The sequence below is a fragment of the Arthrobacter sp. K4-10C genome (assembly GCF_059090085.1).
The window spans coordinates 1-57,671 of sequence record NZ_JBNHFI010000014.1 but is presented as its reverse complement, the minus strand read 5'-3'; the positions used below and the strand labels follow the sequence as shown (position 1 = coordinate 57,671).

The following is a 57,671-nucleotide window of genomic DNA, read 5'->3' as shown; positions in this document are numbered from 1 at the left end:
TCGAGGACATGTACACTGCCGCCGACCGGATCCTGGGACACCTGGTCAAAGTGACCCCGTCGTCCAAGGTGGTGGGGGACCTCGCCCTGCACCTTGTGGGCCTCAACGCCGACCCGGCCGACTTCAACGAGAACCCGCAGAACTACGACATCCCGGATTCCGTCATCGGATTCCTGTCCGGCGAACTCGGTGATCCTCCGGGCGGCTGGCCGGAGCCCTTCCGCACCAAGGCCCTGCAGGGCCGGAGCGTGAAGGTCCGGGACGTGGAGCTCAGCTCGGAGGACAGCGCTGCGCTGAAGTCCGATTCCAAGACCCGCCAGCACACGCTGAACCGGCTGCTCTTCGACGGCCCCACCAAGGACTACCTGAAGAGCGTGGAGACCTACGGCAACATCTCCGTCCTGGACACCCGCGACTACCTTTACGGGCTCCAGCGCGGCACGGAGCACGAGATCCAGCTCGAGCGCGGCGTCCGGCTGATCGCTTCCCTGGAAGCTGTCTCCGAGCCGGACGAAAAGGGCATGCGCACCGTCATGTGTACCCTCAACGGCCAGTCCCGGCCTGTTGTAGTCCGGGACCGCTCGGTGGTGAGCAATGTCAAGGCCGCCGAAAAGGCAGACCCGGCGCAGCCCGGCCACGTTGCAGCGCCGTTTGCCGGCGCCGTTACCGTCACGGTCAAGGCCGGTGACACCGTCAACGCCGGCGACACGGTGGCCACCATCGAGGCGATGAAGATGGAAGCATCCATCACCACACCGGTGGGCGGCAAGGTTTCCCGGATCGCCATCTCCTCGGTGGAGCAGGTGCAGGGCGGAGACCTGCTCCTGGTCGTCGAGCAGTAACACCAGCCGCAACAGCAAAGGGTCCTTCACCTGGTGAAGGACCCTTTGCTGTGCGCCGGCGTCAGGAACGCGGCGCCGCGTACATCTCTTCGATGACCGACTCGAAGTCCTTCATCACCTGTGCCCGCTTGACCTTCATGGAGGGGGTCAGGTGGCCGGAGGCTTCGGTGAAGTCGGCCGGCACGATCCGGAAGGACTTGATGGCCTCGGCCTGGGACACCGAGGAGTTGGCAGCCGTGATCAGGTCCTGGACCGCTGCCTTGACCACCGGGTTCCCGGCGGCCTCGGCAAGGGTGGTGCCGGCCGGCAGCCCGTGGCGCTGCAGCCAGCCCGGAAGGGCTTCCTGGTCGAGCGTCACCAGGGCGCCGATGAAGGGCCGGTTGTCGCCCACCACCAGTACCTGCGACACCAGCGCGTCGGCACGGATCTGGTCCTCAAGAAGGGCGGGAATGACGTTCTTGCCCCCGGCGGTGACGATGATTTCCTTCTTGCGGCCGGTGATCCACACGAAGCCATCCTCATCCAGCCGGCCGATGTCACCCGTGCGGAACCAGCCGTCGGAGAATGTTTCAGCTGACAGGTCATCGCGCTTGTAGTAGCCGCGCATGACGCAGACGCCCTTGGCGAGGATCTCGCCGTCCTCGGCAATCCTGACGGCGTTGCCGGGCAGGGGCTTGCCTACCGAGCCGATCTTGATCAGGGACGGCGTGTTGACCGAGATGGGGGCCGTGGTTTCGGTGAGGCCGTAGCCTTCCAGGACCTGGAGTCCGATGCCCTGGAAGAAGTGGCCCAGCCGTTCGCCGAGGGGCCCTCCGCCGGACACGGCGTGGGCGACGTGGCCGCCCATGGCCGCGCGGAGCTTGCTGTAGACCAGTTTGTCGAACAAGGCGTGGCGCAGCTTCAGTCCCAGCCCCACGCGTCCGGCCTGCCGGGCCTTGGAGTATGCGATGGCGGTATCCGCTGCCCTATGGAAGATGGCGCCCTTGCCGCCGTCCTCCGCCTTTGTCAGGGCTGAGTTGTAGACCTTTTCGAAAACCCGGGGAACGGCCAGGATGAAAGTGGGTTCATAGCTCTGCAGGTCGGACAGCAGGTTCTTGATGTCCGGTGTGTGCGCAACGGTGGTACCGGCGGCCATGGCCAGCACGGAGATGAACCGCGCGAAGACGTGGGCCAGCGGCAGGAACATGATGGTCTTGGCGTTCTCGTGGACGATCTCGCCGATGATGGCCAGGGCATTGTCCGAGAGCTCGACGAAGTTGCCGTGGGTCAGTTCGCAGCCCTTGGGCCGGCCGGTGGTACCGGAGGTGTAGATAATCGTGGCTACATCGGCCAGCTTTGCCGTTGTCCGCCGGGACTCAAGCTCCTCGTCGCTGACCGCCGATCCGGCCGCGCGGAGGGCATCCAGGCCGGCACCCTCCAGCTGCCACACGTGCTGAAGCCCGGTGAGGCCCTCCGCAGTCACGGCCTCCCGGATCACATTCTCGTGGTGGGCTGCTTCACCGAAAGCGGCCACGGCGCCGGAGTCCCCGAGGTTCCAGGCCACCTGCGAGGGCGAGGAGGTTTCGTAGATGGGCACCGAAACGCCGCCGGCAAACCAGATGGCGAAATCCACCAGGGCCCATTCGTAGCGTGTGCGGGACATGATGCCCACACGGTCGCCGGCACCGACGCCGCTGGCAATCAGTCCCTTGGCAAGGGCTTTGACGTCGGCGAGGAACTCAGTGGCGGAGATGTCCTGCCAGGCACCGGACGGGTCCAGGCGGGAGAACAGTGCCGGGTTGCTGGCTTTATTCGCCTGCCGCAGCACCAGATCGGTGATATTGGTTTCCGGTGGAACGACAACAAGAGGCGGAACACTGAATTCGCGCACTATAGCTCCTTTGATATCCGAACTCCCGCTTCAGGGGTGTATGCCTAAAGACTAGTACGCCGTTACGGGAGCGGCGCAGCATCTAAAACTACTCGCGGGTAACTTGTCCGTCAATGCACCAGCCCGGCATCCGGCACGGGTTCCGTCGGCCGTGCACGGAAAACCTAGAATGGGGAACTATGTACGCACAATCTCCGGAAGGGCAGGCTGGCCGGCTCAGAAGACCCGTCCCGTGGAGGCGCCGGCCAGTTTCGTACCGGGCAGGCAGGACCCAGGGCAACGGCTTCCGCGAACAGATGAGGCTTGGCCGCAAAGGACTGGCTATCGGGATCGACATCGGCGGCACCAAGGTCGCTGCCGGCGTTGTGGATTCGGAGGGCAGGATCCGAAGTGAGGCCCGCCGCTCCACGCCGGGGACGGATCCGCGGGCGGTTGAGCAGGTCATTGTCGAACTCGTGGAAGAACTCGGCAGGGGGCAGCGGATCCGGTCGGTGGGGATAGGCGCCGCCGGCTGGATGGACCTCGACGGCGGCACGGTACTTTTCAGCCCCCACCTGGCATGGCGCAACGAACCGCTGAGGGCCAACCTGCAACAGCTCTTGCGGCGGCCCGTACTGCTGGCCAATGACGCGGACGCGGCTGCCTGGGCCGAATGGCGCTTCGGAGCCGGGCAGGGTGAGGACCGGTTGGTCTGCATCACCCTCGGCACCGGGATCGGGGGCGCCATGGTGATGGACGGCCGGGTGGAGCGGGGACGTTTTGGCGTGGCCGGCGAGTTCGGCCACCAGGTCATTATGCCTGGCGGGCACCGCTGCGAGTGCGGCAACCGCGGATGCTGGGAGCAGTATGCGTCGGGCAACGCCCTGGGGCGCGAGGCGAGGATCCTTGCCCGAAGCAACTCCCCGATGGCCCAGGACCTGCTGGCCGCGGTGGGCGGACGCACGGAGACCATTACCGGTTCCGTCGTGACCGAGCTTGCGCTTGCCGGCGACACTGCCTCCCGCGAACTGATCGAGGAAGTTGGCGAGTGGCTCGGCCTCGGGCTTGCCAACCTTGCCGCGGCGCTTGACCCCGGCCTTTTCGTTATTGGCGGCGGACTGTGTTCGGCCGGGAACCTGCTGGTGGAGCCGGCGCAGAAGGCGTTCGCGCGGAACCTGACCGGCCGAGGCTTCCGCCCGGCCGCGGGGATCGAGCTTGCCGCCCTGGGGCCGAACGCCGGCCTGATCGGGGCGGCGGACCTGTCACGGGTCAGCAGCCGGGTCCGCAGCTGACGCTCTAGACCCTGGCGCCGTCGTCGTCCTCGTCCTTTTCCTGCGGAAGCTTCATGATCAGGTACACGGTTCCCAGCACGAACGCGGCCACAATGCCGACGATCGCCAGCAGCGGAGCCGACCGCCAGAACATCGCGGAGAGCAGCAGGGCAATCGGGCCGCCCACGGCAGCCAGCCATGCCAACATGGTCAGCGGGTCCGTGCCTGCCAGGCTTGGCGGTTCCTCCGGGACGAAGGAGTCCCCGTCGTCGTCCAGTTCGTAATCCCGCGGACCCGTTGGCGGGGCGTCCATGTGGTCTTCCCGGCCTGCGCCGCCGGACGCCTGGCGTTGTGCCGCGGAGGGTTCCATCGGCACCGCCCCCGCCAGGCCCAGCGGGTCGAAATCGCGGAAGGATGCGGTGGGGCCCGGAACTGCCGGCGCCTCCGGATCAGCAGCAGGCAGGGCCGGTGGGCTTGTGCGGGCGTCCGAGGCGCCGGATGGGGAGTCCCCTTCGAGCCGTGCCACCAGGTCAAGCCAGACGGCGTCGTCCTGGTTCGCTCCCTGGTCCTGGGAGTCGGGGGAGCCGGAGTCAGGCCTGTTCATTCCGGGCCTCCCAGGCAGTTGCTGCCGTAGTTGCGCTTCCCGAGGGGGTGCCTGCGGCCAGCACCCGGCGGATGAAGTCCACAGAGCCCTGGAAAATCTGTTCAGCGTCGTTGTCCATGGTGGCCACATGGTAGCTGTTTTCGAGCCGGACCAGCTCCAGCGGCGCATGGGTCAACCCGCGGCGCAGAACGGCGATGCTGCTGTCCGACACCACGTGGTCAACCGTGGACCGGTAAACCTCGACGGGGGCGGTGATGCGGGGGAGGAGCCGGGCGGTGTCCCTGAACATCTTGTTCATTTCATGTGCAGCCGCAACGGGGGTGCGGGGGTACGCGCCCTCGTCCATTCCTTCCTTAAGGATGTCATTGGCAATGGCCGGAGTGCTTTTCAAAACCAGCTTCAGGATGCCCGCGAGCGGGGCCCGGGGATCATCGATGACCAGGGCGGGGTTCACCAGCACCACTCCGGCCACCGGCCGTGTGGCGGCAACGCGCAGCGCCAAAGCACCTCCCATGCTGAGCCCGGCCGCGAAAACGTGGTCACATTCCGCCTCCAGTTCCAGGTAGGCATTGTCCAGCGCGCCGTGCCACTGCTGCCACCGCGTCCGGGCGAGATCCTGCCAGCTTGTGCCATGCCCCGGCAGCAGGGGCATGCGGACGGCGAAACCTGCAGTGGCAAAAGCCTGGGCCCACGCCCGAAGACCATGCGGACTTCCGGTGAAGCCGTGCGATAGGACCACGCCGGTCCTGGGCCCGTCCCCAATGGACACGCTCGAGAAGGGACTGTGGTCCGGGATGGACATCATGGGGTCTCCGAAGTGCTGGTCAGTCGGGCATGGGCGCGGATAAAGGCGCTGGACCTGGCGAAGATCTCCGGCGCATCAACGTCCAGCGTAGCCACATGGCCGCTGCTATCAAGGCCCACCACTTCCGTGAGGTGCCCGCCGAGCCGTTGCCGGAGCATTTCCAGCGATGTTGGCGGGACCACAACGTCCGTCCGGGATTTGAAGACCTGGACCGGTGCCGTGATGGCAGGCAGGCCCCGGGCCGCCGCGCGGAAGAGTTTCTTGAGTTCATGCACCGCCGCGAGCGGCGTGCGGGAGTAGTCGCCATCCTCGGTGACGGCCGCCGTCGGCTGCTCCTCCTGGATGGGGGCGGTGGTCCGCTGGAAATACTTCAGCAGGCCGATGACACGGACCCGGCGGTCATAGAAGCTCAGGCCGGGGTTGACGACGGACACGCCTGCCACCGGGTGCCGGGAGGCGGCTAACAGAGCCACCGCTCCGCCCATCGAGAGCCCCGCCACAAAGCAGGTTTCGGTCCGGGCCCGGAGTTCCAGGAAAGCCGCCTCATAGCTGCGGTACCAGTCGACCCACCCTGTCCGGGCGAGCTGCCGCCAGTCCGTCCCGTGTCCTGGCAGCAGCGGGACGGACACGGCGTACCCCTGCCCAGCCAGGTGCTCCGCCCAGGGCAGCACGCTCAGGGGGCTGCCCGTGAAGCCGTGGCAGATGGCGACGCCAACCCGCGCGTTGGCTCCGTGTCCGGGATAGCTGAAAGCGGCAGGACGGGGCGGGATGCTGCTCTCAGTCATGACTCCATCGTGTCACTGTTCCCGACAAATCTCACTAGAGTAGGGTTGCATTGAACTGCTGACCAGGCCCGGTGCGGAGCCTGGGGGCCGCCTTCCGGAGAGGTTCACCACGTGTTCTATTGGGTCATGAAGAGGATCTTCCTCGGTCCGGTCCTGAAACTGCTTTTCCGCCCCTGGGTCAAGGGCCTGGACAACATTCCCGCCCAGGGCGCGGCCATCATTGCCTCCAACCACCTCTCATTCTCCGACTCCATCTTCCTGCCGCTGATGGTCCGCCGTCCCGTCGTCTTCCTCGCCAAGATGGAATACTTCACCGGTACCGGCATCAAGGGCAGGCTGACGGCACTGTTCTTCCGCCTGACCAACCAGCTGCCCATGGACCGGTCCGGAGGCGCCGCGTCTGCCGCTTCCCTGACCGCGGGCATGGACGTCCTGAACCATGGGGGCCTGCTGGGAATCTACCCGGAGGGCACCCGGAGTCCCGATGCCCGGCTCTACCGGGGCAAGGTGGGGGTGGCCCGGCTGGCGCTGGAAGCCGGGGTCCCGGTCATCCCGGTGGCCATGATCGGCACGGACAAGGTCCAGCCCATCGGCAAGCGGCTGCCCAACATCCGCAGGATCGGCATGATCTTCGGCGAGCCGCTGGACTTCAGCGTGTACCGGGACCAGGCCGAGGACCGCGACGTCCAGCGGAAGGTCACGGACCAGATCATGTTCGAACTGCAGCGGCTTTCCGGGCAGGAGTATGTGGATGAGTATGCCGCGGTGGTGAAGCTCCGGCTGGCGGGCAAGCCGGTGGAGCCGGCGGCAAGCGCGGAACCCCTCGCGTCTCCGGCGTCCGGTGAGGGCAGCGCCGTGGATTCCAGCCCCGGCAGTCCTGCGGTTGAGCGGTCCCGGCCTGACGACGGCAGTGCTGCCGCCGCCGGATGAGCGTCCCGGCACCTGGCACGCGGCAGTTGTGACGCAGGCCCCGGTCAGCGTGACGGTGCGGTGTCCACCAGTCCTGCGCTGCCGTTAGTCTTAGATGGTGACTGAGCTATCTGCAAAACCCGCCTTTTCGCTGTCCAGCACCGCCCAGAGCGGAGCCGCCAACTATCCCGGACTCGACGACTGGCGGGATCTCCCCATCTCCCAGCAGCCCAGCTGGCAGGACAAGGACGTTTTCGACGCCTCCGTCAAGGAACTCTCCGTGCTTCCTCCGCTGGTATTTGCCGGTGAAGTGGATGTCCTGCGCGAGCGGCTCGCAGCCGCTGCCCAGGGGAAGGCGTTCCTCCTGCAGGGCGGTGACTGCGCCGAGACCTTCGAGGCAGCCACGGCGGACAAGATCAGCGCCCGGGTCAAGACCATCCTCCAGATGGCCGTCGTGCTGACGTACGGCGCGGCGATGCCTGTCATCAAGATGGGCCGCATGGCCGGACAGTTCGCCAAGCCCCGTTCCTCCAACGACGAAACCCGCAACGGCGTCACCCTTCCCGCCTATCGCGGCGACATCGTCAATGGCTACGAGTTCACGCCCAAATCACGCGGCCACGACGCAGCGCGCATGCTCCGCGCCTACCACACCTCCGCCTCCACGCTGAACCTCATCCGGGCATTCACGCAGGGCGGGTTCGCCGACCTCCGCTCCGTGCACCAGTGGAACAAGGGTTTCACCGAAAACCCCGCCCACGCCCGCTACGAGTCGCTGGCCCGTGACATCGACCGCGCCATCAAGTTCATGGACTCCTGCGGCGCGGATTTCGAGGCCCTCAAGCGCGTCGAGTTCTTCGCGAGCCACGAGGCCCTGCTGCTGGACTACGAGCGGGCACTGACCCGGATCGACTCCCGAACGGGCTTCCCGTATGACACATCGGCCCACTTCCTATGGATCGGGGAGCGCACCCGGGAACTGGACCACGCACATGTGGACTTCCTGTCCCGCGTCCGGAACCCCATCGGCGTCAAGCTCGGGCCCTCCACCACAGGGGATGACGCCCTGCGCCTGATCGACAAACTCGATCCGGAGCGCGAGCCCGGCCGCCTGACATTCATCACCCGCATGGGAGCCGGCAACATCCGCGAGAAGCTGCCCGCCGTCGTCGAGAAGGTCACTGCTTCCGGCGCCCAGGTGCTGTGGGTGACCGACCCCATGCACGGCAACACTGTGACGTCCCCCAACGGGTACAAAACCAGGAACTTCGACGACGTCATTGACGAGGTGCGGGGCTTCTTCGAAGTGCACCATGCCCTGGGAACGGTCCCCGGCGGCCTGCACGTAGAAATGACCGGCGATGATGTGGCCGAATGCCTTGGCGGCGCCGACCCCATCGACCAGGATGCCTTCCTTGACCGCTATGAATCCGTCTGCGATCCGCGGCTGAACCACATGCAGTCGCTGGAGATGGCATTCCTCGTCGCTGGAGCGCTGGCCAAGCATTGACCCCGTCCGGTGGTGTAGGTGGTTCCTCCGCCTACACCACCGTCAGCGTGATCACTGAACCTTCGGGGACTTCGGTGTCCACGGGGTCCTGGTCCCGGACGGTTCCGAAGAAGCCGCCCAGCACGTTATTGACCCGGACCTGGAAGCCCAGGGCCTCGAGCGCCCGCCGCGCTTCGTTTGCCTGCCGTCCGATGTAGCTGGGAACTTCCACCATCCTGGGTCCCTTGGAAATGGTCAGGGTCACGGTGCCTCCGCGGGTTAGCGTCCCGCTGGCGGGGGACTGGCTGACTACTGCCCCCTCCGGAATGTTCCTGTCGAACACCTCGTCCCGGGCCACCTCGGCCCTCAGCCCGGCTGCCTCGATGGCGTCCACGGCATCATCCTCGTCCTGGCCCACCACCGTCGGGACCGGGATGGGCTGGGGTCCCTTGGAAACGACCATTGCCACCGGCGTTCCATGCCTGGCGGGCGTGCCGGCGGCCGGATCCTGGGACAGGACGACGCCGGCTGCCACCTCTTCGTTGAACGCCTCGGTGACGGTGCCCAAGGCCATTTCGGCAGCGTTCAGGGCGTTCTTGGCTTCGTCCAGCGTGCCGCCTGTGAGTTGCGGCAAGGGGAACAACTGCGGGCCCTTTGACACATAAAGCGATACCGGCTGGAATTTCCGGATTTCCGTTCCGGCCTCCGGCTCGCTGCCCACTACCAAGCCGCTGGGAACGTCGTCGTCGAAGACATCGCTGGTGGTGGACCTGAAGCCGGCTGCGCTGAGGAGCTGCTGGGCTTCTGCCACTGTCTTATTCGCCACGGAGGGGATAGTGGCGGCAGCGCCCGGCCCCATCCCGAAGAACCAGCCGGCGCCCGTGGCCAGCAGGGCGGCCAGGACGAGCACCACCACCCACAGGGCACCGCGGCGCCGGGGGTTGCCTTCGCGGAGCGTACGGGCCGGGGTGGCGGCGGCGCGGGCGCGGGCCTTCTCGTCTTCCTTCTCCGCCTTGCGCTGCGCCCGCTTGCTGAGTTGAGGAGCCGGGGGAGCCCAGGGCTCTTCAGTGTCCTCGCCGGGTGGCGTGAGCATGTGGCTGCCCCGGGCGGCCGAAAGGCCCGGATCCTGTCCCACGGACTCCTGCCCCTTCCCAGGGCCGCGGGCAGGCGGCGCCGGCGGGCCGGCCGGCATGACTGTTGTTGGATTGTTGGGGCGGGCGATGAATTCGGTGCGGTTCGGGAGACCGCCATCCTGGACCGGCGCTGTTTCCTGGCGATTGCCGGGAGCGAGCGGCCCCGCTGCGGAGGCCGCACGAGGTTGCAGGTCCAATTCGGCGTCGGTCAGGTTGGTCCGGATGTGCCGCAGTTCCTCCAGCAGCGCATTGGCGTCAACGGGACGGTTTTCGGGGTCGTTGGCCGTGCACCATTGGACGAGTTCATCCAGCTCGCCGGCCAGGCCGGGAACCAGGGCGGAGGGCGGACCCACTGTCCCGTTAACGTGCTGGTACGCAACCTGGATGGGGACATCGCCGTCGAACGGCTGCTGGCCAGTGAGCATCTCAAACAGCATGATGCCCACGGAGTAGACGTCGCTCCGCGCGTCCGCGGGCCGGCCCAGGACCAGTTCGGGCGAAACGTACGCGACTGTTCCCATGAGCGTCCCGGAACTCGTGGAGGTGGTTACAGCCCGCGCCAGGCCGAAATCGCCGATCTTGATCCTGCCGTCATCGGCGATAAGGACGTTTTCAGGTTTCACGTCGCGGTGGATAAAGCCTGCCGAATGGGCCGCAGCCAGGCCCTCCACCACGGGATCAATCAGGGCCAGGGCCAACCGCGGGGGCAGGGCGCCTTTGTCGTTGATGACGTCGCGAAGCGTATGGCCCTTGATGTATTCCATAACCAGGTAGGCCGTGTGCCCATCATGGCCCTGGTCCAGCACGCCCACCACATGGGGATGGGAGAGCCGGGCTGCTGCCTTCGCCTCACGCCCAAGCCTGCCGAGGAAGCTCTCATCCGCGGCGAGGTGCGGGTGCAGCACCTTGAGTGCGACGTCGCGCTCCAGTCGCTGGTCCACTGCAAGGTAGACGGTGGACATGCCCCCGCGCGCGAGCCGGGACTGCACGGTGTAACGGTTGTCCACCAGCGTTCCCACAAAGGGGTCAGTCACGTGTTCCTGCACCCTTCGATCCTAGTCCCGCAACGAAACGGGTCCGAACCTGTAACCGGTCCGGACCCGTCTCAGATAACCTCCAAGTCCCCGGAACTCCGGGAGTGGGGGCTATCCGAAATTCTTGCGGTGCGCCTTGATGGCGGCGACGTACGCCTTGGTGTCGTCGTACATGCCGTACTTGCTGACCGAGTACTGGCCCTGGTAGTACCCCGCGATGGCCGTATCCTCGTCCTTGCTGGTGGCCAGGAGCTGGCGGATGATCGCCACGCCCGCGGTTGCGTTGTCGTACGGATCCAGGAGGTTCAGCTTGCGCCCCACCAGGTCCGATGCCCACTGGCCGGAGCTGGGGATGACCTGCATGGTGCCGATGGCGTTGGCGGGGGAGACGGCGCGCTGGTCGAAACCCGACTCCTGGTGCGCAAAGGCGAGGGCAAGGGCAGGATCAACCCCCATGCGGCGCGCCGTATCGGCCACGATGTTGCGCATCTCGGCGCGGGACGGAACCGGAGACGCGTTCAGGAGCGCCTTGTTCTCGTTGGCTGAGCTGACCACGGCTGCCGGATAGCTGAACCCCAGGAACGAACTTGGCACGAGCGGAGCTACTCCCGCCGCAGGCTGCGGGGCAGCGCCCTGGCCGGATGCTCCAGGGATGACCAGCTTGTTGCCGGGGTAGATGACCGTGCTCATGCTCATCCGGTTGGCCGACAGGAGCTCGGAGAGCTTGACGTTGTGGCGTGACGCGATGGCATACAGGGTGTCGCCGGCCTTGACCGTATACGAACCCGTGGCCGGTGCCGGGGTGGCCGAGGAATTCGCCAGTGCCGGAGCCGGGGCCGGCGCAGCGGCGGGTGCCGCCGGCGCGGGCTGCCCCCCGCCCACCTTGATTTTCTGTCCCGGATAGATGATGGACCGCATGTTCAGGCTGTTCCAGCTGAACACATCGGACAGGCTGACGTTATGGCGGGCGGCGATGGCGCCCAGCGTGTCGCCGGGCTTCACAGTGTAGGTGGCGCCCTCTCCGCCGGAAGGTGCCGCGGGGGCGGCAGCGGGGGCAGTGGGCGCGGCAGGCTTACCGGATAGTTTGATCTTCTGTCCCGGATAGATGATCGTGTTCGGCTGGAGGTTGTTCAGCCGGAGTACGTCACCGGTGTTCAGGCCAAACCTTCCGGCGATCCCACTGATGGTGTCACCGCGCGCAATGGTGTACTCCGCAGGGGCTGACGGCTCCGCGGGCTTGAAAGCAGCCGGGATGGTGGTGGAGACCGAGGCCGCCGGGATGCGGGCAGCCGTTGCCTGGGAGGCCTGTGCTTCCATCGCTGCAGCCAGGGAAGCAGGAATCGCGCGGGCGGGTTTGTCAGCAGCAGCAGGTTCGGCGACGGCCAAGGATGACAATACGACCGCAGGCAGTGCCGCCGTGGTGGCGGCAATCATCGGCAGGCTCGGCCTTGGGGGCCGCTGGGGCGAGCGGGACATTGTCATGAAAAGATCCTCTTCTCAACTGCGGGCGCGGACGGGGATGCCGCTCACATTCCTGATACTAGTGTTACTCGAGTTTTTGGTGTTACTAGTGTTAATACTGTGAATCTCTCATGAATCCGGAAATAGCACAAGAATTCCAGGAATGCCTGCAAGGAAAGATTCCCGGAGTGTCTGCAGGTCAGCGGCAGGCCTGGGGTGAATCGACTAGGCGGCAAGGTACCCATCGTGGCAACCTTGATGCGTGAGTAATGTAGAAAACCTCGTGGGCGAATGGCTGCCCCTTCCCGACGTAGCCCGGCTTTTGGACGTTTCCATCACCAGGGTGCACAGCCTTATTGATGAACGGGCGCTGGCGGCACTAAGGGTAGGCGAACGGAATATCAGGTCCGTGCCCGCTGAATTCATCAAGGACGGGCAGATCGTCGACAGCCTGAAGGGCACAATTGTGGTCTTGGCCGATGCCGGATACTCGGACGAGGACTTGATCGTCTGGCTGTTCACCCAGGACGAATCGCTGCGCGGCCGTCCCATCGATGCCCTGCGTGAAGGCCGGAAGACGGAGATCCGGCGCCGGGCGCAGACCCTGGCCTGGTAAGAAGGGCAAGCCCTAGGAGGCTCGGCTGACCGTGGCCTCAGCCAGCCTCCGCAGGGCGGTTTTTGGCAGTTCGCCGAGCGGAAGGGCCTCCAGGGCGTCGAACGCCGCCGAGCCAAACTCGTCAATGAGGACCTCCGTTGCCTGCAGCGCACCGGACTCCTCGATAATCCTCCGGATTTCCTCGACGTCGTTGTCCGAAAGGTCCGGGCTGCCCAGCCGGGCATCGATGAAAGCGGACTCCGCGGTTGTGGCCTGGTCCAATGCCAGTGCCACCAGGACCGTCCTCTTACCCTCGCGCAAATCGTCCCCGGCAGGCTTCCCCGTGGTGAGCGGGTCACCGAAGACTCCCAGTACGTCATCCCGCAGCTGGAACGCCTCGCCCAGCGGGAGCGCGAAAGCGGAGTAACCCCGCAGCAAGTCGTTCGAGGCCCCCGCCAGGGCACCGCCCAGTGCCAGCGGATGCTCTGTGGAGTACTTGGCGCTCTTGAAGCGGATGATTGACTGCGCGCGGCTGACGGCTCCGGCGCGGTCGCGGACCGGCCCCGCCACCTCCTCTAGGATGTCCAGGTACTGTCCGGCCATGACCTCTGCACGCATCAGGTTGAAGATCAGCCTGGCCCTGCTTCCCGAAGCTGCCCGTTCCCCGATGTCGGTGAATGCTTCCTCGCTGAAGGACAGGCAGAGGTCGCCGGCGAGGATTGCTGCCGCCTGGCCGAAGCGCTCACTGTCCAGCGCCCAGCCCTGCTTGCCGTGCAGTTGGCTGAACCGGCGGTGGACGCTTGGTCCTCCCCGCCTGGTGTCTGAGCGGTCAATGATGTCGTCATGGATCAGGGCGGCCGCCTGGAACAGTTCGAGAGCAGCCCCTGCGGTCACCACTTCCGTGGCAGCGGCTTCGCCACCCGCGCCGCGCCAGCCCCAATAGCACATCAGGGCCCGGAGGCGCTTGCCGCCGGTCACCAGGTTGGAGATGGAGCCCATGATGGGATCGATGTCCGGGGAAATGGCTGACATGACTGACTGCCGCGACGCGAGGAACCCGGTGAGTTCGCCGGCCACCGCCGCCACATAGTCTGCCTGTTCGTGCCGGAGTTGCTCCGCGGCGGTCACTTGGCTGACTCAGCTGCCACGTTGGCACCGATCGTGAAGGTTGCCACTCCTGAGGCTTCCACCACCGAAAGGTTAACGGTCTCGTTGTCGCCGCGAACGAAGTCCTTGGAGGCGACTGCTCCAACTGCATCACCGGGCACCGCCTTGAAACCCTGTCCCTCAAGCGTCTTGGTGTAGAAGTCGATCACGGCGGCGGTAGGCGCTCCCACCGTGGCCACCAGTGCAGCGGTGGCCGGGGCGGACGCCTTGTCGAAGCTGCTCGACACCACAGTGGAGCCCGGCATGAGGGGCAGCAGTTCCTGCGGGAAGCCTTCCACAACGGCACCGACGGTGGCGGACGTATTGGGTGAGGCGGAGGGGCTGGCGGAAGCAGTCACCGCGGACTGTGTGCCGGCCGGCGAGGACGCCGAAGGAGTGGATCCCGGTGTTGCTGACGGAGTGGGGCTGCAGGCCGCCAGTGCCAAGGCTGCACCGGCAGCGAGAGCGGCCAAGCCCGCGGGCTTGAGGTTTCCAAAGACCGTCACAGGGACTTTCCTCCTGGTGTTGATGCCGGATTCAGCCTCCAGTTTAGTCAGTACCAACAGTTAGGATTGCAGCTGTGGGGCCCGACGGTATGAACCAACCAGCCGCTGCGCGCCTCCCGGCCCGCCGGCGCAAGTGCATCATGCATGTGGACATGGACGCCTTTTTCGTCTCGGTCGAGCTCCGGACGCGTCCTGAACTTTGTGGAAAGCCGGTGATCGTTGGCTTTCCGGCGGAACGTTCAGTTGTGCTCTCGGCATCCTATGAGGCCCGTGCCTTTGGCGTGAAGTCCGCCATGCCCATGGCGGTGGCGGCGCGGATGTGCCCGCAGGCGGTGATTATCGAGCCGCGCCACAAGCTGTACTACGAGGTGTCCAGGCAACTGATGGCCATCTTCGAATCCATTACCGAACTCGTCGAGCCGTTGAGCGTCGATGAAGCATTCCTCGACGTGAGCGGAGCCCTCCGCCGCCTGGGTCCGCCGAGGGGGATAGGGGAACAGATCCGTCGGCAGGTTGCATCAGAGCTGGGGATTACGGCGTCCGTGGGCATAGCCGAGACAAAGTTTGTGGCGAAGATCGCCTCCACCCGCTGCAAGCCTGACGGCCTGCTCCTGATCGGCCCCGACGAGACCCTGCCCTACCTCCACAGCCTCCCGGTCGGTGCGCTTTGGGGCGTCGGCGCAAAGACAACCGAGGTTCTGGCCAAGATGGGGATCCGGAGCGTTGCGGATGTGGCGGCAACACCCGTTTCAGCGCTCCGGAAGACGCTGGGCGCCGCCGGCGAACACGTCCACCAGTTGTCCTGGGGCATCGACCCGAGGCCAGTGACACCGGTGCGGCTGGAGAAAAGCATCGGGGCCGAGGAAACCTTCGCTGCGGATACCACCGACGAAGCCCTCCTTCACCGGGAACTGCTTCGACTGTCGCACCGTACTGCCACGCGTCTGCGCAGTTCAGGAATGGTGGCCCGGACAGTCGCCCTCAAACTCCGCTTCGCTGACTTTTCCACCATCACACGCAGCCGGACCATGCAGACCCCCGTGGACAGCGCGCAGCTTATTTACGGGGTTGTCCTGCAGTTGCTGGACTCGGTGGGAAACCGCGGCATGTCGGTCCGCCTCGTGGGGGTCAGGGCTGAGCAACTGGAAGACGCTTCCCGGACGTCGCTCCAGCTCAGCATCGACCGCCGGGACGACAACTGGCGTGCGGCGGAACAGGCGCTGGATGAAGTGACCCGCAAATTCGGGAACAAGTCGGTATTGCCGGCCCGGCTCATGGAGCCGGGAACGGGCCCGGAATGAGCGGTCAGGCACGCGGCTGGAGACCGTCTCCAAAGGCGATTGCCGTCTTTCAGAACGGCCTTCAACAAACTATCCTTAGAGATACATAGTTTTTGAGTGACTGGACTTACTGCCGGGCTCTCTTGGACATGCTCCCGCTCCTGCGGCTGTGTGCCAGGTTCCAGCTTTTGCCGATGCGGGTGAAGCGGGAACCACCTAGGCGCAACAGTCGTTAACGGTGCAGAAGTAGTGGCTGGGAACCAGCCCGGACGTTGGCCTACAAAAGGAGGTCGTGATGCCGCTGTCGGAGCACGAACAGAAGCTGCTTGAGCAGCTGGAGAAGCAGCTTCACGAGGACGACCCGAAGTTCGCTAATTCCATGGGGTCCGACCCGGGACGGTCATGGTCCACGCGGCACGTGGTGATTGGCGTCCTCTGCGCACTGGCTGGCGTCTTCCTGTTATTGGTCGGGGTAACGCTGCAGAACATCTTCGTCGGCGTCCTGGGTTTCATCGTGATGGGCGGCGGCGTCTATTTTGCCACGATGCGGAGTTCCGGGCCGGCGAAGCCGGGTTCTAAGTCCGGCAGCGGAAAGTCCGGAAAGCAGCGGAGCTCATTTATGAGCAGCCTCGAAGAGCGCTGGGATGAAAGGCGCAGGGGCGAACCCTAGGCGCCGCGAACTACCCTCCACTTTCCACCCCCTCGCGGGGTTGGAACGCGAATAGATCCCCTCCGGGGGATCTATTCGCGTTTAAAGTCCCCTTTCGGAGCGCTTGGCGACCGGTAACCCTGGTGTTGCCGGCCACATCGGATGGAGCCTGCATTCAGCCGACTAATTGCGGACTAAAGTGCTCCACTTTCCACCACCCGCGCATATCCCCGGGATTTAGCGGCCGTGTTCCCACGAATAGCAAACAGATGGAGGGCTTTTACGTTGACTGTGGGGGAAAGTGGAGTAATGTGGAGGGCATAAGAGGGTGGTTGCAACATAGGGGATGTGCAGTTCCTGACGGCAGACAGGCGGTGGGCCAGTGTTTCTTGGCACGCACTCGCCACGTCTGGATGAAAAGGGACGGATCATTCTCCCCGCTAAGTTCCGCGAGGAACTTGCCAGCGGGCTGGTGCTCACGAGGGGCCAGGAACGCTGCATCTACGTCTTCAGCGAGAAGGAATTTGCGCGGGTCCACGAGCAAATGCGGGAGGCGCCAATCTCCTCCAAGCAGGCACGTGACTACATTCGCGTTTTTCTCTCTGGAGCCTCTGACGAGGTACCTGACAAGCAGGGGCGCGTAACGATTCCACCGGCGCTCCGGGAGTATGCAGGACTCGGTAGGGAGCTTGCCGTCATCGGTGCAGGATCCCGGGCCGAGATCTGGGACGCCCAGGCCTGGAATGAGTACCTCGCTGAGAAGGAAACAGCCTTCTCGGAAACTGATGATCCCATTCCGGGCATTCTCTGAATGCCGGAATGGCCAAGGGAGCTTCTTGGACGAGATCTCCAGCCGCCCATCGGCTTGCCAACCTGACTCACTTCCCCGGAGCCAGGCGGGCTGGACGATAGGCGCGGATGGGGATCTGGCCCAAGAAGCCGGCACGGTGACCATGACGGCGAGAAAGGATGAGGGATGAACGAACAACCGAAGCCCACGTCCGAACGCCATGTGCCGGTCCTGCGGGACCGGTGCATCAATTTGTTGGCCCCTGGTTTCGAGGCGGCCAGGCTCCGGGGCGAGACCCCCGTGGCGATCGATGCGACCTTGGGCATGGGCGGCCACTCCGAGGCGATGCTCCAGCGCTTCCCCGACCTTCACCTCATCGGTATCGACCGGGACGAAGAAGCCCTTGCCCTCGCTGGAGAGCGGCTGGAACCCTTTCGCGCCCGCACCGACCTTGTCCACGCCGTCTACGACGAAATTCAGGACGTCCTAGAAGACCTTGGTGTCCCCGAGGTCCACGGGATACTGATGGACCTGGGCGTCTCCTCGCTCCAGCTGGATGAGCGGGAACGGGGGTTCGCCTACTCCTTTGACGCGCCCCTGGACATGCGCATGGATACAAGCCGGGGCCAGACCGCCGCTGACGTAGTGAACAACTACAGCGAAGACGAGCTGGTCCGGATCATCCGGAAATGGGGTGAAGAAAAATTCGCCGGCCGCATCGCCAACAGGATTGTTGCTGCCCGCGCCGTAAAGCCCTTCGCCACCACCGGCGAGCTGGTGGAACAGATCCGCTCCGTGGTACCCGCCGGGGCGGCGAAGACCGGGGGACATCCGGCCAAACGGACCTTCCAGGCGTTGCGGATTGAGGTCAATGAAGAACTCGATGTTCTGGAACGCGCCGTTCCAGCAGCCGTAGACGCCACGGCCCTGGGCGGACGGATCGTGGTGATGTCCTACCACTCGCTGGAGGACAAAATCGTCAAGGGCGTTTTCCAGGCACGATCCAAATCCTCGGCGCCGCTCGGCTTCCCGGTGGAGCTGGAGGAACACAAGGCCGAACTGAAGACCCTGACCAAAGGCACAGAGGTGCCAACCGCCGTCGAAATTGCCGAAAATCCGCGTGCAGCCTCAGCCAGGCTGCGTGCGGTTGAACGAATCAGAGCCAGGAGAGCTGCATGAGCACCGCTGCCGTCAAGAACTTTCCCGTCGTCTCTGGCAGTTTGGCAGCGGGCAGGAGCCTGCCTGCGGGAGCGCCGGGTGAGGGCCGGAAGAGCCGCACCCCGCTCTCGCTGGTCAGCAGCGTTCCCCGGAAGCGCAGGGCCCCGTTCGTGGTGCTGTGCTTCGCCATGCTTGCGGTGGCCCTGATCGCCGTGCTGGTCCTGAACATCTCCGTCTCCACTGCGCAATACCAGCTGGTGGAGCTGCGCGCGCGGCAGAGCACCCTGACCAAACAGAACCAGGACCTCACCCAGCAGGTGCAGAACTTCGAGGCTCCGCAGAACCTGGCTGCGAAAGCCAAGGACCTGGGGATGGTGGCTTCCACCGTCAAGGGCCAGATCGACCTCTCCACCCTGTCCGTCACGGGCAAGGCCACACCGGCAGTTAAGGGTGGCTCGGAAGGCGCCGTCATCCCCGCGCCGGCCGTGGCCGGCCAGCTCCTCGTAGTCCCGCCGCCAACAAAGGGCGAACCCCTCGAAAGCCGCAAGCCGGTGGAAGATGCAGTGCCCCCGGCCCCTGCCGCCGCAGCACCAGCCGCAGACGCTCCTGCCGGCGAGGCCGCGGCCCAGGCACCGGCGGCAAAACCTGCCGTGGAGGTGCCCGCGGCTGAGCTTCACGGCGGAACGGTACCCGTGCCCCAACAGAAGGTGCCCGGGCAGTAGATCAGCACTTCTGGCAGGTAACAGGGTCGAGCAGCAAGGAATTCCACGGTGGCGCAGAGGACCGGCAAGGCAGTAGACAAGGTACCCAACGCCACCCGGCGGCTGCGGCTGGGGCTTGGCATCATGCTGACCCTCCTGCTGGTGGTGGGCGGCAAGCTCTTCCTCGTCCAGGGCCTGGACGTCGGCGGCATGGCAGCAGCAGCCCTCAACAAGCGGATGACCGAGACCGTCCTGCCCGCCGAGCGGGGAAGCATACTGGACTCGAACGGCACCGTCCTTGCCAACAGCGTCATCCGCTACAACGTGGTGGTGGACCAGAGGGTCAACACCAAGACTGAAACTTTCAAACGCCTGGATGAGGCCAACGAAAAGCTGGTAGATGTCTCCCGCGACCAGGGGCTCACGGAGCTGGCCGCTGCCTTGGGGATGGACAAGGACGCCATCCGGGAGGCGGTGACCGGTGATCGGCCTTACTACATCGTGGCCAAAGACGTGAAGCCGGATGTTGAAGACCGCATCTCCAAACTCCAGATCCCGGGGATCGTCACCGAAGGCGTGAGCAAGCGCGTTTACCCCAACGGGTCCGTGGCCGGCGGCATCATCGGATTCCTGAAGGACGGCACCACCGGCCAGGCCGGAATCGAGCAGACCCAGGACGAACTGCTCCGCGGCAAGGACGGCAAAAGACTCTTCGAAATCGGAGCCGACGGCCTTCGCATCCCGGTAGGCATGGACGAACTGACGCCGCCGGAAGACGGCAAGGACGTCAAGCTCACCATCAACTCTGATCTCCAGTACTTCGCACAGCAAGCCATCCAGAGCCAGACGGACAAGCTCGGCGCCGAGTGGGGCGTCATCATTGTGATGGATGCCAAGACCGGGGACCTGGTGGCCATGGCAGACACCAATGCCCCCGACCCCAACGATCCGGGCCGGGTGGCAGCCAAGGACCGTGGAGTCCGCGCCGTCACCGCCGCCTACGAGCCGGGCTCGGTGGAGAAGATGATGACTGCGGCCGCCTTGATCGAAGAGGGGAAGGCCGCCCCGCTGGACACGTTCACCCTGGGGCCTTCCTACACCGTGGACGGACAGACGTTCAGTGATTCATTCGCCCACGGCACCGAAGAACGGACCCTCGCCGGCATCCTGGGCTATTCGATGAACACGGGCACAGTGATGGCGGGACAGCGGCTCAGCAAGGAACAGCGGTACGAATGGCTGAAGAAGTTCGGAATCGGCGAGGCGCCGGACATTGGGCTGCCGGCCACTGCCTCAGGCATCCTGACACCCTGGGAGAAATGGGACGGGCGGCAGGAATACACGGTCCTGTTCGGACAGGGCGTTTCCCAGTCCACCCTGCAGACGGTGCGGGCGTTCCAGTCCATCGCCAACAACGGTGTCATGCTCCAGCCACGCCTGATCGACTCATATATCTCACCGGACGGCACCGAGGAGAAGGTGCCGGCCGCGCCCTCCAGGCAGATCGTTTCGGACAGCACGGCCCAGCAGGTCCAGGACATCCTGGAAAGCGCCGTCACCGAGGGCCAAATCAAGGATGCGGCCATCGACGGCTACCGTGTGGGCGCCAAGACGGGCACCTCTGAGTCCCCCTGCGACGACGGCGCGGGGTTCTGCGGATACACCGCCTCCATCGTGGGCATGGCACCCATGGATGATCCGCGGTTTATTGTGGAGGTGGTACTCCAGCGGCCCAAGGGCAGCATCTACGGGATTACCCAGGGGCCGGTCTTCCGGTCGGTGATGAGCCAGGCACTGCGGACCTACAACGTCCAGCCGTCCACCGGCGAGCCGGCCCGGCTGCCCCAGTTCGCCAAGTAGCATCCCGGCTTCAAGGCCGCACCGGCCAGTGCCGGCGCGGTCTTCCGTGCCGGCCACGGTCCACTAGCACTATCGGAGATCCCTTGTCAGAGTTCAACCCGTCCCAGGACAGCGCCGTTCCCGCCGCTCCTGCCACCAATGCCCGGTTCCGGCCCTCAGCCGTGGAAGCACTGCCGCTGGGCAGCATTGGTGACGCTGTCGGCGTCGGCGTTCCCGGACCTGCTGCGGACACGCAGGTGACCGGCATATCCCTGGACTCCCGGGCAGTGGAGCCCGGCGACCTGTACGTCGCGCTCCCGGGCGCTGTCCGCCACGGTGCAGATTTCGCCGGCCAGGCCATAGAAGCCGGTGCGGTTGCCGTCCTCACCGACGACGCCGGTGCACGGCTGCTGGCACTGGCCTCCGACACGCCGGTGCCGGTACTGGTCGTGGATGCCCCGCGGAACGTCGTGGGGCCGCTGTCCGGCATGATCTATCGCAGCCAGTCCGGCGCTGACCGCGCCCTGCAGCTGTTCGGCGTGACCGGCACAAACGGCAAGACCACCACCACCTACTTCATCAAGTCCCTGCTCGGCGCGCTGGGCAACCCTGCCGGCCTGATCGGCACCATCGAAATCCTGGCCGGCGCCGACCCCATTCCCAGCCTGCTCACCACGCCCGAATCGACAGACGTGCACGGGCTGCTGGCTCTGATGCGGGAGAGGGGACTGGCCGCTGCCGCCATGGAGGTTTCCTCCCACGCCATCTCCTACCAGCGCGTGGACGGGCTGACGTTCGACGTTGCCGGTTTTACCAATCTGACGCAGGACCACCTCGACCTGCACCACACGATGGACGACTACTTCGCCACCAAGGCAGAGCTTTTCACGCCCGGCCGCGCGCGCAAGGCAGTGGTAACGGTCGACGACGAGTGGGGCCAGTGCCTTGCCGGTACCGCCGGAGTGCCGGTCACCACCCTGGCCACGGCACCGGGGACGGCTGCGGACTGGACGGTCACCACGAGGTCGCCTCGCGGCCTGGGGACCGAGTTCACCCTCCGCGGACCGGGGGGCACCGAACTTCGCATCCACACCGGCCTTCCCGGAAGCTTCAACGTGGCCAACGCCGCCCTGGCAGCAGTCATGGTGCTCGTGTCCGGTGTGGACCCGGCGGACCTGCAGGCAGCCCTCGATGCGGCGGACCCCTTCACCTTAGCCGTGCCGGGCCGTATGCAGCTGATCTGCGAGGAGCCCGCCGCCGTGGTGGATTTCGCGCACAATACGGACGCGCTGGCGCGCGCACTGGAGGCAGTCCGCTCCCCGGAGCCCGGCTCGAGGCTCATCGTCGTCTTCGGCGCCACCGGCCAGCGTGACCAGGGCAAACGCCCAGCCATGGGCGCCATTGCGGCCCGACTCGCCGACACTGTCATCGTCACCGATGACGATCCCCACGACGAGGATGCAGCTGCCATCCGGAGTGACGTCCTGGCCGGCGCACAGGAGGCCCGGACCAATGAAGACCTCCCATGCGACGTGCTGGAGGTGTTTCCCCGCGATGAAGCCATCCGCCGGGCCGTGGAGCTGGCCCGGCCACAGGACACGATCCTCGTCGCCGGGCGCGGACACGAGGTCTGGCAGGAAGTGCAGGGCGTCAACCTTGCCCTCGATGACCGGGTGGAGCTGCGCACCGCCTTGACAGCCAGGGGATTCAACGTTCTCCAAGACGACCGGATAGAGTCCTAGACCGAGATGATTGCATTTACTGCGGCGGAAATCGCCGAAATCACCAGCGGGCGCCTGGACGCCGATCCCGGAATCACGCCCCTTTCGGTGGTTACGGATTCACGCGAAGCCACGCCGGGTTCGCTCTACGTCGCAAAACCGGGCGAGTTCGCGGACGGCCACGACTTTCTTCCTGCCGCGTTCGGCGCCGGGGCTGTCCTGGCCCTCGTTGAACGGCCGGTAGCCGGTCCGGACGGAGTTCCGTACCCTTCGGTGCTGGTGCCCGACGCCGTCCTGGCCATGGGTGCACTGGCAGCCGAGGCAGTCCGCAGGATCCGCGCAGCCCGGGCAGAAGCCGGCGGGAAGTTGACCGTGGTGGGCATCACCGGCTCGGCCGGCAAGACCACCACCAAGGACTTGCTGGCCGGCATCTTCGCGTCCCATGGCGAGACCGTGGCGCCGCAGGGCTCCTACAACGGTGAAGTGGGAGTACCGCTCACGGTGTTCCGCGCAGGCACCGGCACCCGCTACCTCGTGATCGAGATGGGCGCCACCGGCATTGGACACATCCGGTACCTGGCCGAGATGGTCAGGCCCGATATAGGCGTCGTACTCGGCGTCGGGACGGCGCACGCCGGCGAGTTCGGGGGAGTGGAGAACATCGCGGTCGCCAAGGGTGAGCTCGTGGAAGGCCTCACCGCCGCCGGAACCGCCATCATCAACCTCGACGACGACAGGGTGGCCGCGATGCGCGCCCGCACCACCGCAACGGTGCTGGGTTTTTCCGCGGAAGGACGCGAAGACGCTGCCGTACAGGCGCTCAACGCCGACACCAATACCGGCGGGAACCCCGAATTCGACCTCTTGCTGCCAGGCGGCGAGGGGCCGCACCGCGTTTCCAGCCGCCTGATCGGCGCCCACCACGTGGGGAACCTGCTCGCGGCGGCAGCTGCCGCCTTCGCAGCCGGTGTACCAGGCGCCGAGATTGCTTCCGGGCTGAGCAGCCAGGCCGCTGCCAGCCGGTGGCGGATGGAGCGGACCGAGCGGGCGGACGGCGTCACGATCATCAACGATGCCTACAACGCAAACCCGGAGTCCATGAGGGCCGCGCTCCGGACCCTCGCTGACCTGGGCCGCGGCCGGCGCACCTGGGCTGTCTTGGGCGCCATGCTGGAACTCGGCGAGGACTCCATCCGGGAACATACCGCCGTGGGCACCCAGGTGGTGCGGCTCAACATCTCCCGGCTGGTGGTGGTGGGCCGGGAGGCACGTCCGCTCTACGTCTCCGCCGTCCAGGAGGGATCCTGGGGGGACGAATGCATTTTCACGGAGACCGCCGACGAGGCCTACGATCTCCTCAACGCCGAACTCCAGCCGGGGGACCTGGTGCTGTTCAAGTCCTCCAACAGCGTTGGACTGCGCCATTTGGGTGATCGGATAGCATTACCCCCAACCCGCCAGCCCGCCGATGAAAGGAGCACTCTGCTGTGATTGCACTTTTGATCGGCGCCGGGCTGGCCCTGCTGTGCGCACTGGTTGGTACCCCGCTCTTCATCCGGCTCCTGGTCCGCCGCGGCTATGGACAGTTCATCCGGGATGACGGCCCTACCTCGCACCACACCAAACGCGGAACGCCCACCATGGGCGGAACGGTTGTGGTGGCCGCCGTCCTGCTGAGCTACGGACTCACGCACCTCATCATGTTCCTGATGAACCCGGACACGGCCGGGCCGTCCGCGTCCGCCCTGATCCTGCTGTTCCTGATGGTGGGAATGGGCCTCGTCGGCTTCCTTGACGACTTCATCAAGATTTCCAGGCAGCGCAGCCTGGGCCTGAACGCCAAGGCGAAACTTATCCTGCAGGCTGCCGTGGGCATTATCTTCGCTGTGCTGGCCCTCAACTTTCCAAACGAGGACGGCCTTGCCCCGGCCTCCACGAAGATATCGCTGGTCCGCGACCTGCCGTGGCTGGACCTGGCCTTCGGCGGAACTGTGCTGGGTGCCATCCTCTTTGTCATCTGGTCGAACCTGATCGTGACGGCTGCCACCAACGGCGTCAACCTCACGGACGGTCTCGATGGACTGGCGGCCGGCGCCTCGGTGATGGTCTTCGGGGCATATACCCTGATGGGCATCTGGCAAAGCAACCAGGCCTGCGGGTCGCCGCGGCAAGCCGGCAGCGGCTGCTATTCCGTACGGGATCCTTTGGACCTCGCCCTGCTGGCCGCCATTATGAGCGCGGCGCTGGTTGGCTTCCTCTGGTGGAACACCTCACCGGCGAAGATCTTCATGGGGGACACCGGTTCCCTCGCCATCGGTGGGGCCATTGCCGGTTTTGCCATCCTCTCCCGGACCGAACTGCTGCTGGGAATCATCGGCGGCCTGTTCGTCCTGATCACCCTGTCCGTCATCATCCAGGTGGGTTATTTCAAGGCCACGGGCGGTAAACGTGTCTTCAAGATGGCACCGCTGCAGCACCACTTCGAACTGAAGGGCTGGGCGGAAGTGACCGTGGTGGTCCGGTTCTGGATCCTGGGCGGCCTCTTCGTGGCCGTGGGCCTTGGCATTTTCTACGCTGAATGGGTTGTATTGCTGTGACCGTTTCCCCCCGCCTGCAAAACCTCGTCTCCTGGGACTCCGACTGGGCAGGGCTGCGCGTGGCCGTCACCGGCATCGGTGTTTCCGGCTTTGCCGCGGCGGACACCCTGATCGAACTCGGTGCCCGGGTGGTGGTGGTTGACGCCGCCACCACGGAGAAAGCCAAGGCGCACGCGGAAACACTCAGGATCGTTGGCGCGGCCGATGTCCTGCTGGGGGAGGACGCGGTAACGCGGATTCCCCGGATTGACGGAGAACTTCCGGAGCTGATCGTCACCTCGCCCGGCTGGCGCCCCGACCAGGCCCTCCTCGCCGCCGCTGCCCGTGCGCACATCCCCGTGTGGGGGGACGTGGAACTCGCCTGGCGGGTCCGCACCAGGGAAGGCCGGAAGACGGCCGACTGGCTGGCCATCACCGGCACGAACGGGAAGACCACCACGGTGGGCCTTACCGAGTCCATGCTCCGCGCGGCTGGCCTCAAGGCCGTCGCCGTGGGGAATGTGGGGACCCCCATCCTGGATGCCATCCGGGATCCCGTCGACTACGACGTTTTCGCCGTCGAGTTGTCCAGCTTCCAGCTGCACTGGGCGGAATCGCTTTCGCCCGTGGCCAGTGTCTGCCTGAACGTCGCCGAGGACCATGTTGACTGGCACGGTTCCTACGAGTCGTACCTCGCGGACAAAGCGAAGGTTTACGAGCAAACCCGGAAGGCCTGCATCTACAACGCCGAGCAGTTTGAAACCGAACGCATGGTGGAGAACGCCGACGTCGTGGAGGGCTGCCGCGCCATCGGGTTCACCACGGTCACGCCGGCCATCAGCATGCTCGGCGTGGTCGAAGGGCTCCTGGTGGACCGCGCCTTCATCGAAGAACGCAAAGACAGTGCGGCCGAGCTCGCCTCGATGAACGACCTCGGCGCTTTTGCGCCCCGCCACATGGTGGCCAACGCTCTCGCCGCCGCCGGGCTTGTGCGCGCCTACGGGGTGGACGCAGCCGCCGTCCGCCAGGGAATCCGGGACTACATCCCGGGGGACCACCGCATCCAGCCGGTTGCCCGCCACAATGACGTCCTGTGGGTCAATGACTCCAAAGCCACCAACCCGCACGCGGCGTCGGCTTCGCTGGCTGCCTTCAACAACGTGGTCTGGATCGCGGGAGGTTTGTCGAAAGGCGTTTCCTATGACGACCTTGTGCACGAGCACGCCTCCCGGCTGAAGGCCGTGGTGCTGATCGGCACGGACACGTCCGTGCTGGGCGGTGCCCTCCAGCGACACGCGCCGGATGTCCCGGTGATCGTGGCGGTACCGGGTGACACTGAAGGGGTGCAGACTGCTGCAGCGTCCGCTGGCGTCGAGGCCGGTTCCTCCCTGTCCGGGGAACAGGTGATGTCCATGGCCGTTGCATCAGCAGCCCAGCTGGCCGCATCCGGCGATACTGTGCTGATGGCTCCGGCAGCTGCTTCCATGGATCAGTTCTCTTCCTATGCTCACCGTGGTGACACTTTCATCGCAGCTGTCCGCGGGCTGGTGGAAGGGCAGGGACAGACCGGCGAGGAGTAAGAATGGCCAGCACGCCCACCCGGCAGCAGCCAGCCAAAGAGCAGGCCCGCACGCCTGGCCCCGGTTCCTCCGCAACAGCAGTCCGGCGGCAGGCCACCCTGCCCGGAAAGCTGCGGACCATGTACCGCCGGTTCTGGTCCGCCCTCGAAGGCAACGGAACCTCCCGCAACGGCTCCACTTACTACCTCATCCTGGGTTCCACCCTGGCCCTGACTGCTATCGGCATCATGATGGTTCTTTCCGCCTCCAGCGTGGAATCGATCGCTGCCGGAAAGTCGCCCTATGGGGACGCCTTGAAACAGGGAGTATTCGCCGCAATCGGCATCTTCACCATGTTCGTGCTGTCACGGATCAACGTGGTGTGGCTCAAGCGCCTGGCCTGGCTCGCGATCATTGCGGCCCTGGCACTCCTTGTCCTGGTGCAGCTGGTGGGTGCGGAGGTCAACGGCAACAAGAACTGGATCGACCTCGGCGGCATTACCTTCCAGCCGTCCGAGGCGTCAAAGCTCGCCCTTGCCCTGTGGATGGCCACAGTGCTGGCCAGGAAAGGCAAGCTGCTCAGCCGCTGGCAGCACGTCGCAATTCCCGCCGTCCCGATGGCCGTCATCGTGGTGGGGCTGGTCCTTTGGGGCAACGACCTCGGCACGGCCATGATCATCATGATGATCACGGCGGCCGCGTTATTCTTCGCCGGGGCACCCCTCTATCTCTTCGGCATCGCGGGTCTGCTGGGTGCCGCAGGAGCCGGCATCATGGCTGTCACCAGCTCCAACCGCGTGTGCCGCATCACCTCCTGGTGGACCGGCGAGTCCTGCGCCGACGGCATTGACGCGAACTACCAGGCAACCAACGGCATTTACGGACTGGCCTCCGGAGGCTGGTTCGGGGTGGGGCTTGGCCAGAGCCGGCAGAAGTACAGCTGGATTCCGGAAGCCCACAACGACTTCATCTTCGCCATCATCGGCGAGGAACTCGGCCTGGTGGGCACCGTCGTCGTGCTGATTCTCTTTGCCATCCTCGGTGCCGCAATCTACCGTGTGGTGGTTGCCCAGGAGGACATGTTCCACCGGGTCCTCGCCGGAACCATCATGGTGTGGCTCCTCGGCCAGGCGACCGTCAACATGGCCGTGGTTACCGGGCTGATGCCCGTCATCGGCGTGCCGCTGCCCTTCATTTCGTATGGCGGCTCCGCACTGCTGATGTCCCTCTGCGCGGTTGGCGTGGTGCTCTCGCTAGCCCGCGAGCAGATGGCGCCCGCCATCCGCCCCAAGAAGATGCTGAAGTTCAAGGCCAAGGGCCGCGAAACTGCCGAAAAGAAGAAGACTGCAAGAAAGCGTGCCTGATCCCAGATGACCCCGAACACTCCCTCCATCGTCCTGGCGGGCGGCGGAACAGCCGGCCACATCAGCCCGCTCCTGGCCATCGCCGCTGCCGTGAAGAGCGCTTCCCCGGGTGCTGCTCTCCTGGCTGTCGGAACGCCGTCGGGAATGGAAACCCGGCTTGTCCCGGCAGCAGGCGTCAAACTCGCAACGATCGACCGCGTGCCCTTTCCCCGTAAGCCCTCCATTGACCTGGTGCGGCTGCCGGGACGGCTGGCCGGAGCGGTGCGGCAGGCCGGCTCCATTCTGGACGAAGCCCGGGCGGACGTCCTGGTGGGCGTCGGTGGTTATGTGTGCACGCCCATGTACCTGGCTGCCAGGAAGCGGGGCATCCCGATCGTCATCCACGAGGCCAACGCCCGGCCAGGCCTGGCAAACAGGGTAGGGGCGATGCTGACGGAGCGCGTTGCGGTCGCCTTCGACGGCACGCCGCTCCGGAACGCCCTCCACGTCGGCATGCCTATGCGGACGGAAATCTCGTCCCTTGACAGGGGGGCGGCACGGACCGGCGCCAGGGAAGCGCTGGGATTGGACCCGGACCAGCCCACCCTGATCGTCACGGGCGGTTCCTCCGGTGCCCAAAGCATCAACCGGACCATCGGCGGCGCCGTGGGGCAACTGGCAGCCGCTGGCATCCAGACGCTGCACATCACCGGGCGCGGAAAATCCGTCCTGGACGACGCCGGCAAGCCCTTCGCGGCGGAAGGCTACCGGCAGGTGGAGTACATCGACGGCATGGAGCTCGCCTACGCCGCCGCCGATGTGCTCCTGGCACGGTCGGGGGCGGCGACGGTCTGCGAGGTGGCAGCCGTCGGAGTGCCCGCAGTCCTGGTGCCGCTGCCCATCGGCAACGGGGAGCAGGCCCTGAATGCTGCCGGACTCGTGGCGGCCGGCGGCGCACTGCTGGTGGCAGACCGGGATTTCAACGCCGCATGGTTGGCCCGTGAGCTGATACCGCTCATAACCGACAAGGACCGGCTCGCCACCATGGAAGCAAATTCCTACCGGCTGGGCATTCGCAACGCCGACCAGCGCATGGCTGGTCTCATCCTGGAAGCGGTTACCGCATGAACCACCACAAAGACGCCGGCCTGATTGACCTCGGCAAGGTCCATTTCATTGGCATCGGGGGTGTGGGCATGTCGGCAGTGGCCAGGATCATGGTGGCCCGCGGGGTTCCTGTCAGCGGTTCGGACGCCAAGGACCTGCCGGTCATGAAGGACCTGGCAGCAGCAGGTGCCCGGATCTCCGTAGGCTACGACGCTGCCAACCTCGGTGATGCGCAGACGGTGGTGGCGGGTTCGGCCATCCGTGCGGACAACCCGGAGCTTGCGGCTGCCAGGCAAGCCGGCCTGCCTGTCCTGCACCGCTCCGAAGCGCTTGCGGCCACCATGGGAGAGGACCTGGTGGTCACCGTGGCCGGGACCCACGGGAAATCAACAACCACGTCCATGGTGGCTGTCCTCCTGCAGGGAGCAGGGCTGGACCCCTCGTTCGCGATTGGCGCCAACGTACCGGCCCTCGGCGTCAATGCCGCGCACGGAACGTCCGGCATCTTCGTGGCCGAGGCCGACGAATCCGACGGATCATTCCTTAACTACCGGCCCCGGATCGCCGTGGTTACCAACGTCGAACCCGACCACCTGGACCACTACGGCACGGCGGAGGCGGTGTACGAATCCTTCGACCGGTTCACCGCGCTGCTCCCCGCAGACGGAGTGCTGGTTGCCTGCTCGGACGACGCCGGAGCGCTGGCACTTGCGGAAAGGACCAGGGCGCGCGGCAACGCCCGCGTGGTCCTCTACGGGACCGGCGCCGGTGCAGACCTGGTGCTGCACGACGGCGGCCCCGGGCAGGTAGCCGTGTCCGGCCCGGCAGGCCGCCACGAGCTTTCCCTCCAGGTGCCGGGCCGGCACAACGCCCTAAACGCCGCGGCTGCTTTCGCCGTGGCCCTTGAGCTGGGCGTGGAGCCCGCGGCCGCAGCCGCTGCCCTGGCCAGCTTCTCCGGCGCCTCCCGGCGGTTCGAACTGAAGGGCTCCGGCAGGGGCGTGCGGGTTTTCGACGACTACGCCCACCATCCCACCGAAGTGCGCGCAGCCTTGACTGCGGCGCGCTCGGTGGCGGGGGACCACAAGGTGCACGTGCTCTTCCAGCCGCACCTGTTCTCCCGGACACGCGAATTTGCCAGGGACTTCGCCGAGGCACTGAACCTCGCCGACACTGCCCTGGTGCTGGACATCTACCCCGCCCGGGAAGACCCGATCCCCGGCGTGACCAGCCAGCTTATTGCCGACCACCTCGACGAAGGCGGCCGCCTGGTTCCGGCAGCCGATGCGGTGGCAGCGCTGGTGGACGCCGCGTCCGACGGCGACATCGTGCTGACCGCCGGCGCCGGTGACGTCACCGCCTACGGACCGCTGATCGTAGAGGCCCTGCGTGGCTAGCTCGCGCCGGCCCACCTACCGGCCGGCCGGCCGGAGCGGGAGCACGGCAACCGGTGCCGGCAGCGGCCGCACGCAAGCGTCCGGCCGTCCGGGTCCCGGCGGGGACGACGTTATCTCCGCTTCCCGCAGCGTTCCTGATCCTGCGCCGGAAAAGCCCACCGCGTCGCCAAAACCTTCAAAGGCCGCAAAGCCTCCAGGCTCCCGCAAGCAGCGGTTTGCGGGGCTGGGAAAGGACAAGCCTGCGGAGCCCTCCGGCGGGGCCGCCGCGAACGTCCTGGCATTCCCGGAACCCAAGGGCAGGCGGCGCAAAAGGACATTGCTGACAGTAGGGTCCGCCGTGGTTGCGCTGGTGGCCGGGCTGCTGGCAGGAGCTGTCTATTCACCCGTCCTTGCCCTGGACTCCATTACGGTTTCCGGCACAAGGCTCCTGACTCCTGACCAGGTGCAAAGCGCTCTGGAGCCACTGCGCGGCAAGCCGCTGCCGCAGATCACGGACGAGGAAGTGGGCCGGCTGCTTGAGCCGCTGGTCCAGGTGAAGTCCGTTTCCGCCGAGGCGCGGCCGCCGTCGGGGCTCGCCGTGGCCGTGCGGGAGCGCGTGCCCGTGGCGCTGGTCAAGCAGGGGGAGCAGTACCAGCTGGTGGATGTGGAGGGCGTGCAGCTGGCAACCACCGCCGATGCGGCGTCGGTTTCGCTGCCGGTCATCGACGGCGGAGCCGGGACCATCGGCCAGGACCTGTTCCGCGCCACGGCCGCTGTCCTTGGCGCGCTGCCCGCCGACGTCCTCGCCAAGCTGAGCAATGCTTCGGCACAGTCGGTGGACGCCGTCGAGCTTAAACTCGTGGACGGGCAGACCATCATCTGGGGAAACGCGTCGGAAAAGGAACTTAAGGCTAAAGTCTTGGAGGCGCTTCTCAAGGTTCCTGCCGACCCGAAGAACCCGGTCAAGGTGTACGACGTCAGTGTGCCCCGGCATCCGGTGACCCGGTGACCTGCATTCTTTCCGGTATTAATCCGACACGCGGACCCGGTTATTGAATGTGGGAACCAGAGGAAATACCGTCACAGACATGAGTTACTTGACATAACTATAACCTTCAAGTCGAAGGTTAAGGTTCCAGGCTTCAAGCTCTCCATCAGTTTTCGCAATAAGACACGAACAAGGGACACGTAACGTGGCAGCTCCGCAGAATTACTTGGCCGTCATCAAAGTCGTCGGCATCGGCGGCGGTGGCGTGAACGCAGTCAACCGCATGATCGAGGTCGGCCTCCGGGGCGTTGAGTTCATCGCCATCAACACGGACGCCCAGGCCCTGCTCATGAGCGATGCCGACGTCAAGCTGGACGTGGGGCGGGAACTGACCCGGGGCCTGGGTGCCGGAGCCAACCCCGAGGTGGGCAAGCAGGCCGCCGAGGACCACGCGGACGAGATCGAGGAAGTGCTCCGCGGCGCCGACATGGTCTTCGTGACTGCCGGCGAAGGCGGCGGCACCGGCACTGGCGGCGCGCCCGTCGTCGCCCGCATCGCACGTTCCCTTGGGGCCCTGACCATCGGTGTCGTCACCCGCCCCTTCACCTTTGAGGGCCGCCGCCGCGCGGGCTCCGCCGAGGCCGGAATCGACGCCCTCCGCGACGAGGTGGACACGCTGATCGTGATCCCCAATGACCGGCTGCTGTCCATCAGCGACCGCAACGTCTCGGTCCTGGACGCCTTCCGCTCGGCCGACCAGGTGCTGCTCTCCGGTGTCCAGGGCATCACCGACCTCATCACCACTCCCGGCCTGATCAACCTTGACTTCGCCGACGTCAAGTCCGTCATGCAGGGTGCCGGTTCCGCCCTCATGGGCATCGGCTCGGCCCGCGGCGAGGACCGCGCCGTCAAGGCAGCGGAACTGGCCATCGCGTCGCCGCTGCTGGAAGCCTCCATCGACGGCGCCCACGGCGTGCTGCTCTCCATCCAGGGCGGTTCGGACCTCGGCCTGTTCGAAATCAACGAGGCCGCCCGCCTGGTCCAGGAAGTGGCGCACCCCGAGGCGAACATCATCTTTGGCGCCGTGATCGACGACGCCCTCGGGGACGAAGCGCGCGTCACCGTCATCGCCGCCGGATTCGACGACGTCAAGGCCACCTCGCCGTCCATGGACCAGTCCCAGCCGCAGGCGGCACCGCAGCGTCCCGCCGCTCCCGCCGCAGCACCCGCCCCTGCGCAGGCGCCGTCCGCGGGAAACCACCAGGTCAACGTCCAGCCGGTCCACGCAGGAGTGGGCGCTGCAGGGCTGAGCAACTGGGGCCAGCAGCGTCCTTCCGCCGTGCCCGCGGACTCCGGCTTCGACGTCGACCTTCCCTCCGTGGTGGAGCCGGACCTGACCGGAAACCACCCGGATGACCTGGATGTCCCCGACTTCCTGAAGTAGGCCCCGGCTTGTTCCATTGGCGTGCCGACATCCTGCCCGGGGTGTCCGCCGCATTCACGAACACGGGCGCCGGGAACCTGGCCCTGCATGTCGGGGACGATGCCGCGCAGGTATTGCAGCGGCGCGCGGAGCTGGAACGGTCCATGGGCGTACCGCCCTCCGGACTGAGGTTCATGACCCAGGTCCACGGCGTAACCGTCACAGTCATGAACAGGGACACCGTGACGCCCGAGGCCGATGCGATGGTGTCGCGCGGCCTTCCGCTGGCCGTCATGGTGGCGGACTGCATTCCCGTGCTGCTCGCCGCCGAATCCGCGGACGGACCGGTCCTGGCTGCCGTCCACGCAGGCCGCCCCGGGATCGCGAACGGTATTGTCCCTGCAGCGGTAGACAGCATGAAATCTTTGGGTGCGTCCGGCATCCGTGCCTGGCTGGGTCCGTCCATCTGTGGACGCTGCTACGAGGTTCCGGCCGCGCTGCAGGACCAGGTGGCGGCTGCAGTACCCGCCACCCGCAGCACAACCTCGTGGGGCACGCCCGGCCTTGACCTGCCGGCCGGTGCGCGGAGCCAACTGGAGGACGCGGGCGTGGAAGTGGCATATTCCGGGGAATGCACCCTGGAGACCGAGTCCCTCTTCTCTTACCGGCGCAACCGGGACGCCGGCCGCTTCGCGGGAGTGGTGTGGTGCCATGGGTAACCGCGTCGCAGCGGGTGGAGATCCCCGGACCGCCGAGCTGGCCGACCGGCTTACTGCGGTCAACCGGCGCATTGAAGCAGCGGCCGCAGCGGCAGGCCGGGAGGGGCAGCCGCCCAGGCTGATCGTGGTCACAAAGTTCCATCCGGCAGAGGACATCCGGCGGCTCGCAGCACTGGGCGTGACGGACGTCGGTGAGAACAGGGACCAGGAAGCCGCCGGCAAGGCTGCCGAACTGGCCGACTGCGGGCTTACCTGGCACTTCGTGGGCCAGCTCCAGACCAAGAAGGCCAAATCGGTGGCGCGCTACGCCGCGGCCGTCCACTCCGTGGACCGGCCCCAGCTGGTGGAAGCCCTGGCGAAAGCCGCGGGCGCGGAGCAGGAAAGCACGGGGCGCGCGCCACTGGCGTGTTTCATCCAGGTCAGCCTGGAGGACGACGCCGGGACGCACCGCGGCGGGGCCAGCCCCGCCGAGGTGCCGCTCCTGGCCGGGCAGATCGCGGCAGCGGCAGGCCTCCGACTGGCGGGAGTGATGGCGGTGGCGCCGCTGGGCGCGCCGCCGGAACCCGCCTTCGAAAAGCTTGCCGGTGTCTCCGCCCGGCTCGTGGCCGACCATCCGGCCGCCACCGCGATCTCGGCGGGCATGAGCCAGGACCTGGAAGCAGCCATCATGTTCGGGGCGACACACCTGCGGATCGGTTCCGATATTCTCGGATCACGTCCCGCAGTGGGGTAGCGTCGGTCCTGTTGGAAGTGATGGGCGGGGGACCCCAATGCTGTCAAGTCATTGGACGGCCCGCGGACGGGACACGAATAGGAGTCGACCATGGCCGGCGCTCTGCGCAAGACAATGATCTATCTTGGGCTCGCCGACGGCGATGAGCATTACGAGTCCGAGCAACAGACCACACGTAAGGATGAGGACGAAACGATGGAAGCTGACCGCGAGGAGCGCCGTGCACCCGCACCCGTCCGCGAGGTCAGCCGCGAGGCGTCCTACACCCCCGAAGAGGAATATCGCGCCCCAGTGACCCCCATCAAGCGAGCGGCGTCGAGCCGCGAAGAGACCACTGGCCTGCGCCAGATCACCACCATCCACCCGCGCTCCTACAACGACGCGAAGCTGATCGGCGAGAGCTTCCGGGACGGCATCCCGGTGATCATGAACGTCACGGACATGGGGGAGGCCGATGCCAAGCGCCTGGTGGACTTCTCGGCGGGACTGGTGTTCGGGCTGCGCGGAAGCATCGAGCGGGTGACCAACAAGGTGTTCCTGCTGTCGCCGTCGTACGTCGAGGTCATTGGTGACGACAAGAAGGCCAGCGACACCCAGGCCAGTTTTTTCAACCAAAGCTGACCATCAGGCAGGTTCGGGATGCCAGGCAGGGACACCTGTCTGGCATCTGTGCTGAAATAGACGGGATACATCGGCAGGATACTGCCGGGCCCACAATGGACATGGAGATATGAGTTAAGTCATGGGAATTGTTTTCGGACTTGTCTATCTCGCGCTCCTGCTGTTTTTTGTGGCCCTCATCATCCGCCTGGTCTACGACTGGGTCCAGATGTTCGCCAGGGAGTGGCGGCCGCGGGGCGCGGCGCTGGTGGCAGCGCACGCCGTTTACACCATCACGGATCCGCCCCTCAATGTACTGCGCCGGCTCATTCCGCCCCTTCGCCTGGGCGGAATCTCGCTTGATCTGGGATTCCTGGTCCTTTTCATCGCCGTGAGCATCGCCATGGGAATCACGCGGGGACTCGCCTGATTGCCGGATAGACCAGCAGCGCAGCCTGGACCCGCGGGAACAGCTACTGTAAAGCGAAGAAACTCGCGTTTGACACTGCAGTGTTGAATTAGAGTAACCAGACCAAATTTAGGTACCGTAGTTTCGACGGCCGGAAGGCCTACTGACTAACCAGACCAGTGAGGTGACCAGATGGCTTTGACGCCAGAAGACGTTGTCAATAAGCGCTTTCAGCCGACCAAGTTCCGTGAGGGCTACGACCAGGACGAAGTTGACGACTTCCTGGACGAGATCGTCGTTGAACTCCGCCGCCTGAACCAGGAGAACGACGAGCTCCGGAAGAAGCTTGCCGAAGCCGGGTCCAGCGTTCCCGCCAGCGCCGCTGCCGCCCCCGTGGTGGAGAAGGTCCCCGCGCCGGTCAAGTCCGAGAAGGACGAGGCACGCGAAAAGGCCGAGGCTGAGGCCAAGGCTGCCGAAGCTGCCAAGAAGAAGGAAGCCCAGGCTCCCGTTCCGGTTGCTGCTCCGGCTCCTGCCAGCCAGGCCGCCGTCGCCACTCCCTCCGCCGAATCTGCCGCGGGCCTGCTGGCCATGGCACAGCAGATGCACGACCGCCACGTTGCCGAGGGCCAGGCACAGAAGGACAAGATCATTGCGGAGGCGCAGATCGAAGCCAGCAGCCTCGTCAACGACGCCCAGGAGAAGTCCCGCAAGATCCTCGGCGCCCTGGAGCAGCAGCGGTCCGTCCTGGAACGCAAGGTGGAGCAGCTGCGCGGCTTCGAGCGCGACTACCGCTCACGCCTGAAGGCCTACATCGAAGGCCAGCTCCGCGACCTCGATGCCCGCGGTTCGGTGGCTACGCCCGAAGTGAGCGAAGCCAACTAGTCCGCCAAGCACGTATTCTGAAAGCCGGTGGCTGAGGATTCCTCGGCCGCCGGCTTTTGGCATTGACCCCGGTCTTACGAATGAAAGCACCATGACTGACGAACTCGCTGCAGACGCGGCACGCCCTGTCCCGCCTTCAGCACGGCCCCGCCGCGCCGTGCTGCTGTCCCTCTTTGCCGGGTTCGCGGTGTTTGCCTACGTCCTGGACCAGGTGACCAAGCTCTGGGTCACGTCCACCATGGTGGAGGGCGAGCGGATCCCGGTCTTTCCGCCGCTCCTGCATTGGTACTTCATCCGCAACTCGGGAGCGGCGTTCTCGATCGGCGAAAACGTCACCTGGGTGTTCTCCATCATCATGGCCGTGGTCGCAGTGGCCATCCTCTTCCAAATCCGGAAGCTGGGTTCAAAATGGTGGGCCCTGGCACTGGGCCTGCTGCTGGGTGGGGCGCTGGGCAACCTCACGGACCGGCTTTTCCGCGAGCCGTCCTTTGGCATGGGGCACGTTGTCGACTTCATCCAGCTTCCCAACTTTGCCATTTTCAACATCGCCGATTCCGCAGTGGTATCCGCAGTCGCCATCATCTGCATCCTTACCCTGCGCGGGATCGCGCTGGATGGCACCCGGCTGACCGGGGAGCGGAAGGAAAAGTCCGGCGATGCCTGAACGGTACGTCGTTGCCGAAGAGTACGCCGGTGCCCGCGCCGACGCCGGGCTGGCCGGAATCCTGGGGGTTTCCCGCTCCGTTGCGGCGGGCCTGATCGCGGAGGGCCACGTTGTGAGCCGGGGCAAGGCTCTGGGCAAATCGGCAAAGCTCTCGGCAGGAGACGTCCTCGACGTCAGCATGCCGGAACGGCGGGACCCGCTGGAAGTCGTGGAGGAAGTTGTGGAAGGCCTGAAGATCCTGCTGGACGACGACGATTTCGTCGTCGTCGACAAACCCGTGGGTGTTGCCGCCCATCCTTCCCCGGGTTGGGTGGGCCCCACGGTCGTGGGCGGCCTCGCCGGCGCCGGGTACCGCATCTCCACCTCCGGCTCACCGGAACGGGCAGGCATTGTGCACCGGCTCGACGTCGGAACCTCCGGGGTGATGGTCGTGGCAAAAACCGAACGGGCCTACACCGCCCTGAAGCGTGCCTTCAAGGAACGGACCGTGGACAAGGTGTACCACGCAGTGGTGCAGGGCCTGCCCGATCCGTTGACGGGCACCATCGACGCTCCCATCGGCCGGCACCCCGGCCATGATTGGCGCTTCGCCGTAATTGAGGACGGCAGGCAGTCCGTCACGCACTACGAGGTGATCGAGGCGTTCGGCAAGGCCAGCCTGGTGGAAGTCCATCTCGAAACGGGCCGGACGCACCAGATCCGGGTGCATTTCTCGGCCCTGCGGCACCCTTGCGCAGGTGACCTGACCTACGGCGCAGACCCCCGGCTAGCCGCGACCCTGGGCCTGACCCGGCAGTGGCTGCATGCCCGCGAACTTGGTTTCGACCATCCTGGCACGGGGGAGCGGATCCGGGTCACCAGCGATTACCCGCAGGACCTTGCCTACGCGCTTGAGGTGCTGGGATCCGGCCGGGCCTGACCGGGTCGGCTGCCGCCCACGCTTAGAATAGTGCGGTGACTTCCAGCAATGATTCGTTTGTCCACCTGCACACCCACACCGAATATTCCATGCTGGATGGAGCGGCCCGGCTGGGGGAGCTGTTCGATGAAACCGAACGCCTGGGCATGCCCGCACTCGCCACCACCGATCACGGCTACCTGTTCGGTGCCTTCGACTTCTGGCGCAAGGCCACGGACAAGGGCATCAAGCCGATCATCGGCGTGGAGGCCTATGTAACCCCCGGCACAGCCCGCACCGACAAGGAACGCGTGCGCTGGGGCGACGAGTCCCAGCGCAAGGACGACGTCTCGGGCGGCGGCTCCTACACCCACATGACCCTGCTGAGCTACAACAACGTAGGCATGCGGAACCTGTTCCGTGCCTCGTCCATCGCCTCGCTGGACTCGGTGTTCGGCAAGTGGCCCCGCCTGGACCGCGAGCTCCTGAACACCTACTCCGAGGGCCTCATCGCCACCACGGGCTGCCCTTCCGGCGAAGTCCAGACCCGGCTGCGGCTGGGCCAGTACCGCGAAGCGCTGGAGGCGGCAGCAGAGTTCCGGGACATCTTCGGCGCCGAAAACTACTTCTGCGAACTTATGGACCACGGCCTGGACATCGAACGCCGCGTCACCGGGGACCTGCTGCGGCTTGCCAAGGAACTGAACCTTCCACTGGTGGCCACCAACGACCTCCACTACACCCATGAGCACGACGCCAAGGCCCACGAGGCCCTGCTGGCCATCCAGTCCGGTTCCACGCTGCTGGAACCCACCTATGACAACGGCGGCTCGCGGTTCGCCTTCTCCGGCAGCGGCTACTACCTGAAGTCCCCGCAGGAAATGCGGGAGCTCTTCCGCGACCATCCCGAAGCCTGCGACAACACCCTGCTGATTGCCGAGCGCTGCGAGGTGTCCTTCAACACCAATGCCAACTACATGCCGCGGTTCCCCTGCCCGCCGGGAGAGGACGAGACGTCCTGGCTGGTCAAGGAAGTGGACAAGGGCCTGCAGTACCGCTATCCGAAAGGCATCCCGGACGAGGTCCGCAAACAGGCGGACTACGAGCTGGGAGTCATCACCTCGATGGGCTTCCCCGGCTACTTCCTGGTGGTGGCCGACTTCATCAACTGGGCCAAGAACAACGGCATCCGGGTGGGTCCGGGCCGTGGTTCGGGCGCCGGCTCCATGGTGGCCTACGCCATGCGCATCACCGATCTTGACCCGCTGCGGCACGGTTTGATCTTCGAACGCTTCCTCAACCCCGACCGCGTCTCGATGCCCGACTTCGACGTCGACTTCGATGACCGGCGCCGTTCCGAGGTCATCGACTATGTGACCCGGAAGTACGGCGATGAGCGCGTGGCGATGATCGTCACGTACGGCACCATCAAGACCAAGCAGGCGCTCAAGGACTCCTCGCGCGTGCTTGGCTACCCCTTCAGCATGGGCGAGCAGCTCACCAAGGCGCTGCCGCCTGCCGTCATGGCCAAGGACATTCCCCTCGCCGACATCCAGAACCCGGAAGCCAAGCGCTACAGCGAGGCCGGGGACTTCCGCCAGCTGATCAGCACGGATCCCGAAGCCGCCAAGGTGTTCGAAACGGCACTCGGCATCGAAGGCCTGAAACGCCAGTGGGGCGTCCACGCCGCCGGCGTGATCATGTCCTCGGATCCGATTATCGACGTCATCCCGATCATGCGCCGGTTCCAGGACGGCCAGGTGATCACCCAGTTCGACTATCCGACGTCCGAGGGCCTTGGCCTGATCAAGATGGACTTCCTGGGGCTGCGGAACCTGACGATCATTTCCGACGCCCTCGAGAACATCAAGATGAACCGGGGCATCGACCTGGACCTCGAAAACCTTGAGCTGGACGATGCGGCGTCCTACGAGTTGCTGGCACGCGGTGACACGCTGGGCGTTTTCCAGCTCGATGGCGGTCCCATGCGGTCCCTGCTCAAGCTCATGAAGCCTGACAACTTCGAAGACATCTCCGCGGTGCTGGCGCTCTACCGGCCAGGCCCCATGGGCGCCAACGCCCACACGGACTACGCGCTGCGCAAGAACGGGATCCAGGAAGTCATCCCTATCCACCCGGAACTCGAAGAACCCCTCTCGGAGATCCTCGGCGGAACCTACGGCCTGATCGTGTACCAGGAGCAGGTTATGGCCGTGGCCCAGAAGCTTGCCGGCTACTCGCTGGGACAGGCAGACATTCTCCGCCGCGCCATGGGCAAGAAAAAGAAGTCCGAACTGGACAAACAGTTCGCCGGCTTCTCCAAGGGCATGCAGGACAACGGCTACTCCATGGAAGCCGTCAAGACCTTGTGGGACATCCTGCTGCCCTTTTCCGACTACGCCTTCAACAAGGCGCACTCGGCCGCTTACGGGGTGATCTCCTACTGGACTGCGTACCTCAAGGCGCACTACGCACCGGAATACATGGCCGCGCTGCTGACCTCCGTGGGTGACGACAAGGACAAGTCCGCCATCTACTTGAACGAATGCCGGCGCATGGGCATCACCGTGCTGCCGCCGGACGTCAACGAATCCGCCCTGAACTTCACCCCGGTGGGCAACGACATCCGCTTCGGCATGGGTGCCATCCGGAACGTGGGCGTCAACGCGGTGGAGGCCATGGTGGCGGCCCGCGAAAGCGAGGGTGCCTACACGTCCTTCAAGGACTACCTGATGAAGGTTCCGGCGGTGGTCTGCAACAAGCGCACCATCGAATCGCTGATCAAGTCCGGCGCTTTCGATTCGCTCGGTCACACGCGCCGCGCCCTGGCCATGGTCCATGAGGAGGCCATCGATTCGGTCATCACGCTCAAACGGAACGAGGCGATCGGCCAGTTCGACCTCTTTGCCGGGATCGGGGAAACCGAGTCGGAGTCGTCCCTGAGCATCGAGATCCCGGACCTGCCGGAATGGGAGAAGAAGGACAAGCTCTCCTTCGAACGGGACATGCTGGGCCTGTACGTGTCGGACCACCCGCTGCAGGGCCTCGAAGGCCTGCTCAGCCAGCACGCGGAAATGAGCATCACGTCCGTACTGGGGGAGGACGGGCCGCAGGACGGCGCCATCATCACCATCGCCGGCATGATCACATCCCTGAGCCGGCGCATCGCCAAGGCCAGCGGCAATGCCTACGCCCGGGCTGAAGTGGAGGACCTTGGCGGTTCGATGGAAGTAATGTTCTTCGGCCAGGTCTACGGGCCTATCGCGTCGGTGCTGGCCGAGGACCTCATCGTGGTGGTCAAGGGCCGGCTGCAGAAGCGCGACGACGGCGCCGTGACGCTGAACTGCATGGAGCTTTCCGTCCCTGACCTGAGCGAGGGGATGAACGGGCCGCTGGTGATCACCATGCCCACGCACAAGGCAACGGAGGCCGTGGTCACTGAACTGGGCGACGTGCTGCGCACCCACCGGGGCAACTCGGAAGTCCGCCTGCACCTGCAGGGGGATACCCGCACCGAAGTCATGGGCCTGCCGGTGCACCTCCGGGTCAACCCGAGCCCTTCGCTGTTCGGCGACCTGAAAGTACTGCTCGGCCCGGCCTGCCTGGACGCCTGACCGGACCGGACGTCGGGGAGCGGCACCAGGCCGCGGACGACGGCGGAATCCGACCTCCGCCGTCGTCCGCTGTTTGGCGGGGGTGCCAGGGAAGGTCAGATCTCGTAGTCCAGCGGTGCAGGCTGCCCGTAGGCTCCGCCGTGGTACAGCAGGGGCAGGGCGTCCCCGCCGACCTGTCCGTCCACTACCTGCACCACCACCACGGCATTGTTCTCGAAGGACAGACGCATCTGCACCTCCCCGATGAGCCACCCGGCCACGTCCTTCAGGATCGGTACGCCGTGCGGGCCCACCTCCCAGTGATCGCCCTCGAACCGGTTGCTGGTCCGGGCAAAGCGGTCGGCCAGGGCCTGGTTTTCGAGGCCCAGCATGTGCACGCCGAGGTAGGTGGTGTTGGCCACGGCGGGCCAGGACCTGGAACTGCGGGCCATGTTGAAGGTGAAGCGTGGAGGCTTGGCCGAGAGCGAGGCCACGGACGTGGCCGTGAATCCGTAAGGCTCGTCCTGGTAGTTCACCGTGATGATGGCAACCCCGGCGGCATGGCGCCGGAACATCTCCCGGAACATCTGCTCGAAGGGCGCGCTGTTGTCGGTCACCGTAAACTCCTGACAGCTTGAAGGGTGCTCTCCTCCAGCGTATTGTCCACTGGCTCCACCGGGGAATTACCTGGCCCGCAGGATCCGCGGATGGCGCCGCCGGAACATTTGTTAAGGTTTGTTGCATGATGAAACTTTCCCGCCGGGCTGCATCGCGGCTGCCGTGGGCCCTGCTGGCGGTTCCGGTAGCAGCGGGGCTGCCGGCGGGTATCCTCTGGTGGTTGCTGGCCCCCGGCGGCCTGAACCTGGTCACCAGGGATCCGGGCCTCGCCACCGGCGGCAACCCCGCCGTCTGGCTGCCGCGCGACCTGACCCTTGCCGGCATCATGGTTGTGGCCGGCTGCGTGCTGGCAGTCTTCCTGGCCGACAAGAAACGCGCCAATCCGCAGGCGGCGCTGCTGCTTGGGCTTGCCGGTGCCCTCGCCGGCAGCCTCGTGGCCTGGCAGGCCGGCATGCTGTCCGCCGCATGGTGGGGGCCGGCAGTGGACACCTCAGCGAATGCCAGCGTCGCTTTCTCCCTCCGTGCACTGCCTGTGCTGCTGTTGTGGCCGGCGGCTACGGCGGTATCCGTCTTCCTGCTCGAACTGCTGGACCTGCTGGGAAAGAAACCCGGCGGCGGGCCGGCCAGCCCCGGAGCAGCCCGCCGACGTCCCGCCCCGGAAGGGTCCGCTGGCAGGGGCGGCCGCGGCGCCCCCTAAAATGGTCCGGTGACCATTTCTTCGGAGTTTCCCGCCCCCGCCACCGCTGCCGTGAACTTTCGTACCGTTGACGTCCGGGGACAAAGCCTCACTCTCGCGGGCCTGCGCGCAGCAGTGCCCCGCGCGAAAGGCCAGACGGTTGCGGACGCCGAGGGGAAGGTCCTGGAGATCATCGCGGCCGTCCGCCAGCGCGGCTTCCAAGCCCTCGGCGAACTGGCGCTCCGGTTCGACGGCGTTGCCCAGGAGCACCCGCTGGTTCCGAAGGAAGCCCTCGCCGAGGCCCTGGACGGGCTGGACCCGGCAGTGCGGGAAGCACTCGAGGAGTCCATTAGCCGGGCACGCAAATTTGCGGACGGGCAGCGCCCGCGCAACGTTGACGTGGAACTCGGGGACGGGGCCGTGGTCAGCCAGAACTGGGTACCGGTGGCTCGAGTTGGGCTGTATGTGCCCGGGGGCCTGGCGGTCTACCCGTCGTCGGTGATCATGAATGTGGTTCCCGCGCTGGCGGCCGGGGTGGAGTCCATCGCCCTCGCATCGCCCCCGCAAAAGGAATACGGTGGCCTGCCGCACCCCACCATCCTCGCGGCGGCGGCACTGCTGGGAATTACGGAGGTGTACGCGATTGGCGGGGCACAGGCCATTGCGGCCTTTGCCTATGGGGTGGAGGCAACGGCAGCCGGCCCCGCCCTTGAGCCCGTGGACGTGGTAACGGGCCCGGGCAACATTTTCGTTGCCACCGCCAAGCGCCTGGTGAAGGGCGTCGTCGGTATCGACTCCGAGGCCGGGACCACCGAGATTGCCATCCTGGCTGATTCATCCGCCCAGCCTGCCCTCGTTGCCGCGGACCTGATCAGCCAGGCGGAACACGACCCGCAGGCCGCCTCCGTACTCGTTACTGATTCCGAGGAGCTTGCCTCCGCCGTCCGTGTCGAGCTGGACCGGCAGGCGGCTGCCACCAAGCACTCGGCCCGCGTCCGCGAGGCCCTGTCCGGCCCGCAATCCGGTGTGGTCCTCGTGGCGGACCTGGAGCAGGGCATCGCCGCCTGTGACGCCTACGCCGCGGAGCACCTGGAGATTATGACCCGGGATGCGCCCGCCGTTGCCGCGCGGATCCGCAACGCCGGCGCGATTTTTGTGGGGGATTACAGCCCCGTCAGCCTGGGCGACTACTGCGCCGGCTCCAACCACGTTCTTCCCACCAGCGGCACGGCTGCGTTCTCGTCCGGACTCAACGTGAACACGTTCCTGCGCGCCATCCAGGTGGTCAACTACAGCAGGGACGCACTTGAGGAAGTCAGCAGCCACATTGTGAACCTGTCCCGGGCGGAGGACCTTCCCGCGCACGGCGACGCCGTCTCCGCCCGTTTCACGGGCGCCTGAGCACTACATGTAGTAATTACAGGATTGTTATTACGCTAGATGTGCCCGTAAACTGGTAGACGCAACAGCGCGGGTCTGCCGCGCGCTTAATTGGGTGCTCCCGGCAGCGGGACGATGCGAGAGAGGGACGCCATGTATTGTCCGTTCTGCCGCAATCCTGATTCCCGCGTGGTGGACAGCCGAATGGCGGACGACGGCTCGGCCATCCGCCGGCGCCGCCAGTGCCCCGAGTGCGGCCGCCGGTTCACAACGGTCGAAACCACCAGCCTGTCCGTCATCAAGCGCTCCGGCGTTGGCGAGCCCTTCAGCCGCAGCAAGGTCATCAACGGGGTACGCAAGGCCTGCCAGGGGCGGCCCGTCAGCGAGGATGACCTGGCACTGCTTGCCCAGGAAGTCGAAGAGCAGATCCGCGCCTCAGGGGCCGCGGAAATTGACGCGCATGAGGTAGGCCTCGCCATCCTCGGTCCGTTGCAGAAACTGGACAAGGTGGCATACCTGCGCTTCGCCAGCGTCTACCAGGCCTTCGAATCCCTTGAGGACTTCGAAACGGCAATCTCCCTGCTGCGCCACGAGGCCGAGCAGGACGCCAAGGGCGGGGCGGCCAAGAACACCAAGGGCGCTGAAAAGAGCCCCCTGTAATCTCCGGTGGCCGCAGCGGAGGGGAAGCCGCAGCCGCCACCGGCACCCAATGCAGAACGCCCCTTCCGGTACCGGAAGGGGCGTTCTGCCTTGGTGGAGTTTCCGGCCTACTTTGCCAGTTTGTGCTTCAGGGCGATCTCGATGGCGGCACCCACGATGCCTGCCTCGTTCCGCAGGACTGCCGGCACGATGGGGGTGCGCAGCTTCAGGTTGGGCAGGTACTCGTCTGCGCGCTTGGAGATGCCGCCGCCCACGATGAACAGCTCCGGGGAGAACAGGAACTCCACGTGGGAGAAGTAGCGCTGCAGGAGCACGCTGTATTCATCCCAGGTCAGGCCGTCCCGTTCACGCGCCACTGCTGACGCTTTGGTTTCGGCGTCAAAGCCGTCAATTTCCAGGTGGCCCAGTTCGGCGTTGGGGACCAGCTTGCCGTCGAAGATGAACGCCGAGCCGATGCCCGTGCCCAGGGTGATCACCAGGACGGTGCCGGCAACTCCGGCACCGGCGCCGTACCGTGCCTCGGCAAGGCCCGCCGCGTCGGCATCGTTGATGACCTCGACCGGACGGTTGAGGCGGGCGGTGAGCATGGCGTCGATATCGGTATCCAGCCAGCTCTTGTCGACGTTGGCGGCTGAATGCACCACGCCATGCTGGATGATGCCCGGAAAGGTAACCCCTACGGGCGAACCCGCGGCCGGCGCCTCGGGCCGGGCGGAAAGTTCGGCCACCACCAGGGCCACGGCTTCCGCAACCGCTTCAGGCGTGGCCGGCTGGGGAGTGGGAACGCGGAACCGTTCGCCCAGCAGCTTGCCCTTCTTGAGGTCGACAATGCCGCCCTTGATTCCCGTGCCTCCGATGTCGATGCCGATCAGCGGGGCGTTCTTGTGCGACTTCTCGTCCTTCTTGGCCAAAATGGGTTTCCGTTCGTGGCAGGTGCGGGCAGGGGAGGGCGGCCGATGGCCGGCCCCTAAGGGGGTTTCCGGCCGGGGCCGGATGTTAGTGCATCAGGGGTGTCAGTGCGTCAGGATACCTGCAGCAGGTCAGGGCAGGGTGAGGATCTCGGCGCCGGATTCGGTCACCAGCAGCGTGTGCTCAAACTGGGCGGTGCGCTTGCGGTCCCGGGTCACCACTGTCCAGTCGTCCGCCCACATGTCCCATTCCACGGTGCCCAGCGTAAGCATCGGCTCAATAGTGAACACCATGCCCGCCTCGATGACGGTGCTGTAGGCGGGGGCGGCATCGTAGTGCGGGATGATCAGCCCGGTGTGGAACGCTTCGCCCACTCCGTGGCCGGTGAAATCACGGACCACGCCGTAGCCGAACCGCTTGGCGTAGGACTGGATGGTACGGCCAATGACATTGATCTCGCGACCGGGGGCAACCGCCTTGATGGCCCGGTTCAGCGACTCCTGCGTCCGTTCCACCAGAAGGCGGGACTCCTCATCCACGCCGCCCACCAGGAAGGTGTAGTTGGTGTCGCCGTGGACGCCGTTGATGTAGGCCGTGATGTCGATGTTGAGGATGTCCCCGTCCTGGACCACTGTGCTGTCCGGGATGCCATGGCAGATCACCTCGTTCAGCGAGGAACACAGCGATTTCGGAAATCCGCGGTAGCCGAGGGTGGAGGGGTAGGCGTGGTGGTCGAGGAGGAATTCGTGGCCCACCTTGTCCAGCTGGTCGGTGGTGACACCCGGCCGGATGTGCTTGCCCACCTCAGCGATGGCCTGCGCGGCGATCTTTCCGGCAATCCGGATCTTCTCAATGGTTTCCGCTGACTTCACCTCTGACCCCGTGAATTTGGCGGGGGCAGGCTTGCCGACGTACTCCGGACGGGGGATGGACGCCGGGACGGGACGCTGCGGGCCTACGGTACCGGGGGTGAGGGTGCCGATGGGTGCAGTGGAGGCAAGGGAAGGCATAGATTGATCATATAAGGCACCACAGAACGCCTAACAACCGGAAGCTGCGGAGGGCGCGCGTAAGAATTTGTGTTACGCGGATCACGCTGCAGCTTCCTGCCTGCCGGAACGGGAGCAACGATGACTGAGTACTGGTACAACATCAAAACCCACGAGGTGGAAGAAGACCGGCTCTCGGACTGGAGCCAGCTGATCGGCCCCTACCAGACAAGGGAAGAGGCCGAACACGCCCTCGAAAAAGTCCGGGCCCGCAATGAGGCCTGGGAAAAGCAGGACGACGACGACTGACGGCTGCCGTGCCGGGCTGGCCTTGGGTGTGTGCCCGGGGGGCCGTCCCGGCTAGAACGAGTGTTCCGGGCCGGGGAACTGCCCGGACCGCACGTCCTCGCCGTACGCCGTGGCGGCTTCCAGGAGGGTGCTGCGCAGGTCCGCGTACTGCTTGACGAACTTGGCCATCCTCCCGCCGCGCAGGCCGGCCATGTCCTGCCAGACCAGTACCTGGCCGGTGGTTTCGTTGCCTGCGCCGATTCCCACGGTGGGGACACTGACGGCCGCGTCCACCGCAGCCGCGGTCCCGGCCGGAACCATCTCCATGAGCACGCAGAACGCGCCGGCTTCTGCCAGTGCGACGGCGTCGTCGATCAGGCGCTGGGCGTCGTCGCCGCGGCCCTGCACCCGGTACCCGCCCAGGGCGTGCTCGCTTTGGGGGGTGAAGCCGATGTGGGCCATGACCGGTATGCCTGCCTGCACCATGGCCCGCACGGTGGGGGCGTAATACTGCCCGCCCTCGATCTTGACGGCGTGGGCAAGGCCTTCCTTCAGGAACCGGACGCCGGCGGCGACGGCCTGCTCTGCTGAAACCTCGTAGCTGCCGAACGGCAGGTCTGCCACCACCAGGGCGCGCTTGGCGGACCTGGCGACCGCACGGCACAGGGGGAGCAGTTCGTCCACCGTGACGGGAATGCTGGTCTCGTTGCCAAAGACATTGTTGGAGGCGGAATCGCCCACCAGCAGGACCTCGATGCCGGCAGCGTCGAAAATCTCGGCTGTGTACTGCTCGTAGGCGGTCAGCATGGCAAACCTGGAGCCGTCCCGTTTGGCCTGCTGCAGGTGGTGGATCCGCACCCTGGCTGGCTTTGATGCCGGGACGGATGCGGCTGCCTGTGCTGGTCCGCTGCCGTAGGGTGCGGGGACGTCGTCGGACGCGCTTGCGTTCGAGCTGATGCTTGAGGACATGGCACGAGCGTAGTGCCGTACCTGCCGTCCTAGCTACACGGGCAGCAGGTCACGGGGGTGATAAGCGTCATAGCCGGAGGTAGGCACCTGCTTCAGGCGACGCGGTGCAAAAGGACGCCGGGGCACTGCCGGCCGGCTGCCTGGTGTTAACGCTGTGTTACGCGCGGTGCATGCTCCAGCATCGGCGCCGAATGCTTAGTACAGTGTTGGTGAACTGCTGCCGGCTTTCCCCTTTGTCGCGGACCCCGGAGCATGGACGTTTGACCGGAGAAGAGGCCATCATGGACCGCCAGCAAGAGTTTGTCCTGCGCACAATCGAAGAGCGCGACGTACGTTTCGTGCGCCTGTGGTTCACCGACGTCGTGGGTTCGCTCAAGTCTGTGGCCCTCGCGCCCGCAGAGGTTGAAGGCGCCTTCGAGGAAGGGCTTGGCTTCGACGGTTCAGCCATCGAGGGCCTTGCCCGTGTCTTCGAATCGGACATGCTGGCACAGCCTGACCCCTCCACGTTCCAGATCCTGCCGTGGCGCGGTGAGACCGAGCAGACATCGCGCATGTTCTGCGACATCCTTACCCCCGACGGCGAACCCTCCGCGGCGGACCCGCGCAACGTCCTGAAGCGGACCCTGGCCAAGGCCGCCGACATGGGCTTCACCTGCTACACGCACCCGGAGATCGAGTTCTACCTGCTCAAGTCCCAGGAGCTTGGCCCGGACGGCGCGCCGGTGCCGGTTGACGAGGGCGGCTACTTCGACCACGTCCCGGGCGGCGTTGCCCAGGATTTCCGCCGCACCGCCGTCACCATGCTGGAATCGGTGGGCATCTCTGTGGAGTTCAGCCACCACGAGGGCGGACCCGGGCAGAACGAGATCGACCTGCGCTACGCCGACGCCCTGCAGACCGCGGACAACATCATGACCTTCCGCACCGTCATCAAGGAAGTGGCACTCCAGCAGGGCACTTACGCCACCTTCATGCCCAAGCCGTTCACGGCACACCCGGGCTCGGGCATGCACACCCACTTCTCCCTGTTCGAGGGTGACACCAACGCGTTCTACGAGGCCGGCGCCGAATTCCAGCTGTCCAAGACTGCGCGCCAGTTCATCGCCGGCATCCTGAAACATGCCCCTGAGTTCACTGCGGTCACCAACCAGTTCGTGAACTCCTACAAGCGCCTTTGGGGCGGCGGCGAGGCCCCCAGCTACCTGAGCTGGGGCCACAACAACCGCTCCGCACTGGTCCGCGTACCGCTGTACAAGCCCGGCAAGGGCCAGTCCGCCCGGATCGAGTACCGTGGCATCGATTCGGCCGCGAACCCGTACCTGGCCTACGCGGTGCTGCTCGGCGCCGGGCTCAAGGGCATCGAGGAAGGCTACGACCTTCCGGCGGCCGCCGAGGATGATGTCTGGTCGCTCAGCTCGGCGGAACGCCGCGCCATGGGGCACGACCCGCTGCCGGCCAGCCTGCACGATGCGATCCGCTCCATGGAGGATTCGGAGCTGATGCCTCAGATCCTGGGCGAGCAGGTCTTCGAGCACTTCCTGCGCAACAAACGCGCCGAGTGGCAGGACTACCGGCTGCAGGTGACGCCCTACGAACTGCAGCGCAACCTCGGCATCCTTTAGGCGGCGGGCGTGAGCCTGGCACGCCGCCTGATCGCGGCCGGTTTCAGCGACCTGGACAAAGGCGAACGGTTCCTGGCTGCCCGGGAACTGGAGGGACTGGACCAGGACACGCTGTTCGCCGGGCTGCAGATGGCGGCCAGCCCGGACACCGCCCTGCAGTCGCTGGTCCGGCTGATCGAAAAGCATCCGGACCTTCGCGAGCTGGCCGCTGCAGACCCTGAGGCCAGCGAGCCGCTGTACCGGGTGCTGGGGGCATCGGAGGCGCTGGGCGAGTTCCTGATCCGGCACCCCGAGCATCTTGAGGCCTTCAATGTCCGGGCCAGTCCCGAACCGTTGCCGGGGGATCCGGCGGCCCTGCGTGCCACCCTCCTGCAGTCCGTGGGAGCCGATCCGCGGGCGGCCCGGCCGGTGGCCGGATCAACCGGTCCCGGGGCCTACGCCGCGCTCCGTACCGCCTACCGCCGGGGGGTGGTGGACCTGGCCGTCAAGGATCTGTGCGCCGCCGACCCCCTCGACTTCCTGCCGTCCGTGGGCGGGGAACTCGCAGACCTTGCCGGTGCCGCTATCGAGGCCGCACTCGCCGTCGCGCGGGCGGAGGCCGCGGAACAGTACGGCGCCCCCGACGTGGCGGACGTGGGGCTGGCCGTCATCGGGATGGGTAAGTGCGGGGCGCGCGAGCTGAACTATATTTCCGACGTCGACGTCATCTACGTGGTGGACGGCGGCAGCCTGGAGGATGCGCGGGCCAACACTATCGGCACGGCGCTGGCCACCGGCATTTCCCGCGCCATCTCCTCGGTAGCGCGGGAGCCCGGACTCTGGGAAGTGGACGCCAACCTGCGGCCTGAAGGCAAGTCAGGGCCCCTGGTCCGCACGCTGGCCTCCCACGAGTCCTACTACGCCCGTTGGGCCGAAAGCTGGGAATTCCAGGCGCTCCTGAAAGCCCGCACCATTGCCGGGGATGCCGGCCTGGGACGCCGGTACGAGGACGCCGTTTCCCCGCTGATCTGGAGTTCGGCGGGCAGGGACGGGTTCGTGGAATCGGTCCAGGCCATGCGGCGCCGGGTTACCGAGCACATCCCGGCCGCGGAGGAACAGCGGCAGATCAAATTGGGCCGCGGCGGACTTAGGGACGTCGAGTTCACTGTCCAGCTGCTGCAACTGGTCCATGGCAAGGCTGATGAGACATTACGACGGCGGGACACCACCTCCGCCATCGCAGCCCTCTCCGCGGGCGGCTACATCGGACGCACAGACGCCGCAGCGTTCGACAACGCCTACCGCTACCTGCGGCTGCTGGAGCACCGGATCCAGCTTTTCCAGCTGCGCCGGACCCACCTCATGCCCGTCGCCGAGCCCGCGCTTCGGGCACTGGCGAAAGGCGTCCTGGGTCCCTTCTCGAACGAGCGGCCGCATCCTGACGCGCTGATGGCCGCCTGGCAGAAAACCAAGCGCTCGGTCCGGGAACTGCACGAGCGTATCTTCTACCGCCCGCTGCTGAATACAGCGGCCAGGCTCAGCAGCGAAGACGCCCGGCTGACTCCGGAAGCCGCCCAGGGGCGGCTCGCCGCCCTCGGCTACCGCGACCCGCAGGGCGCCATGCGGCACATTGAGGCTTTGACCGCCGGGGTCAGCCGGCGGGCGGCGCTGCAGCGGCAGCTGCTCCCCATCCTTCTCGACTGGCTGGCCGAAGGAGTGGACCCCGACGCCGGGCTGCTGGCCTTTCGCCGCGTCAGCGAGGCGCTCGGCACCACCCACTGGTACCTCGGCTTGTTGCGGGACTCCAACGCCGCCGCTGAGCGGCTGTGCCACATGCTCTCAAACTCGCGGCTGATCGCCGACCTGCTGGAGGTCTCCCCTGAATCGGTGGCGTGGCTGGGCCAGGACAAGGACCTTGCGCCGGTGCCGTTCGAGGCGCAGTGGCAGGAGATCACATCCAAGATGTCCCGGCACGCAGATCCCGAAAGCGCCATGCGCCTTATCCGGCTGATCCGGCGGCGGGAAATCCTGCGGATCGCAGTGGCAGACTCCGCCGGACTGCTGGACCAGGACCAGGTGGGGGCAGCCCTGGCTGACACCGACCGTGCCGCGGTGCTGGGGGCCCTGCGGGTGGCCGAAGGCATCGTCTCCGCCAGCGGGCCCTTGAAGACAGCGGTGCTGGTGGTGGCGATGGGGCGCCAAGGCGGCCGCGAGATCGGCTACGGCTCCGACGCGGACGTGATGTATGTGCACCGGGCGCTTCCGGGATTCACCGAGGCGGAGGCGCAAGAGCAGGCCTCCCGCATCGTCGCCAAGATCTCCAGCCTGCTGACCCAGCCCCTGAAACCAGCCATCATGGCGGAGCGGGTACTCCAGATGGACGCCGACCTCAGGCCGGAAGGGAAGAGCGGGGCGATGGTGCGGTCCCTGGACTCCTTCGCCGAGTACTACCGCCGCTGGTCGCTCATCTGGGAGGCCCAGGCGCTGTTGCGGGCACGTCCGATGGCGGGCGACGACGGCCTTGCAGCGGATTTCCTGGCGCTCATCGACCCCATCCGGTACCCGGAAGCGGTCTCCGGACAGGACGTCCGGGAGATCCGCAGGATCAAGGCACGGGTGGAATCCGAACGGCTGCCCCGCGGGGCGGACCCCGCCCGGCACCTCAAGCTGGGCCGTGGCGGCCTGAGCGACGTCGAATGGCTGGTCCAGCTGCTGCAGCTGCAGCATGCGGGCAAGCACCCCGAACTGCGGACCACGTCCACAGTGGCCGGGCTGGAAGCGGCTGCCCGCCTGGGCCTGCTTGCGGGGGAGGACGCGGATCTCCTGGCCCAGGCCTGGCGGCTGGCCAGCCGGATCAGGTCCGCCAACGTCATCTGGAGCGGCAAGGCCTCGGACCTCCTGCCGTCGTCACGCCGCGACCTTGAAGCAGTGGCCCGCTGGTGCGGCTATGAACCAGGCAATGCGGCCGCGCTGGAGGAGGATTACCTTCGGGTGAGCCGCCGGGCCCGCGCCGTTTTCGAACGGGTTTTCTACGGCCACTAGCCCCGCTGCCGCAGATTACTGACATGTGTCGGAGCCCGGTGCTACCTTGGGCCAATGGCTACCCAACTCTTCCTGAACCTGCCCGTCAAGGACCTCCAGCGCTCGGTGGACTTCTTCACCGCCCTCGGTTTCTCCTTCAACCCCGACTACACGGACGAGAACGCCACCTGCATGATCATCAATGACAACGCTTATGTGATGCTCCTGGTGGAGGACTATTTCCGGACTTTCACGTCCAAGGACGTCGCCGGAACCGCAGGGGCGGCCGAAGCGATCATTTCCTACAGCGTGGACAGCCGGGACGCCGTGGACCAGGCGGTCAAGTCCGCCCTTGCCTCCGGGGGGTCGGTGTCCGAGGACCCCCGCGACCTCGGCTTCATGTACAACCACAGCTTCCAGGACCCCGACGGGCACCTGTGGGAGGTTTTCTGGATGGACCCTGCCGGCCTGCCCACTGAGCCTGCTGCCGGCAGCACCTCCGGCACAGCACAGTCCTGAGCAGCCCAGTCCTGAGCAGCGGAAGCGTCTGGCTCATTCCGCTGGGGGACCTCGACGCCGACGCCCAGGCCATCCAGCTCGGCGCGGTAGCAGGGCTGCAGCTTCACCCGGGCCAGGACAGGTTCGTGGGCGACCCCCTGCGGATGGCCCTGGCCGGTCTCGCAGAGGAGTCGCGCCGCCCCTATGTCATCGAGGCGGAGGGGCGCGCCGTCGGAGTCCTGACCCTGCAGCGCGGGGCGGCCCGCCTGGCCGGCTGGCCGGATGATGACAGCGCCTGGCTCTTGAGGGGTTTCCTGATTGACCGGCGGCAGCAGGGCAACGGCATGGGCCGCGACGCGGCGGCGGCTGCCGTTGGGGCTGCCTTCAAGCTGAGCGCCCGGCACCAGACCGGGGAGGCCGGCGTCGTACTGTCCGTGAACGAGGCCAACCCTGCAGGACTGGCCGCCTACCGCCGGGCCGGATTCGCGGATTACGGCCAATACAATGGCGGCAGCGCAGGGCCGCAGCGGACCATGTTCCGCAGCTTCGCCGACGCCACGATGAGGTAACGGCGGCAGGCAGGCATTGCACTCGTCAAGTGTTTGCCCGATTATGTGGATTGGCGGTGTTCTTCAACCTTGTTGGGGGGAAGGCTCGAACAGTCTTCGTCTCGGGGGGCATTCGTCAGGAGGTCCGGCTCCCGGTCTCAGCACGTCTGGAGCCGGGCCTCCACCTTTGCAATTTTCCCTGCCATCACAAGACAACGAAAAGGTCCCGCGGTTTGGGGGAACCGCGGGACCTTTCCAGCTACTTCACACTTGGGGGAATGTGGGGTAGCAAACCTAAAGTTACTGGCTGGTAGGTTTATCCAGCAACTCGACAATTGAAACCTGGGCCGGCTTCACGTGGGATTCCTGCGGCTCCCGGCGAACTCTGCCGCCAGCAGCCGCACGGTTCCGCTACACGCCGTAGTAGAGCTCGAACTCGTAGGGGTTCGGGCGCAGGGACAGCGGGCGGATCTCGTTCTCGTACTTGTACTCGATCCAGGTGTCGATCAGGTCCTGGGTGAACACGCCGCCGGCCTGCAGGAACTCGTTGTCCTCGCGGAGGGCTTCGAGAGCTTCCTCGAGGGTGCCCGGAGCCTTGGGAATGTCCTTGGCTTCCTCGGCGGGGAGCTCGTAGAGGTCCTTGTCGATCGGAGCGGGCGGTTCGATGCGGTTGCGGATGCCGTCGATGCCGGCCATCAGCTGAGCAGCGAAGGCCAGGTACGGGTTGGAGGAGGGATCCGGTGCGCGGAACTCGATGCGCTTGGCCTTGGGGTTGCTGCCCGTGATGGGGATGCGGATACCGGCGGAGCGGTTGCCCTGCGAGTACACCATGTTGACCGGAGCCTCAAAGCCCTTGACCAGGCGGCGGTAGGAGTTCACCGTCGGGTTGGTGAAGGCCAGGACGGCGGAGGCGTGCTTGAGCAGGCCGCCAATGTACCAGCGGGCGGTGTCGGACAGGCCGGCGTAGCCCTTCTCGTCGTAGAACAGCGGCTGGCCGCCGTTCCACAGCGACTGGTGGCAGTGCATGCCGGAGCCGTTGTCGCCGAATACCGGCTTCGGCATGAAGGTCACGGACTTGCCCCAGGCATCTGCGGTGTTCTTGACGACGTACTTGAACTTCTGCAGGTCATCGGCCGCGTGGGTCAGCGTGGTGAACTTGTAGTTGATTTCGGCCTGGCCGGCGGAGCCCACTTCGTGGTGGCTGCGCTCAACCTCAAGTCCGGCCTCGTCCAGGGCAACGCACATGGCGTCGCGGAGGTCAGCCTGCTTGTCGGTGGGGGAGACCGGGAAGTAACCGCCCTTGACAGGGGTCTTGTAGCCGAGGTTGCCGCCCTCTTCCTCGCGGCCGGAGTTCCAGTGGGCTTCCTCGGAGTCGATCTTGTAGAAGCTGCCCTGCGGGGAGGACTGGTACTGGACGTTGTCGAACACGAAGAACTCAGCCTCGGGAGCGAAGAACGCGGTGTCGGCGATGCCGGTGGACGCCAGGTAGGCTTCAGCCTTCTCGGCCACGCCGCGGGGGTCGCGGTGGTAGGGGTCTCCGGTGCGGGGGTTCACGATGGAGAAGTTCAGAGCGAGCGTCTTTTCCATCCGGAAGGTGTCCAGGAATGCGGTGGTGACGTCCGGGATCAGCTGCATGTCCGACTCGGCGATGCCCTGGAAGCCGCGGATGGAGGAGCCGTCGAAGAGCTGGCCGTTGATGAAGAAGTCGGCGTCAACACTCTTGGCGGGAACGTTGAAGTGCTGCTGGACGCCCGGAAGATCGGTGAAGCGGATATCGACGAACTTAATATCTTCGTCCTTGATGAACTTGAGGACTTCGTCCGCAGTCGTGAACATCTATGCTCCTAACGCATATGTAATATCTGGCGTGACAGCCATCTGATCCAGCGCAATCCGAAAGCAGGGAGAACGCAAGGTTTTCCCTGCTGTATTTCCTGCCTGGGGATTGCTTGAAACTGCTAACAGCCTATGGACGCGGCATTTCCCGTCCGTGTCCGCATTGTTTCGGGCAGGTTACATAATGCCCTGTTATGGCCACGCTATCCCCAGTCCACAGTGTGGTCTAACCCCATCCGCGATGTGGGCGCGGATGCCTTCGGCGGTCGGTAAACTTGGACAGTGGTAGATCGCAAAGACATTGGTTCCTGGCTCAGCGGACCGGACACCTCCGGTATCTCCAAGTATCCGGGGGAGCGGCTGGGACTTCCGGAATCCGGCCCCGGCTCCATTGCACGCGCGGGCCGCCGCATCCTGGCGATCATGATCGACTGGGGCATCGCACTGCTGATCAGCAACTTTGCCTTCGGCGGAAATTCCTGGGCCACCCTGGCGGTGTTTGCCGTCGAACAGATCCTCCTGGTGGGGACCCTCGGGTACAGCATTGGCCACCGCGCCATGGGAATTGCCGTGGTGAAGCCGGGCGGTGGAATTCCGGGCCCGCTGGCGGCGCTGGTGAGGGCTGTGCTGCTCTGCCTGGTGATTCCCGCCGTCATCTTCGATCCGGACCAGCGCGGGCTCCACGACAAGGCCATGAACACACTGCTCATCCGCCGGTAGGCGCCGTCGAAGGAGTCCGGGGGACGACGCTAGACGCGGGAGGACTCCCTCGGAGCAGCGAGGCCGGTTTCCTCGGACGCGTTGCCGAGGTACCCCCGCTTGCCCGCCCACCGTTCGAACAGGATGGTGGCGAACGGGAAAACGGCGGAGATGCCGGCAAAGAGCGCCACGGTGAAGGGCCAGCGCTGCAGCCGCCACAGGGCCAGCGCCGCAACGCCGTACCCCACGAACAACGCACCGTGGATGGGGCCCGCCACCTGCACGCCAACCTCGGTGGTGCCGGCAATCCACTTGAAATACATGCCGATCAGAAGGGCAGCCCAACTGATGGCTTCGGCGACGGCGAGGATCCGGAAAGCGCGGATGACCAGGTTCTTTAGTGGCATGATGACGTCCTGTCCTTGGTTGGGCAGTGGAAAGTGGCTGGCGGGTGCAAGAAAAATGCCCCGGCGACCGGCAGGAGCCGGAAACCGGGGCGTCTCCCAGGCCTAGCGTCCGCGGTTGGGACGGGCCTTGAATGGGTCGATGCCCTTGGGGATGGGAAGCCTGTTTCCCAGCGACGAGATCCGTTTCGACACGGCATTGACTTCAAGCTTCGTCAGTTCCTTCTTCAGCTTGCCCATTTTCTTGGCAACCTGGCTGAGCGGCACCTGGCCCTCGCCCCGGCCGCTCTCAATGACGTGCACGGTGACGTTGGGCAGGATCCGCGCAAGGCGCTTGCGCTCGGCATCGAGGAGGGGCTTCACCCGGTGGGTGGGGCCTTCGCTGACCAATACGACGCCGGGACGGCCGATGGCGCGGAACACGGCGTCCTGCGTGCGCGGGTTGACGGCGACGGGCTGTTCTTCAGTGATCCAGCCACGGCGCAGGGTTCCGAGTGCCGCACCGGACGCCCCGGGCTGGTTTTCGATCTGGGCGAAAGCGGCACGCTCGGCACGGCGCGAAAGGATCAGGGTTGCACCGAGCAAACCAAGCGGGATGCCGATGATCAGGCCCGTGATCCAGTTCTCCAGCCAGAAGCCCACCAGGAAGCTCAAGGCCACGACGCCAAGGAAGACCAGCAGCATCAGCCACGGCACCATGGGGTCGTGCCGGCGCGTCATGGTAAAGACTTCGCGGATCTGCTTGAGCCGGCTGGGCTTCTTGACCTTTGCTTCTTTCGGCTTGCGCGAGAAGAGGCCGCGCTTCTCAGCGCTTGAGCCCGCAGGGGTGGAGTTGCTGGAGTCAGGGGATTTCGCCATAGTGCCTCAATTCTACGTGACTTAAGCCCAAGGGCCGGACGCCGGAATACTCCGGCGTCCGGCCCTTGTGGACGCTAATTGCTGTGTCGGTGCTCTCCCTAGGAGTGCGCAGCGAGGAGGGTGCTGGCTTCCTGGCGGGTGGTTCCGGAGGATTCGATGTGGGCGAGTTCGGCGGGGATGTCCCACCCTTTTTTGCGCATGGCGGTGGCCCAGAGCCGGCCGGCGCGGTAGGAGGAGCGGACCAGCGGCCCGGACATGACGCCGAGGAAGCCGATTTCCTCGG

The 57,671-nt window shown here is 65.8% G+C and carries 52 protein-coding genes and 1 pseudogene (1 of these 53 running past the window's edge); 37 read left to right on the top strand and 16 right to left on the bottom strand.

The features are described from left to right. On the top strand, positions 1–842 hold the final stretch of the coding sequence (locus tag AC5RUU_RS18100) for a pyruvate carboxylase (protein WP_493976594.1). Its footprint begins 2,557 nt before the window's first position; 842 of the gene's 3,399 nt are visible here — the last part of the coding sequence; its start codon lies beyond the left edge, outside the window; the stop codon is at positions 840–842. A gap of 61 nt (positions 843–903) precedes the next feature. On the opposite strand, the gene AC5RUU_RS18095 is transcribed toward AC5RUU_RS18100, so the two are convergent. Next, a complete protein-coding gene (locus AC5RUU_RS18095) occupies positions 904–2,712 on the bottom strand; it encodes an AMP-dependent synthetase/ligase (RefSeq protein WP_493976593.1) in 1,809 nt (602 codons plus the stop codon). Positions 2,713–3,008: 296 nt separating this feature from the next. Here AC5RUU_RS18095 and AC5RUU_RS18090 point away from each other — a divergent pair, with 296 nt between their 5' ends. Then, positions 3,009–3,983: an ROK family glucokinase gene (locus AC5RUU_RS18090; RefSeq protein ID WP_493976625.1), complete on the top strand. Its 975-nt coding sequence runs from the start codon at positions 3,009–3,011 to the stop codon at positions 3,981–3,983. A 4-nt stretch (positions 3,984–3,987) separates the two neighbouring features. Here AC5RUU_RS18090 and AC5RUU_RS18085 read toward each other — a convergent pair whose 3' ends face one another. The 3 genes from AC5RUU_RS18085 to AC5RUU_RS18075 are packed head-to-tail and all read right to left on the bottom strand — an operon-like array spanning position 3,988 to position 6,156. Further along, a complete protein-coding gene (locus tag AC5RUU_RS18085; protein WP_493976592.1) occupies positions 3,988–4,566 on the bottom strand; it encodes a hypothetical protein in 579 nt (192 codons plus the stop codon). After that, positions 4,553–5,371, bottom strand: coding sequence for an alpha/beta hydrolase (locus tag AC5RUU_RS18080; RefSeq protein ID WP_493976591.1), 819 nt, complete (start codon positions 5,369–5,371; stop codon positions 4,553–4,555). The genes AC5RUU_RS18085 and AC5RUU_RS18080 overlap by 14 nt, the downstream gene beginning before the upstream one ends. After that, the gene (locus AC5RUU_RS18075) at positions 5,368–6,156 is read right to left on the bottom strand and encodes an alpha/beta hydrolase (RefSeq protein ID WP_493976590.1); all 789 of its coding nucleotides are present in this window, start codon (positions 6,154–6,156) and stop codon (positions 5,368–5,370) included. The genes AC5RUU_RS18080 and AC5RUU_RS18075 overlap by 4 nt, the downstream gene beginning before the upstream one ends. Before the next feature lie 111 nt (positions 6,157–6,267). On the opposite strand from AC5RUU_RS18075, the gene AC5RUU_RS18070 reads away from it, so the two are divergent. Then, the gene (locus tag AC5RUU_RS18070; RefSeq protein ID WP_493976589.1) at positions 6,268–7,086 is read left to right on the top strand and encodes a lysophospholipid acyltransferase family protein; all 819 of its coding nucleotides are present in this window, start codon (positions 6,268–6,270) and stop codon (positions 7,084–7,086) included. Between the two features lie 94 nt (positions 7,087–7,180). Then, the gene (locus AC5RUU_RS18065) at positions 7,181–8,575 is read left to right on the top strand and encodes a class II 3-deoxy-7-phosphoheptulonate synthase (protein WP_493976588.1); all 1,395 of its coding nucleotides are present in this window, start codon (positions 7,181–7,183) and stop codon (positions 8,573–8,575) included. 31 nt (positions 8,576–8,606) lie between these two features. Here AC5RUU_RS18065 and AC5RUU_RS18060 read toward each other — a convergent pair whose 3' ends face one another. Both AC5RUU_RS18060 and AC5RUU_RS18055 read right to left on the bottom strand, forming a co-directional pair. After that, positions 8,607–10,733, bottom strand: a complete 2,127-nt coding sequence (locus AC5RUU_RS18060; protein ID WP_493976587.1) for a Stk1 family PASTA domain-containing Ser/Thr kinase — start codon at positions 10,731–10,733, stop codon at positions 8,607–8,609. A gap of 99 nt (positions 10,734–10,832) precedes the next feature. Further along, complete coding sequence (locus AC5RUU_RS18055; protein ID WP_493976586.1) at positions 10,833–12,203, bottom strand: lytic transglycosylase; 1,371 nt, start codon at positions 12,201–12,203, stop codon at positions 10,833–10,835. A 241-nt stretch (positions 12,204–12,444) separates the two neighbouring features. Between AC5RUU_RS18055 and AC5RUU_RS18050 the strand changes: the two genes are divergently transcribed. Then, complete coding sequence (locus AC5RUU_RS18050) at positions 12,445–12,798, top strand: Rv2175c family DNA-binding protein (protein ID WP_493976585.1); 354 nt, start codon at positions 12,445–12,447, stop codon at positions 12,796–12,798. A gap of 12 nt (positions 12,799–12,810) precedes the next feature. Here the strand turns inward: AC5RUU_RS18050 and AC5RUU_RS18045 are convergent, their stop codons facing one another. Then, positions 12,811–13,905: a polyprenyl synthetase family protein gene (locus tag AC5RUU_RS18045; protein WP_493976584.1), complete on the bottom strand. Its 1,095-nt coding sequence runs from the start codon at positions 13,903–13,905 to the stop codon at positions 12,811–12,813. Then, positions 13,902–14,429: a hypothetical protein gene (locus tag AC5RUU_RS18040; RefSeq protein WP_493976583.1), complete on the bottom strand. Its 528-nt coding sequence runs from the start codon at positions 14,427–14,429 to the stop codon at positions 13,902–13,904. Before AC5RUU_RS18040 ends, AC5RUU_RS18045 begins: the two co-directional genes overlap by 4 nt. Before the next feature lie 89 nt (positions 14,430–14,518). On the opposite strand from AC5RUU_RS18040, the gene dinB reads away from it, so the two are divergent. The 23 genes from dinB (at position 14,519) to dnaE (ending at position 41,455) form a co-directional block, all read left to right on the top strand. Next, positions 14,519–15,730 (top strand): DNA polymerase IV, encoded by a 1,212-nt coding sequence (gene dinB, locus AC5RUU_RS18035; protein ID WP_493976582.1) that lies wholly within the window; start codon positions 14,519–14,521, stop codon positions 15,728–15,730. A 274-nt stretch (positions 15,731–16,004) separates the two neighbouring features. Continuing rightward, on the top strand, positions 16,005–16,379 hold the full coding sequence (locus AC5RUU_RS18030) for an SCO2097 family morphological protein (protein ID WP_493976581.1): 375 nt from the start codon (positions 16,005–16,007) through the stop codon (positions 16,377–16,379). 361 nt (positions 16,380–16,740) lie between these two features. Further along, a complete protein-coding gene (mraZ, locus tag AC5RUU_RS18025) occupies positions 16,741–17,169 on the top strand; it encodes a division/cell wall cluster transcriptional repressor MraZ (protein WP_009358613.1) in 429 nt (142 codons plus the stop codon). 165 nt (positions 17,170–17,334) lie between these two features. After that, entirely contained in the window at positions 17,335–18,327 is a 993-nt protein-coding gene (gene rsmH / locus AC5RUU_RS18020) for a 16S rRNA (cytosine(1402)-N(4))-methyltransferase RsmH (RefSeq protein WP_493976580.1), read from the top strand. Then, entirely contained in the window at positions 18,324–19,028 is a 705-nt protein-coding gene (gene ftsL, locus AC5RUU_RS18015) for a cell division protein FtsL (RefSeq protein WP_493976579.1), read from the top strand. The genes rsmH and ftsL overlap by 4 nt, the downstream gene beginning before the upstream one ends. Before the next feature lie 48 nt (positions 19,029–19,076). Then, a complete protein-coding gene (locus AC5RUU_RS18010) occupies positions 19,077–20,867 on the top strand; it encodes a peptidoglycan D,D-transpeptidase FtsI family protein (RefSeq protein ID WP_493976578.1) in 1,791 nt (596 codons plus the stop codon). Between the two features lie 83 nt (positions 20,868–20,950). Then, complete coding sequence (locus AC5RUU_RS18005; RefSeq protein ID WP_493976577.1) at positions 20,951–22,588, top strand: UDP-N-acetylmuramoyl-L-alanyl-D-glutamate--2,6-diaminopimelate ligase; 1,638 nt, start codon at positions 20,951–20,953, stop codon at positions 22,586–22,588. Positions 22,589–22,594: 6 nt separating this feature from the next. After that, entirely contained in the window at positions 22,595–24,058 is a 1,464-nt protein-coding gene (locus tag AC5RUU_RS18000; RefSeq protein WP_493976576.1) for a UDP-N-acetylmuramoyl-tripeptide--D-alanyl-D-alanine ligase, read from the top strand. Further along, on the top strand, positions 24,055–25,164 hold the full coding sequence (gene mraY / locus AC5RUU_RS17995; protein WP_493976575.1) for a phospho-N-acetylmuramoyl-pentapeptide-transferase: 1,110 nt from the start codon (positions 24,055–24,057) through the stop codon (positions 25,162–25,164). The genes AC5RUU_RS18000 and mraY overlap by 4 nt, the downstream gene beginning before the upstream one ends. Continuing rightward, positions 25,146–26,723, top strand: a complete 1,578-nt coding sequence (gene murD / locus AC5RUU_RS17990) for a UDP-N-acetylmuramoyl-L-alanine--D-glutamate ligase (RefSeq protein ID WP_493976574.1) — start codon at positions 25,146–25,148, stop codon at positions 26,721–26,723. The genes mraY and murD overlap by 19 nt, the downstream gene beginning before the upstream one ends. Positions 26,724–26,725: 2 nt before the next feature. Further along, complete coding sequence (ftsW, locus tag AC5RUU_RS17985; protein WP_493976573.1) at positions 26,726–28,066, top strand: putative lipid II flippase FtsW; 1,341 nt, start codon at positions 26,726–26,728, stop codon at positions 28,064–28,066. Positions 28,067–28,072: 6 nt separating this feature from the next. Then, positions 28,073–29,173 (top strand): undecaprenyldiphospho-muramoylpentapeptide beta-N-acetylglucosaminyltransferase, encoded by a 1,101-nt coding sequence (gene murG / locus AC5RUU_RS17980; protein WP_493976572.1) that lies wholly within the window; start codon positions 28,073–28,075, stop codon positions 29,171–29,173. After that, positions 29,170–30,546, top strand: a complete 1,377-nt coding sequence (gene murC / locus AC5RUU_RS17975; RefSeq protein ID WP_493976571.1) for a UDP-N-acetylmuramate--L-alanine ligase — start codon at positions 29,170–29,172, stop codon at positions 30,544–30,546. The genes murG and murC overlap by 4 nt, the downstream gene beginning before the upstream one ends. Further along, entirely contained in the window at positions 30,539–31,534 is a 996-nt protein-coding gene (locus AC5RUU_RS17970; protein WP_493976570.1) for a cell division protein FtsQ/DivIB, read from the top strand. Before murC ends, AC5RUU_RS17970 begins: the two co-directional genes overlap by 8 nt. A gap of 184 nt (positions 31,535–31,718) precedes the next feature. Beyond that, on the top strand, positions 31,719–32,957 hold the full coding sequence (ftsZ, locus tag AC5RUU_RS17965; RefSeq protein ID WP_493976569.1) for a cell division protein FtsZ: 1,239 nt from the start codon (positions 31,719–31,721) through the stop codon (positions 32,955–32,957). An 8-nt stretch (positions 32,958–32,965) separates the two neighbouring features. Then, the gene (locus tag AC5RUU_RS17960; RefSeq protein ID WP_493976568.1) at positions 32,966–33,655 is read left to right on the top strand and encodes a purine nucleoside phosphorylase YfiH/LACC1 family protein; all 690 of its coding nucleotides are present in this window, start codon (positions 32,966–32,968) and stop codon (positions 33,653–33,655) included. Continuing rightward, a complete protein-coding gene (locus AC5RUU_RS17955) occupies positions 33,648–34,388 on the top strand; it encodes a YggS family pyridoxal phosphate-dependent enzyme (protein ID WP_493976567.1) in 741 nt (246 codons plus the stop codon). Before AC5RUU_RS17960 ends, AC5RUU_RS17955 begins: the two co-directional genes overlap by 8 nt. A gap of 90 nt (positions 34,389–34,478) precedes the next feature. After that, complete coding sequence (locus tag AC5RUU_RS17950; protein WP_493976566.1) at positions 34,479–35,009, top strand: cell division protein SepF; 531 nt, start codon at positions 34,479–34,481, stop codon at positions 35,007–35,009. A 121-nt stretch (positions 35,010–35,130) separates the two neighbouring features. Beyond that, positions 35,131–35,418, top strand: coding sequence for a YggT family protein (locus tag AC5RUU_RS17945; protein ID WP_493976565.1), 288 nt, complete (start codon positions 35,131–35,133; stop codon positions 35,416–35,418). 171 nt (positions 35,419–35,589) lie between these two features. Continuing rightward, complete coding sequence (locus AC5RUU_RS17940) at positions 35,590–36,279, top strand: DivIVA domain-containing protein (protein ID WP_493976564.1); 690 nt, start codon at positions 35,590–35,592, stop codon at positions 36,277–36,279. Between the two features lie 91 nt (positions 36,280–36,370). After that, positions 36,371–36,943: a signal peptidase II gene (lspA, locus tag AC5RUU_RS17935; RefSeq protein ID WP_493976563.1), complete on the top strand. Its 573-nt coding sequence runs from the start codon at positions 36,371–36,373 to the stop codon at positions 36,941–36,943. After that, positions 36,936–37,862 (top strand): RluA family pseudouridine synthase, encoded by a 927-nt coding sequence (locus tag AC5RUU_RS17930; RefSeq protein WP_493976562.1) that lies wholly within the window; start codon positions 36,936–36,938, stop codon positions 37,860–37,862. Before lspA ends, AC5RUU_RS17930 begins: the two co-directional genes overlap by 8 nt. Positions 37,863–37,897: 35 nt before the next feature. After that, on the top strand, positions 37,898–41,455 hold the full coding sequence (gene dnaE, locus AC5RUU_RS17925) for a DNA polymerase III subunit alpha (RefSeq protein ID WP_493976561.1): 3,558 nt from the start codon (positions 37,898–37,900) through the stop codon (positions 41,453–41,455). A 95-nt stretch (positions 41,456–41,550) separates the two neighbouring features. Here dnaE and AC5RUU_RS17920 read toward each other — a convergent pair whose 3' ends face one another. After that, entirely contained in the window at positions 41,551–42,051 is a 501-nt protein-coding gene (locus tag AC5RUU_RS17920; RefSeq protein WP_493976560.1) for a flavin reductase family protein, read from the bottom strand. A 125-nt stretch (positions 42,052–42,176) separates the two neighbouring features. On the opposite strand from AC5RUU_RS17920, the gene AC5RUU_RS17915 reads away from it, so the two are divergent. The 3 genes from AC5RUU_RS17915 to nrdR all read left to right on the top strand — a co-directional run bounded on the left by AC5RUU_RS17915 (position 42,177) and on the right by nrdR (position 44,768). Beyond that, positions 42,177–42,749 (top strand): hypothetical protein, encoded by a 573-nt coding sequence (locus AC5RUU_RS17915; protein WP_493976559.1) that lies wholly within the window; start codon positions 42,177–42,179, stop codon positions 42,747–42,749. A gap of 9 nt (positions 42,750–42,758) precedes the next feature. Next, the gene (hisD, locus tag AC5RUU_RS17910) at positions 42,759–44,129 is read left to right on the top strand and encodes a histidinol dehydrogenase (RefSeq protein WP_493976558.1); all 1,371 of its coding nucleotides are present in this window, start codon (positions 42,759–42,761) and stop codon (positions 44,127–44,129) included. 132 nt (positions 44,130–44,261) lie between these two features. After that, positions 44,262–44,768, top strand: coding sequence for a transcriptional regulator NrdR (gene nrdR, locus AC5RUU_RS17905; RefSeq protein ID WP_493976557.1), 507 nt, complete (start codon positions 44,262–44,264; stop codon positions 44,766–44,768). Positions 44,769–44,875: 107 nt separating this feature from the next. On the opposite strand, the gene ppgK is transcribed toward nrdR, so the two are convergent. Together ppgK and map are read right to left on the bottom strand one after the other, a co-directional pair. Further along, positions 44,876–45,679, bottom strand: a complete 804-nt coding sequence (ppgK, locus tag AC5RUU_RS17900; protein ID WP_493976556.1) for a polyphosphate--glucose phosphotransferase — start codon at positions 45,677–45,679, stop codon at positions 44,876–44,878. Between the two features lie 129 nt (positions 45,680–45,808). Further along, a complete protein-coding gene (gene map, locus AC5RUU_RS17895; protein WP_493976555.1) occupies positions 45,809–46,687 on the bottom strand; it encodes a type I methionyl aminopeptidase in 879 nt (292 codons plus the stop codon). Positions 46,688–46,807: 120 nt separating this feature from the next. Here map and AC5RUU_RS17890 point away from each other — a divergent pair, with 120 nt between their 5' ends. After that, complete coding sequence (locus AC5RUU_RS17890) at positions 46,808–46,975, top strand: SPOR domain-containing protein (protein WP_493976554.1); 168 nt, start codon at positions 46,808–46,810, stop codon at positions 46,973–46,975. Between the two features lie 51 nt (positions 46,976–47,026). Here the strand turns inward: AC5RUU_RS17890 and panB are convergent, their stop codons facing one another. Further along, entirely contained in the window at positions 47,027–47,923 is an 897-nt protein-coding gene (gene panB, locus AC5RUU_RS17885) for a 3-methyl-2-oxobutanoate hydroxymethyltransferase (protein WP_493976553.1), read from the bottom strand. Positions 47,924–48,204: 281 nt separating this feature from the next. Here panB and glnA (AC5RUU_RS17880) point away from each other — a divergent pair, with 281 nt between their 5' ends. From glnA (AC5RUU_RS17880) to AC5RUU_RS17865, 4 genes are read left to right on the top strand one after another with little or no spacing between them, the layout of a single operon-like run. After that, on the top strand, positions 48,205–49,545 hold the full coding sequence (glnA, locus tag AC5RUU_RS17880) for a type I glutamate--ammonia ligase (protein WP_009359105.1): 1,341 nt from the start codon (positions 48,205–48,207) through the stop codon (positions 49,543–49,545). Positions 49,546–49,554: 9 nt separating this feature from the next. Next, positions 49,555–52,566 carry a bifunctional [glutamine synthetase] adenylyltransferase/[glutamine synthetase]-adenylyl-L-tyrosine phosphorylase gene (locus AC5RUU_RS17875; protein ID WP_493976552.1) on the top strand — a complete coding sequence of 1,004 codons (3,012 nt, stop codon included), beginning with the start codon at positions 49,555–49,557 and terminating at the stop codon, positions 52,564–52,566. A 54-nt stretch (positions 52,567–52,620) separates the two neighbouring features. Then, positions 52,621–53,064: a VOC family protein gene (locus AC5RUU_RS17870; protein WP_493976551.1), complete on the top strand. Its 444-nt coding sequence runs from the start codon at positions 52,621–52,623 to the stop codon at positions 53,062–53,064. 11 nt (positions 53,065–53,075) lie between these two features. Next, entirely contained in the window at positions 53,076–53,612 is a 537-nt protein-coding gene (locus AC5RUU_RS17865) for a GNAT family N-acetyltransferase (protein ID WP_493976624.1), read from the top strand. A 390-nt stretch (positions 53,613–54,002) separates the two neighbouring features. On the opposite strand, the gene glnA (AC5RUU_RS17860) is transcribed toward AC5RUU_RS17865, so the two are convergent. Then, the gene (gene glnA, locus AC5RUU_RS17860; RefSeq protein WP_493976550.1) at positions 54,003–55,427 is read right to left on the bottom strand and encodes a type I glutamate--ammonia ligase; all 1,425 of its coding nucleotides are present in this window, start codon (positions 55,425–55,427) and stop codon (positions 54,003–54,005) included. A 282-nt stretch (positions 55,428–55,709) separates the two neighbouring features. Here glnA (AC5RUU_RS17860) and AC5RUU_RS17855 point away from each other — a divergent pair, with 282 nt between their 5' ends. Further along, complete coding sequence (locus AC5RUU_RS17855; RefSeq protein ID WP_493976549.1) at positions 55,710–56,147, top strand: RDD family protein; 438 nt, start codon at positions 55,710–55,712, stop codon at positions 56,145–56,147. 29 nt (positions 56,148–56,176) lie between these two features. On the opposite strand, the gene AC5RUU_RS17850 is transcribed toward AC5RUU_RS17855, so the two are convergent. From AC5RUU_RS17850 to AC5RUU_RS17840, 3 genes and pseudogenes are all read right to left on the bottom strand, one after another. Then, positions 56,177–56,533, bottom strand: coding sequence for a DUF3817 domain-containing protein (locus AC5RUU_RS17850; protein WP_493976548.1), 357 nt, complete (start codon positions 56,531–56,533; stop codon positions 56,177–56,179). Between the two features lie 102 nt (positions 56,534–56,635). After that, complete coding sequence (locus AC5RUU_RS17845; RefSeq protein WP_493976547.1) at positions 56,636–57,388, bottom strand: DUF4191 domain-containing protein; 753 nt, start codon at positions 57,386–57,388, stop codon at positions 56,636–56,638. Between the two features lie 98 nt (positions 57,389–57,486). Continuing rightward, a pseudogene (locus AC5RUU_RS17840) lies at positions 57,487–57,671 on the bottom strand (lipoyl synthase); the annotation flags it as partial.

Excerpts from the sequence above, each read along its gene's own strand:
- AC5RUU_RS18085 (WP_493976592.1), bottom strand. The coding sequence starts at position 4,566 with ATGAACAGGCCTGACTCCGGCTCCCCCGACTCCCAGGACCAGGGAGCG.
- AC5RUU_RS17950 (WP_493976566.1), top strand. The coding sequence starts at position 34,479 with ATGGCCGGCGCTCTGCGCAAGACAATGATCTATCTTGGGCTCGCCGAC.
- nrdR (WP_493976557.1), top strand. The coding sequence starts at position 44,262 with ATGTATTGTCCGTTCTGCCGCAATCCTGATTCCCGCGTGGTGGACAGC.
- murC (WP_493976571.1), top strand. The coding sequence starts at position 29,170 with ATGAACCACCACAAAGACGCCGGCCTGATTGACCTCGGCAAGGTCCAT.
- AC5RUU_RS18000 (WP_493976576.1), top strand. The coding sequence starts at position 22,595 with ATGATTGCATTTACTGCGGCGGAAATCGCCGAAATCACCAGCGGGCGC.
- dinB (WP_493976582.1), top strand. The coding sequence starts at position 14,519 with ATGAACCAACCAGCCGCTGCGCGCCTCCCGGCCCGCCGGCGCAAGTGC.
- map (WP_493976555.1), bottom strand. The coding sequence starts at position 46,687 with ATGCCTTCCCTTGCCTCCACTGCACCCATCGGCACCCTCACCCCCGGT.
- AC5RUU_RS18055 (WP_493976586.1), bottom strand. The coding sequence starts at position 12,203 with ATGACAATGTCCCGCTCGCCCCAGCGGCCCCCAAGGCCGAGCCTGCCG.
- AC5RUU_RS17850 (WP_493976548.1), bottom strand. The coding sequence starts at position 56,533 with ATGCCACTAAAGAACCTGGTCATCCGCGCTTTCCGGATCCTCGCCGTC.
- AC5RUU_RS18030 (WP_493976581.1), top strand. The coding sequence starts at position 16,005 with ATGCCGCTGTCGGAGCACGAACAGAAGCTGCTTGAGCAGCTGGAGAAG.
- glnA (WP_009359105.1), top strand. The coding sequence starts at position 48,205 with ATGGACCGCCAGCAAGAGTTTGTCCTGCGCACAATCGAAGAGCGCGAC.
- murG (WP_493976572.1), top strand. The coding sequence starts at position 28,073 with ATGACCCCGAACACTCCCTCCATCGTCCTGGCGGGCGGCGGAACAGCC.
- AC5RUU_RS17955 (WP_493976567.1), top strand. The coding sequence starts at position 33,648 with ATGGGTAACCGCGTCGCAGCGGGTGGAGATCCCCGGACCGCCGAGCTG.
- AC5RUU_RS18090 (WP_493976625.1), top strand. The coding sequence starts at position 3,009 with ATGAGGCTTGGCCGCAAAGGACTGGCTATCGGGATCGACATCGGCGGC.
- rsmH (WP_493976580.1), top strand. The coding sequence starts at position 17,335 with ATGAACGAACAACCGAAGCCCACGTCCGAACGCCATGTGCCGGTCCTG.
- AC5RUU_RS17845 (WP_493976547.1), bottom strand. The coding sequence starts at position 57,388 with ATGGCGAAATCCCCTGACTCCAGCAACTCCACCCCTGCGGGCTCAAGC.
- AC5RUU_RS18080 (WP_493976591.1), bottom strand. The coding sequence starts at position 5,371 with ATGATGTCCATCCCGGACCACAGTCCCTTCTCGAGCGTGTCCATTGGG.
- AC5RUU_RS17915 (WP_493976559.1), top strand. The coding sequence starts at position 42,177 with ATGATGAAACTTTCCCGCCGGGCTGCATCGCGGCTGCCGTGGGCCCTG.
- AC5RUU_RS18075 (WP_493976590.1), bottom strand. The coding sequence starts at position 6,156 with ATGACTGAGAGCAGCATCCCGCCCCGTCCTGCCGCTTTCAGCTATCCC.
- AC5RUU_RS17870 (WP_493976551.1), top strand. The coding sequence starts at position 52,621 with ATGGCTACCCAACTCTTCCTGAACCTGCCCGTCAAGGACCTCCAGCGC.
- AC5RUU_RS17890 (WP_493976554.1), top strand. The coding sequence starts at position 46,808 with ATGACTGAGTACTGGTACAACATCAAAACCCACGAGGTGGAAGAAGAC.
- AC5RUU_RS18065 (WP_493976588.1), top strand. The coding sequence starts at position 7,181 with ATGGTGACTGAGCTATCTGCAAAACCCGCCTTTTCGCTGTCCAGCACC.
- lspA (WP_493976563.1), top strand. The coding sequence starts at position 36,371 with ATGACTGACGAACTCGCTGCAGACGCGGCACGCCCTGTCCCGCCTTCA.
- ftsW (WP_493976573.1), top strand. The coding sequence starts at position 26,726 with ATGGCCAGCACGCCCACCCGGCAGCAGCCAGCCAAAGAGCAGGCCCGC.
- AC5RUU_RS17930 (WP_493976562.1), top strand. The coding sequence starts at position 36,936 with ATGCCTGAACGGTACGTCGTTGCCGAAGAGTACGCCGGTGCCCGCGCC.
- murD (WP_493976574.1), top strand. The coding sequence starts at position 25,146 with ATGGGTTGTATTGCTGTGACCGTTTCCCCCCGCCTGCAAAACCTCGTC.
- glnA (WP_493976550.1), bottom strand. The coding sequence starts at position 55,427 with ATGTTCACGACTGCGGACGAAGTCCTCAAGTTCATCAAGGACGAAGAT.
- ftsL (WP_493976579.1), top strand. The coding sequence starts at position 18,324 with ATGAGCACCGCTGCCGTCAAGAACTTTCCCGTCGTCTCTGGCAGTTTG.
- AC5RUU_RS17940 (WP_493976564.1), top strand. The coding sequence starts at position 35,590 with ATGGCTTTGACGCCAGAAGACGTTGTCAATAAGCGCTTTCAGCCGACC.
- panB (WP_493976553.1), bottom strand. The coding sequence starts at position 47,923 with ATGTCCTCAAGCATCAGCTCGAACGCAAGCGCGTCCGACGACGTCCCC.
- AC5RUU_RS17945 (WP_493976565.1), top strand. The coding sequence starts at position 35,131 with ATGGGAATTGTTTTCGGACTTGTCTATCTCGCGCTCCTGCTGTTTTTT.